The sequence below is a fragment of the Mesorhizobium sp. M2A.F.Ca.ET.067.02.1.1 genome (assembly GCF_004023285.1).
In the GTDB taxonomy this organism is placed as follows: domain Bacteria; phylum Pseudomonadota; class Alphaproteobacteria; order Rhizobiales; family Rhizobiaceae; genus Mesorhizobium.
Genome location: NZ_RZSB01000004.1, coordinates 1 through 57,671 on the forward strand (window position 1 = coordinate 1; position 57,671 = coordinate 57,671).

Below are 57,671 nucleotides of genomic sequence, written 5' to 3' on the forward strand. Positions count from 1 at the left end.
CCTTTGGGATCTGGAGACCCACTATTATCCATGGCTGACCGATGGCGTTAAGCCGGCCGCCTTCGGCGACTATGAGGCGATCCGCAAGAGCTATCTGATCGACGATTATCTGGAAGACGCCAGGAACCAGAACCTGGTGAAATCGGTGCACCTGGACGTCGGGTTCAATCCGGCCGATCCGGTCGGGGAGACGCGCTGGCTGCAAGGCATCGCCGACCAGCGGGGCTTTCCTCATGGCATCATCGGCTACGCCGACCTGTCCAAACCCGATGTCGGCGACCTTCTCGACCGGCACATGGAATATCGGAACTTCCGCGGCATCCGGCAGTCGATGAATTATCATGCCGATCCCGCAAAGACCTATCTGGCGCGGCCGGAGGTCAGCCGGACACCCGAATGGCGGCGTGGCTTCCGAGAGCTGGCGAAGCGCGGGCTGAGTTTTGACCTGCAGCTCTATTATCCGCAGATGGGCGAATTTCTTGAATTGGCGCGCGCCTTTCCCGACGTGCAGATCATTCTCAACCATACCGGCATGCAGGTCGACGGACCCGAGCATTTCGACGCCTGGAAGAAGGGCATGCGCCAGCTGGCGCAGGCGCCGAACGTCGCCTGCAAGATCTCGGGTCTCGGCATGGGCGACTGGACATGGACGACGGCGTCGATCCGTCCCTACGTCGAGGAGGCGATCGCCGCCTTCGGCATCCACCGATCGATGTTTGCGACGAACTTCCCGGTCGACAAGCTGTTCTCGAGCTTCGATTCCATCGTGAACGCCTTCAAGGAGATCACGCGACATTATCCGCGTGATGAGCGGCTCGCGCTGTTCCACGACAACGCCGCCCGGTTCTACCGGCTCTAGATCATCCGCCAAGAGATTGGAAATAGCAGGAGAGTTCGACATGTTGCTGAAGGGCAAGGCTGTGGTCATTTCAGGCGCCGCGAGCCCACGCGGGATCGGCCGCTCCACGGCAACGCTGATGGCCGAGCATGGGGCGCGCGTCGCGATTCTTGACCTCGATGAGGGGCAAGCGCGTGACGCCGCCGCTTCGCTCGGAGGCGACCATATCGGCCTTGCATGCAATGTCGCCGACCGCGACGCTTGCAAGAGGGCGGCTGTGAAAGTCACCGAAGCCTTGGGCAAGATCGATGTGCTTTGCAACAATGCGGGCATCACCCAGCCGGTCAAGACACTGGAGATCAGCCCGGCCGACTGGGATCGCATTCTCGACGTCAATCTGCGCGGCGTGCTCTATCTCAGCCAGGCCTTCATTCCACACATGCGCGAAAATGGCGGCGGCTCGATCATCTGCATGTCATCGGTTTCCGCGCAACGCGGCGGCGGCATCTTCGGAGGCCCGCATTACTCCGCCGCCAAGGCGGGCGTGCTCGGCTTGGCAAAGGCGATGGCGCGCGAATTCGGACCCGACCGCATCCGCGTCAACTGCGTCACGCCAGGCCTGATCCAGACCGACATCACCGGCGGCAAGCTGACCGAGGCCATGCGCGCCGACATCATCAAGGGGATTCCGCTCAGTCGGCTAGGCGACGCGCGCGACGTGGCCGGCGCCTATCTGTTTCTCGCGTCGGATCTGGCCAGCTACATCACCGGCGCCGTGATCGACGTCAATGGCGGGATGCTGATCCATGGCTGACGGAACGACGGAATTCGAGATGCCGCGCTCGGGCAGCAATGTCAGCCTAGCCGAACGGGCCTATCGCATCCGCCGGCATGCCGTGCGCATGGGCGAAGTCCAGGGCCAGGGCTATGTGGGCCAGGCGCTCGGCATCGCCGACGTGCTCGCGGTCGCCTATTTCCATGCGCTTCGCTATCGGCCGGATGAGACGCTATGGGAAAAGCGCGATCGCTTTCTTCTGTCGATCGGACATTACGCGATCGCGCTCTACGCGGCATTGATCGAAGCAGGCGTGCTGCCGGAAGAAGAACTCGAAACCTATGGCACTGACGACAGCCGCATGCCGATGTCCGGCATGGCTGCCTACACGCCTGGAATGGAGATCACCGGCGGCTCCCTCGGCCATGGGCTCGGCATCGCCGTCGGCATGTGCCTGGGGCTGAAGCGCAAGCGGAGCGACAGTTTCGTATACAATCTCTTGTCGGACGGCGAGCTCGGCGAGGGCTCGACCTGGGAAGCGGCGATGTCAGCCGCCCACCACAAGCTCGACAATCTCATCGCCATCGTCGACTTCAATAACCAGCAGGCCGACGGGCCATCGACGGCGACGCTGTCTTCCGAGCCGGTGACCGGCAAGTTTGAGGCCTTCGGCTGGCACGCACAGCGTGTCGACGGCAACGACATCGAGGCGGTCCGCGCGGCATTCGATATTGCCAGGGACCTCAAGGAGCCGCGCCCACGCATCATCGTCTGCGACACGCGCATGGCAAAGGGTGTGCCTTTCCTGGAGGCCCGCGAAATCACGCATTTCATCCGTGTCGAGCCGGATGAATGGACGCTGGCGCTCGAGGCTCTGGAGAAGGGACGTCCGCAGTGAGGTTGTCAAAATTCGAGCCACGTCAGGCTGTCATTGCCGGAGAGCGCAAGACCACCTCGGCGATGATCGCCTCGATCGCCCCGGACGGCATTCCGACGCGCAGCGCCCCTTTCGGCCACACGCTCGCCAGGCTGGCACATCACCGGAACGGGATCGTCGGGCTCACCGCCGATCTTGCCAAATACACCGACCTTCATGTCTTCGCCCAGGAACATCCGGATCGCTTCTACCAGATGGGCATGGCCGAACAGGTGTTGATGAGCGCGGCTGCGGGGATGGCCCGGGAAGGGTTTACGCCATTTGCAACGACTTACGCCGTCTTTGCCTCACGTCGCGCCTACGACTTCATCTGCCTGGCTATCGCGGAGGAAAAGCTCGACGTGAAGATTGTCTGCGCCCTCCCGGGACTGACCACTGGTTACGGCCCCAGCCATCAGGCGACGGAAGACATCGCCATCTTCCGCGGCATGCCTAACCTGACGATCATCGATCCATGCGACGCGATCGATATCGAGCAGGCCACCGAGGCAATCGCTGACCACAAAGGGCCGGTCTATATGCGGCTCCTGCGCGGCAAGGTGCCGGTGGTCCTCGACGGATACGACTACCGGTTCGAGATCGGCAAGGCGCGGCTGCTGCGCGAAGGGGCCGACGTGCTGTTCATCTCCAGCGGCCTGATGACCATGCGAGTGCTTGAGGCGGCAAAGGCTCTAGAAGCGGACCGCATAGGGAGTGCAGTGCTACATGTGCCGACGATCAAGCCGTTGGACAGCGGGGCAATTCTTACTGCCGCACGCCAGCCTGGACGAATGGTGGTCGTGGCGGAAAACCACACGTGCATAGGTGGACTGGGGGAAGGTGTGGCATCCCTGCTGATGCGCGAAGGTGTCACCCCGGTCTTTCGCCAGATAGCCCTTCCCGATGAGTTTCTCGATGCCGGGGCTCTGCCGACGCTTCACGATCGCTACGGTGTATCGACTGCTGAGGTCGTGCGCCGTATTCGCGAATGGACGAGTAAGTGAGCAGCAGTTCGGCTCTGTTGAGCTTAGGGGTCCATTCATCCCGAAGACGATCTTCCCCGCCTGTCCCTGATCGAACCTTCTTTGTCGGCCGATCTAGTATGCTTCAACTCGGCGCCAGAAGGGATTTTAGAAGCGTCTCCCTTGCGGATGACAGGTGGACGCCGGCCGCCACTTCGACGCGCGAAAGGTCGTGACTGAGCAAAGCGTCGATATAAGCCAAATGCTCGACCAATGCCGCGTGGTTGCGCTGCTTCTCGTCGCGCTTGTTCCACTGATAGTGGTAATGAAAGATGAATGTGATGATGTCGTAGAAGTCGTCAATGAAGCGATTAGGCGAGGCCTCATTGACAAGTCGATGGAACCGGTTGTCGAGACTGGAGAAGTCATGAAATCGATGATCGATCTCCCTAAGCAGATCGAGATGTGCGCGCTTTAGAGCCTCCAGCTTCTCCCACAGCGGCGAATGGTCCGATTGCTTGGCAAAGAGCCGCGCTGATCGCAGCTCGAACATGACGCGAATCTCGAACAGATCGAGGGCGAACTCCTCGGTGAACCCCTCAAATATCCACCCTGAATTCGGCCGCTTTTCAAGCAGGCCAAAGCGGCTGAAGCGGATGAGGAACTCCCGTATGCCACTTGTCGCCACACCGAATTGACGGGCCAGTTCGAGTTCGTTGATCAATGTGCCCGGCTTGGTGTCGCCGCGTAGCATCCATTCCATGAACTGCCGTTCAATATGGAGATTGCGCGGCATCGTTTCAACATCTGGGAAGTAGTCGTTTGGCAGGACTTGCCGATCTTCGACCTGTGATCTCGTGGCAGCGACAATGACGCCCCGCTGACCTAGTTCGCCCAAAACTTTTCGAATGGTGGTGCGGCTCACGCCCAGCCGATGCCTGAGTGCGTTTTCCGAGGGCAGCGGATCCTCGATCTCGCTTCGGGCCATGAGATCCAGAATTCGATTGAATGCCCTTTTGAAGACGGTGTCCGTTTTCATGAAGGCCAACCCTCCCCAGGCTTGTCCTTTTTGGCGAATTTTTATCTATAAAAAACAACTTGCGCGGTCGCGGATAGTATTGTTTTTTATCGATAAGAGGAAGAGCAAAATACAAAACGAACTTTCAGGTCGGAGTGCAGGTCACTCCTGACGGTGGGGGGCTATTTGCCTGAGCTAGCGAATAAACCCGATGAAAACATCATCGGCAGTGTGGCCGGCAGCTTCGACGCGCGCGTCAGCACGTTATCGATCGGCCTCAGCATTCTGAATTTCGGGCCGGCACTCATCCTTGTATTACTGATCGCCGTACTGAGCATATCTTCTCCTTACTTTCTCACTGCACGCAACATCAGCAACATACTCGCTCAGACGGCCGTCATCTCGGTAGTTGCCATGGGGCAGCAACTGGTGATCCTGACGCGCGGCATCGACCTATCCGTCGGCTCGAACCTGGCCCTGGCGTCGGTGCTGGGCGCCTTGGCATTCCACGCGGGAGCGCCAGCCGCGCTGGTGATTGCCGTGATGATCGCGTCCGGCGCCCTCATCGGCGCCATCAACGGTGGCTCCTATGTCTTCGGGCGCCTGCCGCATCCGTTCATCATCACGCTCGCCACCTTGAGCATAGCCAAGGGGCTTGCCCTGCAGCTTGCCGATGGACGCGCAATTCCAGGCATGCCGCCGGCCATCGGCGCGCTCGGCACCGATGCGCTCGGCGGGTTGCCGGGGTCGGTCTTCGTCGTGCTCGCGGTCGCCGCCGCGTTCTTCGTGGCGACCAGGACGATGGTATGGGGTCGCTGGATCTACGCCGTTGGCGGCCGGCCGGATGCCGCGCTGCGTATGGGCATTCCGGTGTCATGGGTGCTGGTTTCGACCTATGTCGTGTCGGGCACTTGCGCAGGGATCGGCGCGGTGATCCTGGCCGGCAGGACTGACGCCGGTTCGCCGCTCTTCGGGAATCTGCTCGAACTCGACACGATCGCAGCCGTCATCATCGGCGGGGCAAGCTTCCTGGGCGGACGCGGACATATCGGCAACGCCCTGATCGGCGCGCTGATGATCGGTGTCATCCGCAATGCACTCAACCTGCTCAACGTCAACATCTTCTTCCAGCTGATCGTCATTGGCGTGGTCATCGTGATGGCCGTCGAAGGCGACGTCCTTCGAAATTACCTCGAAGGGCGAGTTCGCGTGATGCAGGCGGGGAAGCATCCATGAACGCTAACTCCGCTAGCGCTCCCGAACATGCCGACGATCTGGCGAGCCCTGTCCTTTCAGTGCAAGGGGCAACCAAGCGGTTCGGGTCGGTCCTGGCGCTCAGCGCGATCGACATCTCGGTGCGGCGCGGAGAAATCCTCTGCCTTCTCGGCGACAATGGCGCCGGCAAATCAACCCTGATCAAGTGTATCAGCGGCGTGCATCGCCTGGACTCCGGTTCGATCGTGATCGACGGACAGGTCACGCCCATCCGATCCCCGGCCGAGGCGCGCGCCGCTGGAATAGAAACGGTCTACCAGGACCTCGCTTTGTTCGACAATTTGACCCCGGCGCAGAACTTCTTCGCCGGACGTGAGATCGCGGGGCCGCAATGGCTGCCGCGTGGTTTGCGCTTTCTGAGGCAGCGGCGCATGGACGCCGAGGCGCAGTCCCTGCTTGCCAATCTCAAGGTCACCTTGCCGAGGAACGACGCAGTCGTCGCGATGATGTCGGGAGGGCAGCGGCAGGCCATCGCCGTGGCGCGATCGACGGTCTTCGCCCGCAAGGTCGTCATTTTGGACGAGCCGACCGCGGCACTCGGCCTGCGCGAATCCAGGCAGGTCCTGGATCTGGTGGCAAGGCTTCGCGACCATGGCAACGCCGTCATCCTGATCACCCACAACATGGAACATGTCGTCGAGCTCGCGGACAGAGCCATCGTGCTCCGCCAGGGACGCAAGGTTGGCGAACTGCTCCCGACCGCGGACAACAAGCAGCAGTTGGTCTCCATGATCGTCGGGGCCTGACAAGGATTTTGCCGGCTGCAGGGGCAGTCCGCAAATGAGGGTGAACCTTCCTCCGGAAGGTACCCAAACAAGGGAGGAAACGAGCATGCGACTTGAAGGAAAACTGTTGGGAGGGCTGGCGATCGCATTGGCGTTCGCGATGCCGTCCCATGCAGCCGACAAGATCAAGGTCGGCTTGATCACCAAGTTCCCCGTCCCCTTCTATTCGACGATGGAGGAGGCCGCCAAGAAGTATGCGGCCGCGCATCGGGAGGTCGAACTGGTGACCGGTCAGGGGCAATCGGCGACCGACATCGAAGGCCAGATCTCGCTGATCGAATCGATGATCACGCAAGGCGTCAAGGGCCTGGCCATCACGCCCGTCGATCCGACGGTGGCGCCGGCTCTCGACAAGGCCGTAGCCGCCGGGATCAAGGTGGTGCTGGTCGACAACAGCATACCGAATTGGAAGAGATCGAGCGCGCTTGTCTCCACCAACAATCTCAACGGTGGCAAGATCGCAGGCGAATACCTAAAGACGGTTCTCAAGCCAGGCGACAAGATCGGCATCCTGCAAGGCGTGCCGGGCGTGCCGGCGCTCGACGATCGCGTCAACGGAATGATGCAGGGCCTGGGTGATCTAAAGGTGGAGGTGGTCGGCAAGGGAGCGACCAACTGTACCCTCGAGCTTGGAACGTCGGTCGCCGAGGACATTCTAACCGCCAATCCCGACTTGAAAGCCATCTACGCCGCTTGCGGACCGCCCATTCCGGGCGCGGCGAAGGCCATTGCCAATGCCGGGATTGCCAACGACAAGTTCATCCTGGTCGGCTTCGACGCGTGCTGCGGTGAGATCGAGGCCATCAAGTCGGGAGCCGAGGACGCCAGCGTCGCCCAGTTTCCCGCCAAGATGGGTGAACTAGGCATCGACACCGTCGTCAAGGCTATACGCGGCGAGAAGGTGGAAGCAAATGTCGACACCGGCGCGGGGCTGGTGACGCTCGCCAACGTCAAGGACTTCGAATAGTCGAAAGACCGCCCAGCGGCTTTGTTTGCCGCCGGGCGGTTCACCCGGCACCGCTGAAGTCGGTCCCAGTCGAACGGCTGCGATTACACTCGCCGCCGGCTGGGGTCCGTGCACGCCGATTGCACGAGGAGCAACCTCGCCATGAAAGCCGCCGTTTGTCTTGCACCCGGCAAGCTGGTTCTCAGGGACCTGGCCTGGCCCGCATTGCCACCGCCAGGCTGGGCATTGCTGAGCGTGAGCCATGTGGGCATCTGCGGCACCGACTATCACATCTTCGAAGGCAAGCACCCCTTCTTGACCTATCCTCGCGTGATGGGTCACGAGATTTCCGGCACCGTGGCGGCGGCCGGTGAAGGTGCCGGCCTGGCAACCGGCCAGGCCGTAATCGTCAACCCCTATCTGGCCTGCGGCCGCTGCATTGCCTGCCGCCAGGACAAGCCAAACTGCTGCGTGGCCATCGAGGTGCTGGGCGTCCATCGTGATGGCGCCATGTGCGAGCAGATTCTGGTCCCTGCCGCCAACCTCTATCCCACCGAAGGGCTTTCCCTGGGCGATGCCGCTGCCGTGGAATTCCTGGCCATCGGCGCGCATGCGGTTCGCCGCTCCACGGCTGGCAAGGGCAAGCGGACCCTGGTCATTGGCGCCGGCCCCATCGGTCTGGGCACAGCCCTGTTCGCCGGGATAGCCGGGCAGGAGGTCACGCTCCTCGACATCGATCGTGAAAGGCTGGATTTCGCCGAGCAAGGCCTGGGCTTCGTGGTCGTCGACGGCACTGTGGCAACAGCCGCTGAAGCGCTTCGAAGCCGCACCGCCGGCGAGGCTTTTGACGTTGTCTTTGACGCCACCGGCAACAGCGCGTCGATCCGGGCCGCCTTCGCACATGTGGCGCATGGCGGCGCCCTAGTCATCGTCAGCGTGGTGAAGGACGAGATCTCCTTCTCCGATCCCGAGTTCCACAAGCGCGAGATGACGCTGATAGGCAGCCGCAACGCTGCCAGGAAGGACTTCGATCAGGTGATCGCTTCGATCCGGAACGGCGCCATACCGATAGCCAAGCTCGTCACGCATCGTACGACGCTGGCCGATAGCCCGCGCGACATCGCTCATTGGGCACACCAGAAAGCCGGATTGATCAAGGCTGTCATAGCCGTTCAGCGCGAGGGCTGACATCGTTCAATACAGTTTTGCGGGCGGTCGCAGTCAACGACAAGCTTGGCTCCCTGAGTGTCCTGGCCCTCCGCATGCAGCCCAGTCACACTACCACAGCTTACATCGATACGGTCACGGCGTTTCCGAAAGCCCTGGGCGAGGCTGGCCGGGAATGAGTTTGCCGGGATTCATGATGCCGTTCGGGTCAAAAAGACCCTTTATAGCGCGCATGATATCCAGGGCAGGCCCGTGTTCGGCTTCCATGTATCTGAGTTTGCCCAATCCGATCCCATGTTCCCCGGAGCAGGTCCCTTCCATCGCCAAGGCGCGATAGGCCAAGCGGGAACTGATGCCGCTAGCGATCTCGTATTCTTCCTGGCTATCCGGATCGATCACCAGACCAAGGTGGAAGTTCCCGTCTCCCGCATGTCCGTTCAGACACACAAAGAACGGAGCCTTTTCGATGTCAGCCTTCGTTTCCACGACACACTCGGTCAGTCGGGAGATCGGCACACAAGCATCCGTGGGCATCACCTTCGCGCCGGGCCGGCTGGCCAACAGCGCATTGTGCATGCGATGGCGCGCGCGCCACAGGGCCGTCCGGCTCTCCTGATCTTTCGCCCAGCGAAACTCGCCTCCTCCCATTTCGGCAGATATCGCCCCCACCGTAGCTATTTGTTCGGCAACAGCTTGTGGCGCACCGGCGAATTCAAAAAACAAGGTGGGCTGAATTCCATAGTCGAGCTTGAAGTAATCGACGCATGCGCGCATGGCGGGCTCGTCCATCAGCTCCGCTCGCGCAATCGGCAAGCCCAGCTGAATAATCTCAGTCACCGTGTCGACCGCAGCTTTCAGCGAAGGATAGCCGCACACGGCCGCGACGGTCTCTTCTGGAATGCCATGCACGCGGATGGTCAGTTGTGTGATTACGCCCAGAGTGCCTTCCGACCCGATAAAAAGCTTGGTCAGGTCGTAGCCCGTCGACGATTTTCGCGCCCGACTCCCTGTCTTGATGACCCGGCCATCGGGCAATACCACACGCAAGGACAGCACGTTCTCGCGGATCGTGCCGTATCGCACGGCATTGGTGCCCGAAGCACGCGTAGCCGCCATCCCGCCAATCGTTGCCTCAGCACCAGGATCCACCGGGAAAAACAACCCCAGATCCTTCAGATGCCTATCCAGCGCCTGTCGCGTGACGCCCGGTTCAATGACCACGTCGAGATCATCAGGATGCACCGCAAGTATTCGATTCATGCGGCTGACGTCCAGGCTGACGCCGCCGTGGACGGCGCTCAAATGCCCTTCCAACGACGTTCCGGCTCCGAAGGGAATGACCGCCACCCCGTGGGCATTGGCGTTCTCGAGGATCGCCGCGACCTCCGCTTCGGTCTCGGCAAAGCAGACGGCGTCCGGTTCTTCCACCGCGTGGAAGCCCTCTCCGCCGCAGTGCTGGTGCCTCAGCGACGTGTTGGTCGTGAAGCGGTCGCCAAGCACCTTTGCGACCTCGTGGACAAAGGCAGTCGGCAACGAATGCTTCATTGGAGATCCCATCGAACTGTGTATGTATGTCCGGGTTCGTCTTGGCTCTTGAAGAGACCGGCCGGCTTGCCGTTGGCGGCGCGATTATCCTTTGACCGCGCCGGCCGTCAGGCCCCGGACGAAGTATCGTCCCGACAGGACATAGACGATCAGCGTGGGAAGCGCGGCTATCAGCGCCGCCGCCATATCCACGTTATATTGCTTGCGCCCCAGGGTTACGTTCACGACGTTGTTCAACGCGACTGTGATCGGCGAACTTCCCCCGGCGGAAAACGACACGCCGAACAGAAAATCGTTCCATATCGACGTGAATTGCCAAATGCAGCAGACGACAGCGATAGGAATGGCCGTAGGCAGGGCAATGCTAAAGAATATCCTGAAGAAGCCGGCGCCGTCGACCAAGGCCGCCTTGGTCAGTTCATCCGGGAACGAGACAAAATAGTTTCTGAAAAACATTGTCGTGAATGCGATTCCATAGACCGAGTGAACCAGTATGAGGCCGGCGGTGGACCCCGATAGCCGCAACATTCCAAGCACTCGCGCGATAGGCAGCAACACGGCCTGCAACGGGAGAAAGCAGCCGAACAACATGACGGCGAAAAAGAGATCCGCTCCGCGAAATTTCCACTTCGTCAGCGTGTAGCCGTTGATTGCGCCGATTGCGGTGGACACGAAGACCGCAGGGATCGTGATAATCAGCGAGTTTAGAAAGAACGGTGAAAGCCCGACACAGTTGGTACCGATGCAAGCCGTGCTCCAGGCCTTTGACCAAGCTTCAAACGTTATCTGTTTCGGCAGCCCGATAAGCGAGCCGGAATAGATCTCGTCCAGCGGCTTGAAGGATGTGATCAACATAACCCAGAGCGGCACCAGATAGAGCGTGGCCAGGACAGCCAGGCACCCATACACAAACAGCCTGCCGCCGTAGCGCTCCAGCTTGCGCATTCTAGTGCTCATTGCTGGGCTTCCGAAGTTCGGTGTAAAGATACGGGATCATGATCGCCACTACCGCGGCCAGCATCATCATTGCGCTGGCTGCGCCGACCGCCATCTGGTTCCTTTCGAACGTTGCCGAAAACATGAACATTGACGGCATCTCCGTCGCTCCGCCGGGCCCCCCATTCGTCAGCGCGAACGTCAGGTCGAACGTCTTGATAGCGATCTGCCCAAGCAAGACGATCACGCTGAGAAACGCCGGGCGAAGCATCGGCACGACAACGCTGACATAGATACGGGCCTGAGAAGCCCCCTCCATCTGAGCGGCTTTTATTATCGAGTTGTCGATGCCTCTGAGACCGGCGAGAAAGATTGCCATCGCAAAGCCCGACGACTGCCATACCGCGGCGATGACAACGGTGTAGAGAGCATAGTTTGGATTCACCAGCCAGTCGAAGGTGAAGGAGGTCCACCCCCAATCACGAACCAATTTCTGAAGGCCGAGGCCAGGGTTCAGTACCCACTTCCAGGCAACGCCGGAAACGATGAAGGACAGCGCCATCGGATACAAAAAGACAGTTCTCAGAAAACCCTCGGCGCGGATGCGCTGATCGAGGAGAATGGCGATAAAGAGACCAAAGAGGGTGGCGATCGAAAGGTAGAGTGCGGTGAAGACAAACAAGTTCTCAACGGCTACGTGCCATCTGGGCGTCGACCAAAGGCGGACATACTGCTCCAGACCCACAAAGTCGTAAATCGGCATCACCTTGGATGAACTGAGCGAGACACTGGCAGTCCACGCGATGAAACCGTAGATCGCTACAACGATAACCATGCCGCTCGGCGCCAGCACGAGCTTGGGCAACTGGGCGGCAAGGTATCGCTTTATCGCAATCATCGGAATTATTTGTCTCCTGGATCTGCCGAGCCAATAGACGCTCAGGCAGCAGGCCCGCCGGAAGGCCCAACGACAGCCTTCCGGTCATCGTGGGTGGTGCTTACCGTGCGTTATTGATCTCGTCCGCGAGAAGCGTCACCGCATCTTGCGCACTCATGTCCGACACGAAGAACTTCGCGGCGACTTCCTTGAAAATCGAGGCGAACTGGGGTTCGGCAGCATACCCGCCGGACAGAGTGCCGAGGAACGATTTGTGCTCGATCGAGGCCTTGAGGTCCACAGCCGCCTGTTTGGCGCAGTCGTCGAACTTCGACATGTCGACATCAAGCCGAGGTGGAATGGATCCCTTGATCAGGTTGAACTTGATCTGCACTTCCGGATCGAGAAGCACCTTGACCAGTTCGTCCTGCGCGGCCCGCAGGCTCGGATCGGTGGTTTGGAACATGCTGAACGAGTCCATCGCCCAAAGGAAATTCGGCGTCGACGTTGGGGTCGGGAAACAGAGGAAGTCGACACCGGGCTTCAGACCCTTGGCCAGGAACTCGCCTTTTGCCCAATCGCCCATAACCTGCATACCGGCCTTGCCACTCGCGACCATCTCCGTCGCCACGGCCCAGTCACGGCCCACGAAGTTGTCATCCACCAGGCCTCTCACCTGGCGCAGCTTTTCGAACACCTTGACCATCTCGGGGCTGCGAATGGCCTTGTCGTCGACCTTGAGCGCGACTTGCGTGTAGAATTCCGGCCCATTCAAATCCACGATCAGGCTGTCGAAGATTTTGGCGATCTGCCATGGCTCGTCACTGGCTGCCAGAGGGATAATCCCGGCCTTGCGAAGTTTCTCGCCTGATGCAATGAGTTCGTCCCAGGTCTTGGGAACCGAAACGCCTGCGGTGTCGAACGCCTTTTTGTTGGCCCAGATCCAGTTTGAACGAAGCAAATCGATCGGCACCTCGACCCACTTGCCGTCGGGAGCCGCCAGGCGCCTGTAGTCGGCCGGAAGCGACTGAACGCCGCCACTCGCGGTCTCCAAATCGGTCAGGTCCCTCAGAACGCCTTCCTTAGCCCAGGTCGCAGCGTCGTAACCTAGCATCTGCATTGCACCAGGCGGATTGCCGGCGACGATGCGAGCTCGGAGCGACTGCTCGGCGTTCGCGCCGTTTGCACCGCCTATGGCGGTGTCCTTCCAGACGACGCCGCGCTTTTCCAGCTCTTGCTTGATCGTGTTTACGGCAGCCACCTCACTGTCAGACACCCAATGATGGATGACCTCGATAGACTTGTTTTCAGCGTGGGCTGTCGCAGAAATCATGCTGCACATGGCTGCGCCCAGTAACAAAGACCGACTACGCATTTCCTCTCCCAACTATCTTCGAATTGCGATGAGTACAGGCGCTTAGAACCTGTGTCCCCGCGCCGCCCCGGTGATCTTACATCATAGTTTTCCGCTCACCGGTACAGAGGTTCATACAATGGAACAACGCCAGCAATTGCGCACTCGGTAAGAAACTGACGCGATGTGATGCAGATATTGGCGGCTTCTGCGATAGTTCGAACTTTCCGCCAGGACCACCCATCTAAATTCCCCTTGACAAGGGCTCGGCGGTCACGCGATTTTGCGATAGTCGATATGCTGTTTCGCTGAATGAAACACTTGATGCATCGACCTCCGAGCGCATCATCGACACTGGGCACGACATCCCACCGGTTTCACAACAATCCCTCTCAGCAGGAACTGCAAAATGGTTGAAGCACTAAGGCGCGAAGAAGTTCGAGGCGTCATTACACCGATCGTAACGCCGTTTAACCGCGATGAGACAATCGATCTCGATTGCTTTGAGCGTGAACTTTCGTTCATGGAGGCATCCGGCATCAAGGTGATCATCATTGGCGGAAGTACTGGATCCGGCAACGAGCTGAGCGCTGAAGAACTAGCGTCTTTGATTCGAACTGCGACGAGCAAGAGCAACCTGCGCGTTATCGCCGGCATCATCCCGGACACGACCAAGGACGCCATTAACCGGGCTAAGCTTGCGCAACTGGCGGGGGCCGCCGCGTTGCTGCTTTGCCCACCGACATACAATGGCATCACCGACGAGTCGGCGCTCGCCTTTATCACGGATGTGGCCGCCGCATCTGGGTTGCCAATAGTTTTTTACGACCATTTCAATTACTCCGTCGATCTGTTGAAGAGGATCGCTCGGGTGCCTGAAGTAATTGCTATAAAGTGTGTGTTCCAGAACATAGGGGAGCTTGTGCAGACTGTTGGCGATCATGTGACAGTAGCCGCCGGTTATGATCCGATCACACTTGCTGGCTATGTGATGGGTGCGGAGGCTTCGATCTGTGGCATTCATGCCGTATTGCCGAAGCAGAATGTCGAAATCTATCAGGCTTTCAAAGATGGCAATATCGCAGAAGCTATGCAGTTGACCAAAGCCATTGGCCCGATCTGCCGAGAAGTCAGTCAGGCAACCAATTTTCCCACACGCATAAAATATGCGATCTGCCTGCTTGGTCGGGATGTTGGGACGCCCATCCGTCCGCTGGACCGGATTGGCCAAGCTGACAAAGCGGCCATCGAGGATGCTCTCAGGGTCGCCGGACTGCGGTAGCCACTTTGCTGGCGGGGTCGTCGTCCCACGGCCTATGTCGAGGTAGACGATCCCGCTGCCAAAGTCCGCAACTCCACGCGCGATCGCGTCCGATCCTTAAGCGCGAGAGCCGGCATCTCTTTTGCCGGCGAACCCAATTGCTCGCGACAGTTGCCCAGTAACCTCGACCAGATGAGTCCCAACGGACGAAATCGCATCGTCAACAATGCGGGTCGTCGGACCGGAGATGCTGATTGCTCCTATCGGGCGGCCGGAGGCATCGAATATCGCTGCCCCGACACACCTGCTTCCGGTGGTTGCCTCCTCATTGTCCACAGCGTAACCCAGTTCGACGATCTCCGGCAACTCGGCCAGAACCTTGGCTGCGCTGGTCAATGTCCGCGGGGTGTAACGGTCAAAACTGCATCGCTGCAGCATTCGGTTGGCCTCGTCGCGATCGAGCCACGCCAATATGCTTTTGGACAGCGATGATGCATGCCAGGGATTTACGGAACCAACCGCCCCGCCCTGCCTAAGCATCTGCGTTGTCTCAATGCTGTCCACGACGACGACTTCCTGGCGGACAAGCAGCGCCAAGTTGATGGTTTCATTGAAATGCTCATATAATTTCTGCAAATAAGGGCGAGCCACGGCGCGAATGTCACGACGGTGCAAGGCCTTCTGTCCCAGCATGAACAGGTCGATACCCAACGTGTAGCCGTTCCCGTCCACGCGCTCGATGACCCCATGGCCCACCAGGCTTGCCAGGTATCGCAACGTCGTTGGTTTACCGAGGTCAACCTCCCTTGCGATCGCCGATAAAGACAGTGGCCCTTCCGCCTTTTCCAGGACGCGCAGTATCGCCATAGTCCGGTCGACCGCGTCGAAACGGACTTTCTCGGTCAGATTTTGCGATGGTTCCGTCAACTAGCCAACTCCGTATGAGGCGTATGGGCAGACGCCAGCAAACAAAACTGGCCAGAGCCTCCCCCAGCAAGCGCTCAATCAGAGATGTTCAGTGAGCATTCCCGCTACCCGCCGTGTCCAGGGCATACGCATCGACAGTCGGGTGAAGCGACTCGTATTTTACACCTGCCAAACAACGATATCACTCACCGAAACATGGGGCAACACAGACAGCGAGAGGGTCGACGATCGTCTGACCGCCACCCCGAGGTGCTGGCGCAGGCCTATGCCTCCTATCGGTTACCGCAGCGGGGCCGGTCAGCGCTTCAAGCCGAGACGGCGTTCGAGAGACCCGCGAACTCGGCACTGTTGCCGAAGATTTGCTCGATCTGTTCAGGGAGCAGAACACCCTCCTCTTCAACGATCTGGCGCAAATTTCTCTTGCCTGCCAAAGCGCGATTCGACAGTTCCGCAGCCTTGCTGTAGCCGATGAGCTTCGCCAACGGCGTGGCCAAGGCAAGGGATTGGTCCAACAAGGCTTTGCAGCGATCCTCGTCGACTTCGATCCCGTCCACGCAGCGCTCTTTGAAGATCCGCATTCCTCTCGTCAACAGCCGCATGGATTGCAGGATGTTCAAAACGATCACCGGCTCCATTGCATTCAACTGGAGCTGCCCGGCGCTTGCGGCGAGGGTCACGGCAAGATCATTGCCGATGACCTGGAAGCTGAGTTGGTTCACCATCTCGGGTATCACCGGGTTGATCTTGCCCGGCATGATCGAAGAGCCAGCCTGCACGGGGGGCAATCGAATTTCGCCCAGTCCGCCAAGCGGCCCGCTGCTAAGCAGTCGCAAATCGTTGCAGATCTTGGTCAGCTTGACCGCGATGCGCTTCAGCATTCCCGAAAAGGAAACGAAGCCGCCGGTATCCGAAGTTGCCTCGATAAAGTTTCGGGCAGCAACGAGCTGGATGCCCGATATCTGCGAGAGATGACCGCAAACAACCCTGGGGAACTCACGGGGCACATTGATGGAGGTGCCGATCGCCGAGCCCCCGAGGTTGATTTCAAGCAGCAACCTCGAAGCCGACTGAAGCTGGACGATATCTTCGTCGATGAGCTCGGCAAAGGCTCCGAACTCTTGCCCCACTGTCATCGGCACCGCATCTTGGAGCTGGGTTCGACCAACCTTGAGCGCATCTGCGTGCCGCAGCGCCTTGGCACAAAAGGCATCGCGCAAGCTGGTTTGCGACGAAACAAGCCCTTCGCAGGCCCGCAACACCGTCAGACGAATCGCGGTCGGATACACATCGTTTGTCGACTGGGAGAGGTTGACGTCGTCATTGGGGTGCAGCTTTGCGTAGTCGCCAACTTTGGCGCTGAGCTTGATCAGGGCCAGGTTCGCCACAACCTCGTTGACATTCATGTTTGTCGAGGTACCGGCACCTCCCTGCATCATGTCGACGGGGAAGTTCTCTTCGATCCCCCTCAGCTCGATGATCTCGTCGCAGGCATTGGAGATGGCTTCAGCCTTTTCGGGGGAAAGGAGTCCGAGCTCCCTGTTTGCAAGACAAGAGGCCTTTTTCACCATCGCCATCGACTGGACGAGCTCGGGGAAATCCTTGAGCCGCAGTCCCGAGACATCGAAGTTCTGCTCTGCCCGGCGGGTGTGCACGCCGTAGAGCACGTGGCCCGGGATATCCAGCGGACCGATCAGATCCGATTCGACGCGGTCGGCAAACATGATTGCAAAGTTCCTTCAGACAAAACCCTTGGCGTCACGAAAGCAGACCCGAGTGTCCGACAAGACCGTGAGATTGCCCCCTCACGACCGGCTGATGGACGCGCCAGCCTTTATGGCGAGCGCTGCGATGGTCAGTGCCGGGTTAACAGCCGCCGAGGTGGGAAGTATCGAGGCGTCCGTGACATAGAGGTTTTCGATTTCGTGAGAGCGGCACTCAGGCGACACAACCGATGTCTCCGGACTGTTTCCAAGTCGGGCAGTGCCGCACTGGTGTGAGGTCGTCTTTCTGCCGAAGGTTCGAGTAAGAACGATGGGGAAGCCCGCCCTTCGCATCACGCCTCGTGTCCTGCGGATCAGCAGCTCGTGCGCTCGCATGTTGCTGCGGACCCAATGCATGACGATGCGGTCATTCTGAACTGTGACCCGGCTCTCTGGGTTGGGCAGGTCCTCGCTCGTCAAGAACCAGCCATAGCAATTGCGGGCTATGAGCCCCGCCAGCCAGCGTGGCAGCAAGGGCGCGTTCGCCTTGAGGATGTTGCCTGTGATATGACCAAGCAATTGTACGTTGCCAAGCGGGAAACCGGTCTCCGGATCGGCATTGTAGAAATCGTTGAATGCTAGGGTCTTCTGGTAAACCGACGTATTGGCCGACCGCGGGTCGATCGCCAGCATTGCGGTGGTGTTGTGGTTCATGAAGTTGCGGCCGAGTTGGTCGGAGCCGTTGGCCAGCCCACGCGGATGCGTAGCATTCGCCGAGCGCAGCAAGAGTGCCGCGCTCTGGACCGCGCCGGCCGCAACGGCGAAGATGCCAGCGCTAATGCGGCGCTCAACACCATCCTTCAAAAAAACTGCCGCAGTCACCTTGCGACCCGCCGGATCGGTTTCCAGCCGCACAACATTGGCCCCGGTCACGAGGCTGACGTTGCTGCTATCCAAAGCGGCTGTCAGTGGTCCAACCTCGGCGTCGATCTTGCCGAAACCCGTATTGGGAAACGCATCCCAACCGGTCTTAGCGCGGCGAAGCCACTCATTGATGTCGATAGCCAGGGGAAGGCTGGATGGGTGGATCCCCGCCTCCTTGAGGCGAGCGCGCACGGCCGCTATGGCCGGCTCGTCGGGTACCGGCGGAAAACGGTAAGGACTGATGCGCGGCGGCTCGGTGGGATCCTGCGAGGGGTCACCCCGCACCTTGAAAATCGCCTCGGCTCGCTCATACCAGGGCTCAAGCTCCTCGTAGGTGATCGGCCATCCAGGTGAGGCGCCGTCCATGTGGGGCCGGGGCGAGAAATCCTCGAGCCTGTAGCGGTACATGACCGCGCCGAAGAATTTGGAATTGCCTCCGACATAGTAGTAATTGCCAGGCAGGAAAGCCTGCCCATCGTCGCCGAGCCACTCTTCGGTCGAACGGTAGAAGCCCTCGAGGAATATAGCCCGGTCGTCGCGCGCCTGGGGCGCGTCGCGCAGGTGCTCGCCACGTTCCAGAATCACAATGCGCCTGCCGGTGTCGGCCAAGCTGTAGGCCAGGGAAGCGCCTCCTATGCCCGACCCGATAATGACGATATCAGCTGTTTGATCCACGTCGATGCCTCAGTCTATGCGTTGCTCATTGTCGGCATCGAACAGCACGATCTTGCCAGTATCGACCGCGAGGGTCGCCGAAGTCCGGGCTGCCACGGCCCTTGGCGGCACCCGGGCCGTGACCTCGACCCCGCCTGCCTGGAACAGGGCGAGCGTATCGGGGCCCGTGGGCTCGACAACATCGATGTTTACCGTGAGCGCTTGCGAGGCTTGCTCGCCGGCGACGCTGAACAACTCCGGACGAATGCCCACCAGAACACTGCGCCCAGCGTATTTGGCTGCCGCCTGTGAAGATAAAGAAATGCCCGAGAGGCGGGCTGTCGCCGCGCCCGGGATGTCGATCACCGCAACGGGCCTGCCGTCTTCCACCTCAAGGCGCGCCGGAATGATGTTCATCGATGGCGACCCGACGAACTTGGCCACATATACGTTCGCCGGCCTGTCGTAGACCGACTGCGGATCGTCAAGGTGCTGGACCACGCCATCCTTCATCACTGCGACGCGCGTGGCGAGCGTCATGGCCTCGATCTGGTCGTGGGTGACATATACGATGGTGGTTCCCAGTCGTGCGTGGAGGCGCTTGATCTCGGTGCGCATGTCGACACGCAATTTGGCGTCCAGGTTGGACAAAGGTTCGTCGAACAAAAACAGCTTCGGTTGACGCACAATCGCGCGCCCCATCGCTACGCGCTGGCGCTGGCCGCCGGAAAGCTGCGAGGGCTTCCTGTCCAGAAGATGCGTCATCTGGAGCAGATCGGCCGCGGTCTTCACGGCTTTGTCGCGCTCGGCCTGCGACACTCTGCGTATCTTCATGCCGAACTCGATGTTCTGGCGCACGGTCATCGTGGGATAGAGCGCGTAGGACTGGAATACCATCGCGATATCCCGGTCTTTCGGGGAAAGATCGTTGACCACCTTGCCAGCAATACGGATCTCGCCGCCCGATATCTCTTCCAATCCCGCGATCATGTTGAGCAGCGTTGACTTGCCGCAGCCCGATGGGCCCAGCAGTACGAGGAAGTCACCGGTGCCGATGGAGATGCTGACTTCCTTCAGGACTTCGAGTTCACCATAGAGCTTACGGGCACGATCGATTTCGAGAGTTGACATAGCATCAGCCTTTCACGGCGCCGGCGGTAAGGCCGCGCACGAAATATCGTCCAGCGACGACGTAGACAAAGAGGGTCGGAAGCGCGGCGATCATGGCGGCAGCCATGTCGACGTTGTATTCCTTGCGACCCATCGAGACGTTGACGATGTTGTTGAGCGCTACGGTGATGGGTGCATTTTCGCCGGCGGTGAATGACGCCCCAAACAGGTAGTCGTTCCAGATCTGGGTGAACTGCCAGATACAGGACACGACGATGATCGGCAGCGCCGCCGGCAGCATGATCGATACGAAGATCCTGATGAACCCCGCACCGTCGATCTTCGCTGCTCTTACGAGTTCATCGGGAATGCTGACGAAATAATTGCGGAAAAACAGCGTGGTGAACGCAATCCCGTAGACTGTATGGACCAGCACGAGCCCCGGAAGAGACCCTGCCAGACCAAGGATCCCCAAGGTTTGCGCCATGGGAAGAATCACTGCCTGAAAAGGCAGGAAGCAACCGAACAACAGCAGCCCGAAAATCACGTTGGAGCCAGGAAACCGCCATTTGGTGATGACATAACCGTTGATCGCACCGATGCCGGTCGACATGATCACTGCCGGGATCGTCAACAGCAGCGAGTTGATGAAATAGGGTTTCAGCCCTTTGCAGGCCGTTCCGTTGCAAGCCTCCGACCAGGCGGTGCGCCAGGCGTCGAAGCTGATTTGCTGCGGCAGGCCGATGAAGGAGCCGGCATAGATCTCATCAAGGTGTTTCACCGAAGTGGTGATCATCACCCATAGCGGCATCAGGTAGAACGCAGCCATGAAAAACAGACTGCCGTAGATGACGGCGCGACCGATCCGATGCTGCCGACGGAAGGACGCGGCTTTCGTGGCCAAGGGCGTGGAATTGCTAGCCAAGGACGCGGCATTACTGGCCATCGCGGGACTCCTTCAGCTCTGAATAGAGATACGGAACGATGATCGCGGCGACGGTCATCAGCATCATCATCGCGCTGGCTGCGCCAACGCCCATCTGGTCACGCCGGAAGGTGGCGGAGTACATGAAGGTGGAAGGCATCTCGGTGGCGGAGCCGGGGCCGGTGTTGGTTAGCGCCAGAATGAGATCGAAGCTCTTGATCGCAATGTAGCTGAGCAGAACGATCACGCTCAGGAAGGCCGGGCGCAGCATCGGCACGACGATTGTCCGGTAGATCAGCGGCAGGCTTGCACCTTCGATCTGGGCGGCCTTGATGACCGAATTGTCGATGCCGCGCAGTCCGGCCAGGAAGATCGCCATGGCGAAGCCGGTCGATTGCCATACTGCGGCAATCACCACGCAATAGATCGCGAAAGTCGGCTGTGCGATCCAGTCAAACACAAAGCTGGTCCAGCCAAGGTCATTGACCACTTTCTGCACGCCCAGGGCGGGATTGAGAATCCATTTCCAGGCTGTGCCGGTGACGATGAAGGACAGCGCCATCGGGTAAAGAAAAATCGCCCGCAATGTGCCTTCCACCCGGATCTTCTGATCGAGAAGGATTGCCATCAGCAGTCCGAGCCCCGTGGTCAGAGCCAGGAAGAGTGTTGAAAAGACGAAGAGATTGAACACGGCCGTGTGCCAGCGCGGCGTCGACCACAGGCGGACATACTGATTGAGGCCGACGAAATCGTATTTCGGCACGATCATGGAAGATGAGAGCGAGATCCAACCCGTCCAGCAGATGAACAAGTAGACCGCAACCAGGACAACCAAGAGGCTGGGCGCCAGCACCAGCCGTGGCAGCCAATTCTCGATACGGTTCGATAAAGGGATGGATCTGCTCATCGGCTTGCCCTCGGATTGGGTCAATGGAGCTGCTAGCAAGGCGCTGCCGGGACCTCATGGGAGACATTGCCCCGGCAGCGAACGCACGCCTCAGCGTGCGTTGTTGATCCCGTCGACCAACGATTTGACCGCGTCTTCCGCACTCATATCGGTGACGAAAAACTTGCCGACGACGTCCTGGAACACGCCCGAGAAGCGCGGCTCGACAGCAAAGCCGTCGGTGAGCGATCCGTAGATTGCGTTGTTCTTGATGGCAGCGACGCGATCCGAAAAGCTGCGCTTGGCGCAGTCGTCAAAGTCGTCCATCGGCACATCGAGACGAGCCGGGATCGAGCCTTTGATCAGATTGAACTTCTTCTGAACCTCGGGGTCCATGATCGCTTCCGCAACCGCGTCCTGCCCTTTTTCGATATCGGCATTTTTGATCTTGAAGCCGCCGAATGTATCGAACACGAACTTGTAGTTCGGCGTGGCGGTCGGCGTCGGAAAGCAGAGGAAATCGACGCCCGGCTTCATCCCCTTGGCAAGGAATTCACCCTTCGCCCAATCGCCCATGATCTGCATGCCGGCCTGGCCGTTGGCGACCAGATTGGTCGCAGCCGCCCAGTCACGGCCGGTGAACCCGGCGTCATGCAATCCACGCACCTTGCCCAGAAGTTCAAACGTCTTGATCATCTCAGGGCTGGACAGCGCCGTTTCATCGAGATCGATGGCAGCTTTCTTGTAGAAATCCGGGCCGTTCACGTCGATGAGCATGGACTCGAACAGCTCTTCGATCTGCCAGCTCTCATCGCTCATCGCGATCGGCGTGACACCAATCGCCTTCAGCTTTTCGGCACTGGCAATCAGCTCGTCCCAGCTTGTGGGAATGGCGATCCCGGCCTTGTCGAAGACAGCCTTGTTCGCCCAAACCCAGTTCTGGCGATGCATGTTGATCGGGGTCGAGAAAAAGGTGTCATCCTGCTGCAGGAATTGCAGCATGACCGGCGGGAGGGCGTCTTTCCAGCCGTTCTTGGCGTAGAGGTCATTCAATGAACGAAGCACGCCTTCCTTGGCCCAGCCCAGTCCCTCGAAGCCGAGGAACTGCATGACGGCAGGCGGATTGCCGGCGGCAACGCGGGTGCGAAGTGCCTGCTGGGCATTGGCGCCATTGGCACCGCCAACCGCGCTATCCTGCCACTCGAAGCCCATGGTCTTGAGCTTGTCGGTAATCACTTTCAGGGCACCGACTTCACTCGCCGACGTCCAGACATGCAGGCCTTCGATTTTGGTTTGTGCCATTGCCTGGCCCGCGAAGGGCAGTCCCAGCGCGGCGGCGAGCAGAATTCTTTTGAGTTTGGTCATCGTCATTCCCCTGTTGAGGTTGAAATGCCCGGTCGCATTTCGCTGTTATCGGGCGGGTTGGAGTCAGCTTGGATCAGCCGGCATGGCATAGCCGACGTTCTTTCTGCCGTAGCGGCGGACCCGAATGTTGGCTTGTTCGGCGTGCCCGGCGAACCCTTCCATCAGGCAGAGACGCGAGCCGTACTCTCCGATCAGGGCCGATGCCTCGTCGGTCAGAATGCGCTGATAGGTGCAGGTCTTGAGGAACTTGCCGACCCAGAGCCCGCCCGTGTAACGCGCGGCCTTGTTGGTCGGTAGCGTATGGTTGGTGCCGATGACCTTGTCGCCAAACGACACATTCGTGCGGGCACCGAGAAACAGCGCGCCATAGTTCTTCATCTTCTCAAGGAAGTAGTCCGGATCACGTGTCATGACCTGGACATGCTCGGAGGCGATGCGATCGGCCTCGGCCACCATCTCGTCGACCGTATCGCACAGGATGATCTCGCCGAAATCCTCCCACGCTTTGGCCGCGACAGCCGCAGTCGGCAGAATTTTGAGCAGCCGCTCGATTTCATCCAGCGTGTCGCGGGCTAGCTTCTCGGAATTGGTGATCAGCAAAGCGGGAGAATTTACGCCATGCTCGGCCTGGCCAAGCAGGTCGGTCGCCACGATCTCGCCGTCCACGCTGTCGTCGGCGATTACAAGGGTCTCGGTCGGGCCGGCGAAAAGGTCGATGCCGACCTTGCCGAACAGCAGCCGTTTGGCTTCTGCGACATAGGCATTGCCGGGGCCGGCCAGGATATCGACGGGAGCGATCGTCTCCGTGCCGTAGGCCATGGCGGCGATCGCCTGGACGCCGCCGAGACAGTAGATCTCGTCGGCACCTGCGAGCGCCTGGGCGGCGACAATCTTCTCGGCGATCTTGCCCCGAAACGGCGGGGCGCAGGTGATGACGCGCTCGCAGCCAGCCACTCGGGCGGTCAAGACGGTCATATGGGCGGATGCAAGCAGCGGATACTTCCCGCCCGGCACGTAGCATCCGACATTCTGGATCGGTACGTTCTTGTGGCCCAGGACAACTCCCGGCAGCGTTTCGATCTCCAGATCTAGAATGGTCTCGCGCTGGGCTTCGGCGAACCTGCGCACCTGGTCCTGCGCGAAATCGAGATCCTCGCGTTCGCGCTTGGTCAACGCGTTGATGCATCCGTCGATCTCGGCCTTGGTCAGGCGATAGTCATCCCTGTCGAACTTGTCGAAGCGAACGGACAATTCGCGCACGGCCTTGTCGCCGCCCTTCTCAATCTGGGCCAGCAAGGCCTGAACCGTCGCGGTCACGGCCGGCTGGCCATCGTCAGCGACATTGCCTTTGGCGGGCTTGAAGGTGCGTATCATGGCAATATCTCTTGCTTTGCGTACGCGCGTGCGCGCCGCACTACCGAACGTGATGGTTGGCGATGTGGGAGGGCGCTCGCCGCCCTCCTGCTTGCTAGAGATGCTGCTCGCGTGCGCGCATCTCGGCGTATCCGGCCTGTTCTTTTTCGTAGTAAGCAGGCGACGGGAAATCCCACCAGCCGGTCGCGAACGGTCCCGCCGCGTCGCGTGAGACAATGACCTCGACAAGAGCCGGGCCGCCGCATTCCAAGGCTGCCTTCAAGCTGCTTTCAAGGTCTTCATCCTTCTCGACTTTCCAGGCCTCGAGCCCGAAGGCGCGGGCGGAAGCCGTGATATCGGCAGAGTAAGGCTGGCCGTTGCCGGAGTGATGGGTAAATTCAGAAGCGATGTGGCGTCCCATGAACTTGCGCTGGCCACCACGGATCGACATGTAGCCGGAGTTGTTCAACACGAGGAACACCACATTGATGCCGTTCATAACGGCAGTGCCCATTTCGGGCAGCGACATCATGAAGTCGCCGTCGCCGACGATCGCCACGACCTGACGATCCGGGCATGCGAGCTTGGCGCCCAACGCTGCCGGGACCGCCCAGCCCATCGGCGAATAGGAGCCGGAAGTCAGATGGGTGCGAGGCTCGTAGACCGGGAAGCTTTGCTTCACCGAACCCTGGGTGTTGCCCGAACCCACAACCACGATACCATTGCGGTCGAGGACCTTGCGCAAAGCGACCAGCGGACGCTGCGATGTGAAGGGCGTTTCGCGGCTGTTTTCGCGCGGCGACACCTGGGCGATCCAGTCGGCCTTCGCCTTCTGGACGTCGGCCAGGAACGTCTCGCGTTTGGCCAGGGCCTTTTTGGCATCCGCCTCCGACAGCAGCGCCAGAATTGCCTCCAACGCCACCTTTGCGTCCGAAACGATGCCAACCTCGGTCGGATAGGTTTTGCCGATCTCACGCGGGTCAAGATCGATGTGGATCAGCTTGCCTGGGGGGATCGAGAACGAGACGCCCTTGGCGTAGGAGGACGCCGACCAATCTGTGAAGCGGCAGCCGACAGAGATCACGACGTCAGCGGACGCGGTGATCTTGTTGCCACATGTCGTGCCGGTCTGACCGACCGCGCCTATGAAGAGCTCATGATCTTCCGAGATGGCGCCCTTGCCGTTCCAGGTGATTGAAACTGCCGCGCCGAGCCGCTCGGCCAAACGTGTCAATTCGTTCGAAGCGTTGGCTGTGATGGCGCCGCCACCGGCGACGATGACCGGCCGTTCGGCGTTCAACAGAAGCTTTACCGCCGCCTCGATCGCGCTTGGATCCGGGTAGGCCACACCGATCGGCAGGCGCTTGTCCAGCGGATGGATGCTGACGTCCGCCGCCTCGACCTGCACGTCCATCGGCACCTCGACGTGCACAGGGCCTGGACGACCGGTCAGCATCTCGTTGAAGGCGCGATGCATGATGGTCGGTAGAACCTGGACGGATTGCGCCTGCCAGGCGCGCTTGGTCACCTGCTCGGTGATGCGCGCAAAGGCGTTGTCCTGCTGGCGTTCGATCTCCTGCATGGTGCCGTGGCCATGCATGTAGGTCTGTGGCGAGCCCGAGACATAGAACAAGGAAGTCGAGTCACAGTAGGCTGTCGCAAGACCAATGATCGTGTTGGTGGCACCGGGTCCTACGGACGTCGAGCATGCCATGGGCTTGCCGCTGGCGCGGAAATAGCCGTCCGCCATATGAACGGCGCTCTGTTCATGCATGACCTGGATAAAGGGCAGCTGCGAGCCTTCCTCGAGAAAAGCATCGAACAGGGCCCAGATGCCATGTCCAGGTACGCCAGCCACATATTCGACGCCATATTCCTTGAGCGCTCTTGCGACGATCTGCCCACCGGTCAGTTTCATTGTTCGACCCTCTTATCTTTTGGCTGACGAGGCGGTTGCGAGATATGCCCTCGTCCATGCTCTTAGTAAGCAGCTGTGGATCGCCCGCGACAAGTTCGCAGGGTAGGATTATTCGAAGCAATGTGGCGCGCTATCCGAGAAGAGTTGCGACAGTAGAGGTTGTCCATTTCCGGCCGCCGATGGGCGAAATATGCCGAGGCGGGCTCCAGTCAAGCGCAAAGACGCATCCGGTTTCCAGAAGATTTTTCGACGCGATGTAGCGCGATAAGTGCTGCAAATCGCGCAAGAATTCGCACTATCGCGCAATTCCGCCTCAACATGGCGTATGGCTTGCTTGCTGGTAGTGTCAACCACTTTGCAAAGGTGGACCTCATGTCGAAGAGCAATCAGATTGTCCTGCATGCACTCGTGGCGCGATATGGCACGCTTGCGCTTGACCTCGATATCGCACATGAGATCGGTTTCGACGGGCTGGAAGCCTCCGGCGCAAAGATTCGGGCTTTCCTGGACGCTGGTTTCAGCCCGCAGGACCTGCGTCACTTAATCGGTGAGACCTTCATTCCCGGCGTTGGATTTCTTCTCGATGTGGAACGCTACGGCGACGCCCGAAGGGACTTGCTGAAGGACGCCGAAGAGTTGACGAATCTTGCCTCGGAGGTCGGATCAAAGGGCATTCAGGTCATTACGGGTCCTATCAGTCTCGAGGCTCTCGATCCCAGCAGCGTTACTCGGCGACCCGATCTCTACCGAGGCGTTGTCGGCCTGCCCATAGAAGAGCAGATCGACATCACGGCGTCTGGATTGGCCGCGGTCGCCGACATCGCCGCCCAGCGCAACCTGGTCATCTACCATGAAGCGCTGTCCTGGACGCCGCTCAACACGCTTGACAGGCAGCTTCGTACGATCAGGAAAGCAGCCCGCGACAACATACGTCTCGTTGTCGACTTCTGGCACTGTTACACCTCAGGCGATGGACCCGAACAAATCTCGCGATTGGACAAGGATTTGATTTACGGCGTACACATCTGCGACTCGCTGCCGTTTGCGGGCGGAGTTCCCAACGAGCCTATTCTCCGCGATGTCGAAACGGGCAAGGGCGTATTGAACCTGGGAGAGTGGGTGTCTGCAGTGAAATCGACCGGCTACGATGGCTGGTGGAGTTGCGAGCTGTTTTGCAACAGGCAGCATCAGATGAACAGCTACGATGTCGCTCGTGATCTCAAAACGCTCATGCAGGATCTTGTTGTAGGTTCCTAGGTCGTCGATCGTCGAGGCTTCGATTAGACCGTCCTATGCGCAGTGGATCATCGTGCCCTGCTCGCTAAACAATTCGAGGGTGTCGGCATTTAGCTGGCCCCCTACGACCAAATGGTCGATCTCTCCAGGTCCCGAAACTTGAAAGGGCGCGACCCTCGACATGCTGTCGACGGTAGCCAAAACCACCCGAGCGGCACTTCGCCGGCACATCACGCGTTTGATTTCAGCGTCGGCAAGATCGAATGCGGTCAATCCGACCGCAGCATGCACCGCGCAATCACTGACAAGGAAGACGTCGGCGTTAAACTGCTCCAATTGCGAAAGGGCGGCAGCTCCAAGACAGCATCTTTTGCCGTGGTCGTACAGGCCGCCCACAAGAACGACGCCGGCTTGACGATGCCCTTCCAGTGCAGCCGCGACATTTGGGGAATTTGTTACAATCGTCAAAGACAGGTGGCGGGGTAAAGCGGCGGCGAAAGCAACGCTGAGGGCTGCGTGGTCCATCATGATCGTCGCGTTCGGTTGAACGAGCTTCGCTGCGGCGGCAGCCAGCCGCGCGAGATCCGTGGTCGAGGTCCTCAACCGCTCAGGCCCGGCTTTGGCCTCCGATGACCTGACCAACGCTCCGCCATAGACCCTGCGGCAAAGTCCGGCTCTGGCAAGATCGCGCAGGTCGCGGCGCACAGTGTCTTCAGAGACACGGAACTCGAGCGCAAGCGCTTTGGCCAGGACCCTGCCATGCTCGGCCAACCTGAAGCGAATGACGGCCTGGCGTTCTTCTGTAAGCATATCCAGAAATCCTTAGGACGAACCTGGGCGACTTTCTGTTCGGGGAATGCAAATCGGATATAGATCCCAAGCGCCCCACGCCGCAATGTCGTCGTGAACCGACCTATGACATGAGCGCGCGCGGCAGGCGACGACGCTTGATGCTGCCGACGAGCCTTGGAATGAACTTCAGGATCGGCAGGACTGATTCTCAGCTCATCGTGGCGGTCGCCGCTGCTGCCTGCAGGAGATGCCTGCGCGTTTGGCGTGTTGTCGAGCCAGCATGATGCCGTTGCGGCGATCGCAAAGGAGCGCTCGGCTCTCATTCGATTGATCGAACTGCGTAACCGATCGCATCACTGTGCGTCACTGATTGGCGACGTGCGAACTTGTCGCTCTTTTCACGGAGTGGAAGGATGCCTTCAATCGTCTCGGTGCAGCCGCTGCCGATTGAACGGATTCGGTGCCGGTCTACCGGTTCTCCCGGTCAGCCCAGAGCCGGGCCGGAACGCGCAAGGGTATCCATGAACCTTCTCACAGACGATATCCCCGGCAGACGTCGCCTTCGCGCGGGCATGGTGGGAGGAGGGCGAGGTTCCTTTTTTGCAAGCCGGCATAGAACTGCCATGCGGCTAACCAATCGGTTCGAATTGGTCGCAGGCTCGTTCTCGTCCGACCGACAAACCAGCATTGAAGCCGGCGAGGCGCTTGGGGTGGCTCGGGACCGCACCTACCTCAGCTTCACTGACATGGCAGCCGCTGAAGCGGCACGAGATGACGGCATCGAAGTCGCGATCATCGTAACGCCCAACCATCTTCATTTCGAGCCATGCAAATCCTTTCTCGAGGCGGGTATCCCTGTCATCTGCGAAAAGCCGCTGGTCCACTCATCGGAGCAGGCGCGCGAGCTCCAACGGATCGCGGCCGCAAACGAGACGTTCTTTGCCGTGACATACACCTACACAGGCTATCCGATGGTTCGAGATGCTCGCGCTCGCGTCCGCGCGGGGGAGATCGGGCAGGTTCGCTTCATGCATGTGGAGTATCTCCTGGAATGGCTGGTCAACGACCCCTCGAAACTGGGCAAAGGCGGGATATGGCGAGGCGACCCCGAAAAGGCGGGACCGACGGGCGCGCTGGGGGACATCGGAACACACGCCTTTAACATCCTCGAATTTGTTTCTGGTCTCCGGTGCACCGCACTCAACGCCAATTTGCTGCAAACCGTCGACTCCTTCGGCCTGGACGACACCGATGTCGTTCAGCTCGAATTCGAGGGCGGCGCCAACGGTGTGTTGTGGTCCTCTTTTGCCGCTCCAGGCCACCGCAACGGCCTGCGTTTCAAGATCGTCGGCTCTAAGGCCACTCTCGAGTGGCGTCAGGAGGCGCCGGAGACGCTAACAATGTCCCGGCTCGGCGAAAGCGACCTTACCTATCGTCGAGGCCACGCCGACATCTCCTCGGACGCGAATCTTGCGACCAGTCTGCCGGCGGGGTCTCCTGAAGGCTACCTCGAGGCCCTTGCGGTCCTGTACAGCGACTATGCGACGGCGCTGGAAGCCGGCCGAAACTGGCGAGAAGTGCTCCCCGTGCCGATCCCGGATGTGTACGAAGGGCTGCGGGGCGTTCTGCTGTCCGAGATCAGCGTCAGATCTTCAGCTTCGAAGTCATGGGTTTCGTTCCCCCGCTCCTGAGCAGGCAAGCCGTCAACACTGTGAATGAATGTCCGATGTCGTTTGAGCTATCTCGTTCGGACGAAGCCTTGAGGGCGGAAACAACAAGGAATGCACAACGGTGGATGAGATCGCACGCGACGCTTATGCAGTACTTCTGCCCGCCTTTGAAAGGGCTGATTTTACGGACGCCTCGAGGTCTTTCTTCGATGCCGGCGGCGTCGCTTCGCTGCTCGGCTCGACCCGCGAGGAATACGTTGCGCGTCGCATGTCTAGAGACAGGCAGCAAACGGAGACGCGCGAGCTTCTTTTTGACTATCACAACCGCGCCCGGTCGCTTGCTGGCGACGTGCTGATCGCGATCGACTACGAGCTGGGAGGGGTCCACCGCCTCCACAAGCTTGCCCCCCAGCTTCCTCACCCGCGCGAGGTCCTGGAAATGAAGGACGCCGAAATAGAGCATTTTGGGGTCGAGGCTGCCCGCGCGGCAAGGGCATGCGGCGTCAACTTTTTCCTCGCACCTGTGCTCGACTTGGTGAGCGGAAGCAATCCCTGGCTGCGTGACCGCACCTTCTCCGCGGACGCCGATCTCGTCGGTCGCGCCACCTCTGCGTTCATTCGCGGAGTACAGAGACAGGGTGTCGCGGCAACGGCGAAGCACTTTCCCGGTCACCCCCATGTACCCGAGGATCCCCATGACAGCGCCAGTGCGACGGTCACCGCCGCGCTGGATGATCTCAGACCCAATCTTAGCTGCTTCGACGCGGCCATTGCCGCGGGTGTGCGGGCCGTCATGACCGGACCGATACCCGTGGATGCGATCGATCCGGGCGAGCCTTCCTCGACCTCAGCGAAGGTGGTGGCGTTGCTTCGCGAGACCCACCGGTTTCAAGGCCTGATCGTTTCGGACGATCTCGATCTGCCCGGGACGCTGCGCGGCCGGACCGTTCCGGAAACGGCGGTGGCGTCGCTGAAAGCTGGCGTTGACCTCCTTTTGTTGGCGTCCGGACCACAGGTCGACGAGGTAGCGAATTGCATCGTCGCGAGTGTCCAGACTGGCAAACTCGCACGAGAGGTCCTCGCGCGTGCAGCAAGCGCAGTTCGTCGCCTGGCTTCCGATGCGGGGGGCCGTCTTCAGGCCGCCTGAACGGGTTGGTGATCAGGCGCCGACGCTTGCAAATGAACGCGTCACGAAGCCGAGACACCGCAGTTGCCGTCCTGGGGACCGGGCTTTGTGGTTACTCTCATTTTGGAGACTGGATTTTGCATGCGAACCGCGGCTGACTTCATAATCGTCGGCGGGGGCTCGTCGGGATGCGTGCTGGCGTCGCGTCTGAGCGAGGATCCGGATGCCTCGGTGCTGCTGCTTGAGGAAGGGCCAAAGGACAGCAGTCCCTGGATCCATATTCCGGTGACGTTTTACAAGACCAGCAAGGGCAATCTCGTCAAACCCTATCGGTGGTCTCCCAATGCCGAGCATCTGGGCGATCCCGAGCCAACCATGGTTCAGGCGCGGGTGCTGGGTGGCGGCAGTTCCGTCAACGCCATGGTATATCTAAGGGGCCAGCCGCGCGACTACGACGAATGGCGCGACGCGGGCGCCGAGGGTTGGGGCTGGAATGACGTCCTTCCCTATTACAAGCGGTGCGAATCCAACGACCGCTTCGCCAATGAAGTGCATGGCACCGACGGCCCCCTCCCCGTTTCAGACCAGCAGTTCACTCATCCCATGAGCCGCATATGGGTACAGGCATGCCAGCAGGCGGGCTTGAGATACAATCCAGATTTCAACTCGGGCGACCAGGAAGGCTGCGGCTTCTACCAGATCAACGCACGCGGCGGTCGCCGCGGTAGCACCGCGGTCAGCTACCTTGGACCTGCGCGCAATCGCCGGAACCTTGTGGTCAAAACCGGCGTTCGCGTGCTGCGGATCATCTTCACGGGAAAGCGCGCCGTAGGGGTCGAGGCGCTGGTCAACGGCAGGCGCACTCTGTTGCTCGCAGGCAGCGAGGTGATCGTGACCGCCGGCGCCATCAACACGCCAAGACTGCTTTTGCTTTCAGGCCTCGGCAATGCCGACCAACTTATGCGGCTTGGCATTCCCGTCACCCAGCATTTGCCGGGAGTGGGACGGAACCTGCAGGATCACATCGAGGTTTCGCTGATCCACGAGGTGAACGGGCCGTTTAGCTACGACAGATACAAGAAGCCGCATTGGCAATTCCTGGCCGGGCTTGAATACCTTCTTTTCAGGCGGGGCCCATGCACGGCGAACGTCGTCGAGGGCGGCGCCTTCTTTCGATCCTCGCTCAATGACGACCGCCCCGACCTGCAGTGTTGTTTCATGCCGGGCGCCGGCGTCGAAGCGGGCCTTGACACGGTTCCCGGCGGCAACGGAACGACGCTAAACATTTGCCAGACCCGGCCACGCTCAAGCGGCTGGGTCGAATTGAGGAGCGGAGATCCTCTTGAGGCGCCGATCATCCGGCCGAACTATCTGCAGGAACAATATGATCTCGACGTCATGTGCGAGGGGGTCGAGTTCGGGCGAGAGATCATGTCACAGCCAGCTATCGCAAAATACCTTTCGAGAGAATATGCGCCAGGGTCTCTCCGGGGTCGGGCGGAAATCCTAGCCTACGTCAAAAGTCAGGCGCACGCGGCGCTCCATCCGATGGGTACTTGCAAGATGGGCAGCGACGATATGGCCGTCGTCGATCCCGAACTGCGCGTTCACGGGATCGATGGGCTGCGTGTCTGTGACAATTCAGCCGGTCCAAATCTTGTTTCCGGCAATACCAACGGCGTTGCCATAATGATCGCGGAGCGGGCAGCCGACTTCATCGCGGCCAAGCACGGATTTGTTTCCGCCAAAAGGCAGATGCAAGAAAATCAATAGAATTGGGCCGAACGGGCCCTAAACGCAGCCGCATCACATAATCGGAAGGAAATCATGTCGAAGCTACCCGACTCAACATTCTTGCACCGTCTCGCTGATCTGGCGGATGCCGAGACTCTGCCGCGCTATCTGGTCGAGCTTGCCGTCGAGACCAAGCCGAAGCCTGGGTACAGATTCGATCCGGTGACCGAGGCGGATCGGGAAGCCGAGATCGCCTTGCGTGCAGCCATAACGGCAGAATTTCCAAACCATTCGGTGCTTGGCGAGGAATTCGGTGAAACGGGCGGCGACAGCGACTGGCGTTGGGTGCTCGATCCCGTCGACGGAACTCGACCTTTTATCTGCGGCATTCCCGTCTGGGGAACCCTCATCGGCCTGACGAATCGCGGGCGCGCAGAGATGGGCATGCTCAGCCAGCCGTATATCGGCGAGCGGTTCTGGGCGGACGCGACTGGCGCATGGCGTCAGCGCGGCGGCGAGCCACAGCCACTCAGGACGCGCGGCATCGACACGCTGTCCGATGCCATCCTCCACACCAACTCGCCTGAACATTTTCACGCCGATCTCAAAGCTGGCTTCGAGCGGCTGAACAGCGCCGTCAAGATGACCCGGTACGGTGGGGAATGTTACGCCTTCGCCATGCTGGCGGCGGGCCGGATCGACCTGGCGGTTGAACCTTCCCTGCAGCCCTACGACATCGTGGCGCTGATCCCGATCATTGAGAAGGCGGGGGGCGTGATCACGCGTCTCGACGGCGGCCGAGCTGAGGAAGGAGGCCCAGTCCTTGCCGCGGCGACTCCGTCGCTTCATCGGTTGGCTCTGAACGAGCTTGTCCTGAACGCCTAGACTGCCGGAAACTCACTGCAAGGACCGACAGCTTTGCCGGCCATTTTCATAGTGGACACAATGGCTCTGATTGCTCATGCAGGTTTTGGGCGGTCCGGCTATCGGCTTGCCATCACCTGCCGGCGCTCTGTTGCGATGACGCAAATACCCGTTGGACATGGAAGTCCGATTTCAGCTGACGTTAGAAGGCGCCCGTCATGCATATTGTCGCTTCACAAACCTTGTCCGTGCGAAGTTGCGCCCCCACAGGCTCAGGGAGTAACTCATGCATATAAAGAACAGCAGCGAATTGGGCTCCAGCCTCCATCGGCAAGTTGAGTCTGAGGGTTTGTTGCTCGTCTGATGTCCTCCCAGGACTTTCGTCACATTGAAAGGCGGGCAACCAGTTGCCCGCCTTCTCTTTGCTGTCACCTGTAGGGTCTGATACGTCTCGGGCACCAATCACACCGTGATCGGCTTGTTGGCAATCCGAGACATGAACAGATCGGCAAAAGCGACTGACCCGGTAGCAAAGCCGGGTTCGCCCAAGGCCGAGCATAGAGCCGACGAGTAATGCAGTTAGTCAGTTAGCATATCACATCTGGATCATGTCCGAACCGTCGCCCAGATATTGCAGCACCTCCCTGGGGATGCCCGGGTCGCTCCTGTCAATCACGGTAAGCTCCTTCAGGTGACTCCGTTGGAGCAGGCCTGGCCCCTTGTAGTGCAAGGCGACCTTCGTCGAATAGGGCTGTCGGAAGGCATTTGCGGCAATGCCGCTGGCGATGCCGAACATGAAGCGCTTCGCATTTCGCTTGACCTGGGCATAGACACCGAAGGTGAGCTCATTGCTCTGGATGCCTTCGAAATCGGCCGTGAAGAGCCGGTCAGCGACAGGGAAGCTGAACCCGTAGTACTTGAAGACGTATTCCGTTCTTCCCGGCCGGTCGAAGCTCGGGAACCGCTCGATATAGTAATGCTGGAGAAAATTGTTATTCCGATAAAGGCAGAATGCCGATTTTAGAATGAAGCCTTTATAGATCGACGAAAACTGATACCGGTCATAGACACCTAGGATCTCCGAATCCTGCACGCTTCCGTCGAAGACAATATTCGACAGGAAGTTGACAAACTCCGGCAGATGACGCGCGGTTGACATCGCATGAAAAAAATTGCCGTCAATTAGCGTCCTGAACTCCTCAGGGTTGGAGAAAAGGATCGGCACGCTCAGCCCGAAGAAATTCGCGATCGTGCGCAGATTGGCGCTGGACGGCACATGGGCGCCGGACAGATATTTGTTAAATTGTTGCCGGTTGACGTTTAATTTGCGACAAACGGCGGCGACAGACCCATGGCGATCGCACAAGGTCCTCAAATTTGCCGCGAGCGCCGCAGTATCCCCTGCGATGTGGTTCATCTTTGATCGCCTCCCCTATGACGCGAACAGACGCTATCTGTACGTCACTTTAATGCAGACTTCAACGAGGTGCGAAGTTGGCTGCAAGAGGCGAATGCGCCCATACTCAGGGCCAGATCAGGAGCGCCTGGCATGGCAACTCACGGCAAGACGGGGTGGTCAGTTATGGGGACCGGAACCATTGCCACGGAGCAGATGGTCGCGGGCATCAGAGCGCAAGGGCACACTCCGTTATGGGTGGTCAGCCGCCGAAAGATGGATGCAGCTCATTTCGCTCAGGATCTCGATATTCCGCAATGGACGACCAACCTGTCGGATGCCCTGGGCGATCCTAACGTCGAGTTCACCTATGTCAGTGCACGTCTGAGGCGACGGGCCCATTACATCACCGCTGCGGCCAAAGCTCGCAAGAACGTCCTTTGCGACGGCCCGATCTCCGAAAACAGCAAAGTAGCCGCTGAGCTTGTGCGTCTGTGCGACAGCGCCGGGATAGTGCTTGCGGTACATCATCCGTTCCGTGCGTCGGCCATTCACCAGACCATGCGCAGACTGATCCTGGATGGTGACATCGGGAAGGTGCAATCGATCCTTCTTACCCGCGAGGGACCGTACAAGCCCGCGGCCAAGCGCAGAAAGGACGATCTCGACAGCGAAGGCGACATCTATCTCGACATGTCAGTCGACGACATTGACCTTGCAAGGTTCCTGACTGGCGGAGAACCGCGTGAAGTTTCGGCCACTTGCACTATTGCCGATGGCAGACCCAACCAGATCTCCTATTCGTTTCAACTGAACGATGGCAGCCTGTTTCATGCATTCGAGAGTTTTGCGATCGCCGACCTGGAAAGCACGGTCGTGGTGGCTGGAGATCGCGGCACGCTGATCGCCCACGGTACGCTGAACGGCAAGGCTTCGGGTACGCTCATGCGTCGGCATGCAGCCAAGAACGAGCTCGTGCCGGTTCGCGACGGGGATTCGCACGTTGCTGCAGTCGAGGACTTTGTCAGCGCCGGGGAGCGAAGGCTGACTTGGCTGGCACGGGGGTCAGATAGCGTAGCTGCCCTTCGCGCCGCGGAGGCTGTGGCTAAGGCCGCCTCGAGGCGCCGCACCGCCACAGTTCAAGGAGGGCAGCAAACGAGGGGCCTCCTGAAGCGAGATCAATCTGTTCAGGAAGCTGCGGGCCAGTGACATGCGCCAGCTTGGGACCGTCGTGTTTCCCAGCGGACGTTCTATCGCGGGAGACGTGCCTGCTTGGCTTCAGAAGGCAATGAGCAAGACCAGATCAGGATTGCCTGGTCTCACGGGATGGCCGTCCCGAATACCCCATTGCGCGGGATATCTGACCCGCGATCTCGGTGATTCGCCCTCCGGTTGAGGGGACATCCTCGTCAGTAACGCGCGCGACTGGTCCGCTGATGCTGATTGCGCCGAGCGGGCGCCCCGATTGATCGAAGACGGGTGCCCCGATGCAGCGCCCTCCAATGGCGGACTCCTCGTTGTCGACCGAATAGCCCCGCTCCCGGATAAGCGGAAATTCCGCACGCAGTTGGTCGACGGTGGTGAGGGTGTTGTACGTGTAACGGGGCAGCCCCGGCTCCTTCAGCAGAACGTCCACTTCATGCGGATCAAGCCATGCGAGAATCGACTTTCCGAGAGAAGTGGCGTGCCATGGGTTGACTACTCCCACTGATGCTCCCTGGCGCAGCGTCTGCATGGCCTCGATACAGTCCACGACGACAACCTCGCGGCGCAGCCAAAGGGCGAAGCTGACGGTCTCGTTGAACTGCTCGTGCAAGGTTTCCAGATAGGGGTGGGCTACCGTTCTGACGTCCCTGCGGTGGAGTGATTTCTGCCCAAGGATATAAAGCCCAATGCCCAGAACATAGCGATTTCCATTCACCTTTTCGATGAGCCCATGCCCAACGAGGCTGGCCACATAACGTGATGTGGTTGGCTGTCCCAGCCCGACCTCTCGTGCGATCATCGACAGCGACATAGGTTGGTCAGACCGCTCAAGAACGCGCAAAACTGCAACCGCCCGATCGACAGCGTCGAAGCGGGCACTTTTTTCCTCATCGGTGAACAGGTCGTTTGGCAAGATCGTTCCAGCGAATCCCGTAGCAATCGTCCCTTGGTGCTCCAAGTCGAGCCGGCCGTCAATTAAGTCGCGGTGCGGCGTCCAGCAACATTCCTGTGTAAGAGTGCTTCGGCGAACGCAGGACGTCATTCGTTCGTCCCGCCTCAACGATGCTTCCGTCCTTCATGATTATGATGGATTCTGCAATTTCGGAGACCAGCGGCAGGTTGTGCGTTATGAACAGCATCGCCAGGCCGTCCCTCTTCAAATCGAGCAGAAGCTCGACCACGGCCGCTTGCACTGACACGTCGAGAGCCGAAGTGATTTCGTCACACACCAGAAGCTTCGGTTTGACCGCGAGCGCGCGGGCCACGGCTACGCGTTGACGCTCACCTCCGGATAAATCTGCCGGGTAAAGATCGGCAACTCGTTGCGGTAACCGGACGCGGTCGAGAAGCGACCGGACTTCGGCGCCGACCCGTGCTCTATCAGCCAGTCCCGTTAGGCGAACGGCACGAGCGATGCTCTGGGCGATAGATTCCTTCGGGTTCAGAGAGCGATCGGGATTTTGGAACACGATCTGCATGGCGCTGAGATCTGCCTTGGAGCGGCTTGAGACGGCGAATGGCATCGAATGGCCTTCGAACAACAAGCTGCCCGAGGCGTTGCTGTGCAAACCTGTCACGCATCGGCCTGTTGTGGTTTTGCCGCTGCCGCTCCCACCGACCAGACCCACGCATTCGCCTTTGCCAACCGAGAATGAAACGCCGTGCACGACCTCGACATGACCATGAGCCGCGCGCAGGTTCTTCACCTTGAGGATGTTCTGGAATTCAATTGCACCCTCGGCCTCGGGCGCCGCCGCTGGACCATCGGTTACCAGTCGTGGAATGGCGTCGAGCAGCATGCGCGTGTAATCGGCGCTCGGTTCGACGAAAACCTGCCTGCGGCTCCCCTGCTCGACGATCCTGCCAGAAAGCATGACGGCTACCCTGTCGGCCACGACGTTCACGACGGCAAGGTCATGGGTGACGTAGACCACGCTGGCGCTGCTGGACTTGACCAGCCTCGCTATCAGCTCAAGGATCGTCTGCTGGGTGGATACGTCAAGGCCGGTGGTCGGCTCATCCATCACGATGACCTGCGGAGACGTGACGAAGGCCATGGCAATTGCGATGCGTTGCAGTTGACCGCCACTCAGCTCGAAGGGATAGCGTCTCGAAAACTTTTCATCGTCTGGTAGATCGACGCTCCGCAACGCGTCACGCATCAGTTGCTTCATGCCGGTGCCCGAATGGCCGTGCGCCGCAAGAAGCTCGGCCATTTGCTTGCCGACTGACATACGGGGGCTGAAGCTCGTCGTCGGATTTTGCGGAACCAGCGATACTTTGCCGCCCTGGAAGGCACGTTTCCTCCGGCTCGAGAGCGAGAGGATGTCTGTGCCGCCAATTAAAATCTTGCCGGACGAAATACGCATTCCGGGCCGCGCAAAGCCTAGCAAACTCAAGGCGACCGACGTCTTTCCAGATCCCGATTCACCGATGATGGCCAGGACTTCACCCTGCTTCACGTGAAGGGAGACGTCGCTAACGATTTCGCGGCCGTTCAGATCATGCATGAAAAGCGATTGCACAACGAGCGGGATTGCTTCGGTCATTTCAGATCTCTTTCGACCGACCGACCGAGCGCGCAAAGCTGTCGGCAAGCACGTTGACGGCAACGGAGAAGGCAGCAATTGCCAGAGCTGGCGCGAGTGCGATCCATGGCGAGATCGTGATGCCAATGCGGTTTTCGCTGATCATCAGACCCCAGTCGGCCGCCGGCGGTGGCAGGCCCAGGCCCAGATAGCTTAGGGAAGCGTAGAGAATGATCGACCCGCAAAGCCGCACCCCGAAGTCGGCCAGGACGGGGGTCAGCACGTTGGGCAGGATATCAAGGAAGCAGATTGCGGCCCAGCTTTCCCCGCGCGCGAAGGCAGCTTCGACGTACTCGTTCTTGGAGATATCCATGGTGATCAGTCGCACGATACGGAAGATGCGGGGCGAATGCAGGATCACGATCCCTATGATGACTGTGGGCAGGCTTGGCCCCGTCGAAGCGAGAAGGACGAGAAGAAAGATTGCCGGCGGCAGGGCATAGATCACATCGGAAATGGCAATCAGAAGAATATCGAGCGAGCCTCGCCGCAGGCCCGAGTAGATGCCAAGCGGCACCGCCACGATATAGGCCGCGACTGTCGCGCAAAGCGCGACGACGAGCACAGTCCTTCCGCCATAGAGGAAGCGACTGAAAGTGTCGCGCCCAAGGAAGTCGGTTCCAAGCCAATGCCCCTGGGTTATGGGCGCGAATGGAGCGCCGACGATTTCATCGAAGGCGTAGGGACTGAAAAATGGTCCGAGCGAAGCAAGAGCAACGATGATGACGACCAGGACCAGAGCGATGCGAGCTGCTGGCTTCGCCAAGGTCAGGCGCAGGACGGAGCGGCGCATACGGTCAATCCCTTCGACTAGGTCGTACCGCGCGCCACGCGCAGCCTTGGATTAAGAAGAAGGATCAGCGCTTCGGACACCAGGTTGATCAGCACATAGGTGGCGGTGATGATCAGCGTGATGGCGAGCACTGTCGGCATGTCACGGTTGATGACAGCTTCCGAGAGCGCGCTGCCGATGCCAGGCAGCTGAAAGACGGACTCGGTGACCACCACTCCACCAGCCAACCAGGCTGCGTTCAACGCGATCGTCTGGATGGTCGGTGTGATGGTGTTGGGAAGAACATGGCGCAGCAGTACCCGCGCGGGGCTTATGCCCCTCAGCCGCACCATATAGATGTATTCGGCGCTCAGCACTTCGAGTGCCACCGCCCGCACCATCCGTACGACCTGGGCAAGTGTGGTGCCGAGCAGTGTCAGAACCGGCAAAATGAAAAGGGTCGATTGAGATGAAAGGGGGAGACTGTCGTTGATCAGCGATACCGGCGGCAGCCAACGAAGATAAACTGCGAAAAGTACGATCAACACCGTGCCGATGACGAACTCGGGCAGGGCGACGGTCACGATCGTCGGAACCGAGATCAGGTGGTCAGCCAATCTGTCTTTGAAGAGCGCCGCTGCAATGCCGAGCACGAAGGAGAGCGGTATCAGCAGAAGCAGCGATGTGACCGTCAGTATCAGGGTGTTGATGGCCCTCGGCCCAATCGCCTCCCAGACTGACCGCCCGGACGGTATCGACCGGCCGAAGTCGCCGGTGAGTGCGCCCCCGATCCAGCTCGCATATTGCACGACTGCAGGCCGGTCCATGCCGAACTCGCGCCTGAGCGCCTCAACCGCCGAGGGATCAGCCTTGGCACCGAGCGCAGCCCGGGCCGGATCTCCTGGTAGATATTGGGTCGCGGCAAAGACGACGATGGAGACGGCAAACAGCGTGACGGCAGCCAGGGCTATTCTTGTCAAAAGAAGCTGGAGCAAAGGCTTGTTCAAGGAGGTCACTCTACAAAAAGGGGTGCCACCGCAGCCTGGCCGGCCACGGCGGCTTGCAGCCTACGCGAAATAGACGCTTTCGAACTGATAATAGCCAAGATTTCTCTGGGTGGAGGGAACGATGTTCTTGACCTTGGCGCTGGAGGCATCGAGAAGATCACGGAAGCCCCAGATGATGTAAGCTCCCTCATTCCAGAGGACCTTCTGAGCCTCTACGTAATATTCGCGGCGCTTGGGGCCGTCGAATGTGGTCCTCGCCTTGCTTACCCACTTATCGAACTCGTCGCTGGTCCAATCCGGTTCGTTCCAGTAGGCCCCCCTCGCATAGCCTTGCCCGAATTGAGATTCGAGAGTGTGCTGTCCCCAATCCGAACTGCCCATCTGCGTCTTTTTGAAGTTCGGCCCGGAATAGTAGCTGTCGGGCGGCACGACCAGAAGTTCGATATTGACGCCGATCTTCTTGGCCTGGTTGGCGATGAGCGTAGCCGACGCCTGCATGCCTGGAGCGGCATCCGAGGTGTAGAGGGTAATCGCCTGGCTGTTGTCAAAGCCCGCCTGCTTGAGCAGAGATTTCGCCTGATCCGGGTCGTAAGCGCGTTGCGGCAATTCGGAGGCGTAGTCTGGATCCGTGATGCAATGCAGGTCGTTGCCAATCCTGCCATATCCCGACAGTGCGTTGTCGAGCAGTTGCTGGCGGTCGATCATGAGCCGGAACGCCTGGCGGACGCGCACGTCCGTAAAGGGTTTCAGGTTCGTCATCATGAATTGGTCGGTCGTGGCACCGCTCTTGGAGCGCAACAGGGTGAGTGCGGGATTTGCTTCAATCAGGCGCGCAAGACTTCCATCGAGCTGAGCCACGGCATCGACCTGGCCGGCCACCAGCGCGTTCATTCGCGCGGTCGGGTCGTTGATCGCGATGAATTCGACACCGTCGAGATATGGCTGGCCCGGTGTGCGATAGTTATCGCTGCGCGCGAGCGTCACCCGCTGGCCGCGGGACCACGACACGAACTTGAAGGGCCCGGTCCCGATCGGCTTGTCGAAATCGGTCGTGCCGTCCTTCATGAGGAACATGACCTTGCTGCCCAGCACTTGCGGAAGCAGCGCATAGGGCTGTTTCAACGCAACTTCGACTGTATGGGGATCGAGTGCACGCACCCCTTTCGGCTCCAGGAGCGGAGCCAGGTTGGGATAGGCGTCGGCCTTGTTGTCGGAATTGAGGATGTACTGGATGGTGTAGACGACGTCCTTGGCCGTGAAAGGCGCGCCGTCATGCCAGACCACACCTTTCTTGAGCTTGATTTTCCAGACGTTGCCCTCGGCGTTGTGAGTGAAGTCATCCGCCAGCTTGTTGTAGAGATTGCCATCCTTGTCGAAGTCGGTGAGCCGGTCGAAGATCGACTGGGCGCCGGCGAAATCCATATCGCCCGTCGAGATGAAGGGGTTGAGCGAAGATTTCGCCCCGGCTGCGCCTAGGCCGACGCGGAGCGTCCCTCCCCGCTTCGGTTCGTCGGCCAGGGCCGGGCGAAGCCCCGCCCCGGCAAGCATTATGCCGGTGCCCAACAACAAGCCTGTCTTCAGCACATCGCGCCGCCCGACAAGCGTCGAACCTGCCTTGGGGGGATACACGTCCTTCCTCATTTCCTTATTCCCTCTGTATTGATGGTTTGCTTTGGCTTATTTACTCGACGAACGGACAGGCTGCCGCCGGTAACGGCTTAGGCGAGCAGTCCGGCATGCTTCAGGGCCTTCAGGATGTTTTCCTGATCCTCCTTGGCCAGGTCGCCATTGGGCTTGCGCGGCTCACCCACCTTGCGGCCCTGGGCGTTGATGGCGAACTTGATACGGGCAGGGAAATTGACGCTCTTGGTCATCTCCCTTGCAAGAGGTGCGATCTTGTCCGTCAGCTTGCGGCCGAGGACGTAATCGCCGGCGGTGTGCGCGGCAAAGATTTCCCCGTACTGCTTTGGAATGACCGTGTTGATGCCGGAGATCGAGGCCTGCGCCCCGAACAGAAAGCTCGCAATGTTCACGCTGTCCGCGCCGGCAGCGATGGCCACGCGGTCGCCAACCGTCTGGACCAGTTCCGTCACCGGCTCCAGCGCCACTTCTTTCACGCAGATGACCTCGGGCAGACGGGCAACGCGCTGCATGACCGCCGGCGGGTTGAAGAAATGGTTGTAGTAGATAATGGGCAGAGAGGTCGCCCTCCCGACGTCTTGGATGAACTTGTCCAGCCCATCCCCCGAGGGGGTATTGTAGATTGGCGGGCCAAGCATCAGCGCGCAGGCGCCGGCCTGCTTGGCGAGCAGACCACGCTTTATGGCGTCGCGGGTGGTGGTCGTGATGATCCCGGCGATTACGCGCAGTTTGCTGTTGGCCGTGGCTGTTTCGACCAAGAGCCCGAGTTCTTCTGCGGAAAGCTCATCCCCGGAACCGGTGCTTCCGCCGACCACGGCAATGTGAATGCCAGCGCCTTCCATGAACCGGAGCTCACCCTTGAACAGCTCCAGGTCGAGATCACCATCGGGTCTGAAGGTCGAGACGAGCGGCGGGATGATCCCCTTGATCTCGTCTTTTTGAAGCACAGTTGCCATTGCCAATCCTTATTTCACTCAGTGAAAGTAACTATTACTGAATGAACATCCCGCGAAGCGCTGAAGTTGTCAAGAGCGTTTCGCAGCGGTGGCTTCGAATGAGCAAGACCGGCCTGCCGCTGCTGTTTTCAGTCGGCCGGACCCGTTCGCGCGTCAGAACGCATTGATTTGCGCGGGGTCAAAAGCCGCCACGGGCGACAAGCGCGGTCGGATGCCGATCGTTGTGGCGAAGCCCGCAACTCGCGGCTGCGAATTGGCATTGAGCCAGGTGCGCAGCCAAGGCGGCTTGCATTTTGGTGCGGCGACCGCGCTCGCCAACATCTCGGTCGATCCGTGGGGATCGCTTTTTCTTGCGAACTGGAACGGACCATCCCGAAAACGTGTTGCGTTACATCCGTAACCACTCGGATCACGATTACCGGCGTCCTGCCACCTCGCATCACTGGCGCCTTGGCAGGGAACACGGAGGCCATAAAGTCGGTCGCCGTTGGTCCCGATCCAAATCGATGATGAGGGACCAAGCGGGCTGAGCCGCTGTAGTCAACGGCCAATTATGGTCAGCTATTGTCCGTTGCGCAGATCGCTGATCTTGGCCACAGAAAGCTGGACGTCCGAAAAAACAGCGGTCGTCCCCTCGCCAGTCGGCGATTGAACGCCCAGTCCTATACGCACCGGCCGCCTTTCGACGCCGGGCAGAGTGAACCAGCGCAGGAAATTCCAGTACTTGCCGTCTTCCGAAAAATGGAACGCGATTGTTTCTCCATCGCAATAAGCGCGTAGCCACACATGGTCGCCGAAATGACGGGGTCCGTCCGAATCATCGGATGTGCCGCGAGTCACCACGCTCACAATGGTCGGCTTGCGCGCGGCGGAAAATTCGAACGCAATCTTTGCCCAATTGTTATCGTCACATGCGATGAAAATCGCGCCAGCGTCGTAAGCGGACGCGAATTCGACAGAGACCCTAGCAGAGAGTGCAAAATGCTGCTCGTCGATCTCGCGCACCACTCGGGTGACATTCGCGACCCGGCTTTTGCCGCTCGGAGCGAAGAACCAGTCCGTCTTCGCTTTGGCCCGCAGCCGCACCGAGTTGTCCTCAATCGCCGCGGTGCCGTTTTCAGTCCCCTCAACTCGCATGCTGTCGAGCTTCATGTTCTTTCCTTTCACTCTAACCAACTCGGTTGAGAAGCCCGCCGCTTAACCAGTTCGAACAGATCTCGGCGCCGATGCTTGATCGCCGACCGTCGCGAGGCGCGTCAACGATTTCCAGAGACTGGTCCGAAGCGATCAGGGGTGGAGTTCTACGGCGAGCCACACAGAATCGGTATCCGCGTAGTAGCGGTGCCAAGGGTAGGTCCACTCATTCTTGCCGGTGACCCTGCAGAAGGGGTCATGCGAATAACCGACCGGCATCACCACGTCTTCATAAATTGTGGTTTCGTCCCGCAGTCGAAACTTCTGCATCCGGCCGGAGCCGTGGATTTGTGTGTGTGTTTCAAGGAAGCGGTGCTCATTGTGGATGAAGCAGTCAGTGTCTCCCGGCGACCACCAAAGGTTCAACTTGAGAGTGAACGTCTGGGGCGATCCCGGTGCTACGCGCTCATTGGTGAATACCAGAGGATCGGTGCTCACCGTACCGATCTCATCCTGCGGGGAAATGAAAAGCGGCGTATCGCGTGGGAAGCTCTTGATTCGATTGCCTAGCCAGTCCCAGCCGCGGAACATGCAGCCGCCAAGATTGGTGGCTTTTCGCACCTTCAGAAGCGCCGCCCGTTCCGCGAACTTGATTTGCCCGCCCTTCAGCCATGTCGACTTCCAGGCAGGCACGATCGCCGGATGCTCGTCCCCGGTGATCATCGCGCTGGGACTGATGTTCACAACGACAGCATCGTCAACGGGATAGTCACGGACATCTTCGACGAGCTTGGCGAAGATGAAGTCGTCGGCAAACGAAAGGTCTCTCGTCTGGTTCGGCACGGTTTTGTCGTCCATCATCAGGGTTACCTGCCCCGACCACACCACAATGCGGGAGCCGAAAGAAGTGCGCGTCCAGACGATTCTTGTCGCAACTTGATGTCGATTCTGCGCCACATCGCGAAGCGCCGCTGGGTACCGATGCGGCAAGGCCGACCTGGCAGTCGGGGGTCGTCGGGAGATTGGTTGGCACGGCGCCGGCTACGCAAGCCGCCGAGCGCCGACACCACTGCAAACTTTCTCGCTCGGCGCGTCACCTTGCTTCCATGTTCCATATGTTGCGAACTTGTCATGCGGCCTCGATGTTTGCCTACTGTGCGAGATTGGCAGGGCCAACTCCGACATAGCGTCCTATCGATGTTCAAAAGGAGATGGAGATCTGCCGCGCCAAATCCGGCATGCGTCTGCACCGGATCGCACGCTGGAGTTCGATCAGAGGATTTCGTCCCCATGACAACGTATGGCTCGGCGCGCTTGGGGATCCGACCGCGGAATGAAATTATGCAGACAAGCTGTGATTACATAGTCGTTGGCGGCGGCTCGACCGGATGCGTGATCGCCGCGCGGCTTTCTGAAGATCCTGATGCCTCGGTCTTTCTGTTGGAGGAGGGACCGCGCGATTTCAACCCATACATCCACATACCGGGTGCCTACTACAAGACCGCGCAAGGGTCGCTCTTGAAACGGATTGCCTGGGAGCCCACTGCAGCACAAACGCGCAACCAGCAGCCGACCATGGTCCAGGCCCGAGTGCTGGGCGGTGGCAGTTCAGTCAATGCCATGATCTACATACGCGGGGCCCCGTCCGACTACGCACGCTGGGAAGCGCTCGGCGCCGATGGCTGGAACTATGATGATGTGTTGCCATTCTTTCTGCGGTCTGAAGACAACAACCGGTTCTGTAACCACGCCCACGCCGTAGGCGGACCGCTGGGTGTTTCCGACATCGACCACATCCATCCCCTCACACGGGCCTGGCTGCAGGCGTGCCAGCAGGCTGGGCTGCCCTATAATCCTGATTTCAATTCGGGTGACCAGGCCGGCTGCGGCCTATACCAGATCACAGCCAAAAACAGCCGGCGCAGCAGCTCCGCAACGGCATTCATCAAACCCGCTCGCCGCCGAGCTAATCTCCAGGTCCGAACCGGTTCGAGGGTCACGCGTATAATCGTGGAGAAGGGGCGGGCCATCGGGGTGGAGTATGTGGCGAAGGGGCGTAAATGGGTGCTGATGGCCAATCGCGAAGTCATCCTGTCGGCGGGTGCGATTGCCTCGCCGAAATTGCTGATGTTGTCGGGAATCGGCCCGGCCGACGCTTTGCGCGGACATGGCATTCCTGTGGCTGCCGATCTGCCGGGGGTCGGACAGAACCTGCAGGACCATATCGAGATATCGCTCGTCTATCAGTTGAACGGGCCCCACAGCTACGACAAATACAAGAAGCCGCTCTGGAAAGCCGCGGCTGGGCTGAACTATCTGCTGTTCAGGGATGGCCCGGCTTCCTCGAACCTGATCGAAGGCGGGGCGTTCTGGTGGGGCAATACGAGCGAAGCGATCCCGGATGTCCAATATTTCATGGTGGTGGGTGCCGGCATTGAGGAAGGGGTTGACGCCGTCCCCGGCGGAAACGGCTGCACGATAAACCTGGGACAGATCCGGCCCCGGTCTCGAGGGGAAGTGACGCTGCAAAGCGCCGATCCTTATGCCAATCCACGGGTGGCGCCGAGATATTTTTCTGACCCCTATGATCTCGATGCGGTGGTTGAAGGAACTATGGGCGCCTTCGAAATCATGGAGCAACCGGCCATCCGGCGCTATATTGCATCGAGACAAATCCCCTCCGCCGCTACGACGACGCCGATCCAAGTAAGAAGGTTTTGCCAAGAGGCAGCGCATGCAGCGCTTCACCCCGCCGGCACCTGCCGCATGGGCCATGACGATATGGCGGTCGTGGACCCCAGGCTCCGCGTTCACGGTCTCGAGGGTCTACGCGTGGCCGACGCATCCGTCATGCCAACCCTCATTTCAGGCAACCCCAACGCAGTCTGCATCATGATCGGCGAAAGAACAGCGGATTTCATCAAGCAAGGAAAGTAGGATCGAGCAAACCGCCTATTTTGTCGCGCCTACAGCGGCTCGTCCGCAAAGTCCTTTTTCCCGGCACGCCCTAGCTCCGAGGTTTTAGACAAAGTCGATGCTAAGGCTTACAAGGATGGGCGAGCGCCGCAGCCGCCATCCTCGTAAGCCAGCAGGTGACAGAGCACCTATCGTGCCGCGCAAAGTGTTCAAAAAAATGAGAAGGCACGACCTCTCGGTCGTCGCCTTCTTTTTGGGTGGCAGCAATTGCGGATTGCGTTAGCCGGCTTTAAACTCATTCCAGGCGGCCACCCAGTCGGCATAGGTGGCGAACGTGTCCGATTTCAGCGGCGGGATGCCCAAGAGCGGCGACGACTTGAAGATGCCGGGAACGTCAGAATAGTCGAACAGCGCCTTCGTTTGGGCAGGCAACAGGTCTACGGCTTTGGAGGATACCACTCCGGAGGCGTTGCGCGCCGCCACCTTGGCCTGAACCTCGGGCGAGATCGCCATGTTGATGAAGGCATGCGCTGCTTCAGGATTATCCACGGCCGGCGGGGTGAACCAGGCATCGCACCAAGTTCCAGCCCCCTCCTTCGGGATTGTATATTCGGTCTTGAAGTTCTGCTTGGCTGTTTCAACAGGAATTCCGGTCCAGCCGCAGAACAGGGCCGCAATTTCTCCGGAAACGAATAGTGATACCAGATCGCCGTAGGTGAGGCTGATGGTTCGCGACTGGTCGCGATATTTGGTCAAATTAGCGAAAATAGCCTTCATCTCGTCGTGCGTGACATTCGGAAACTTATCGCCCAACCCGGCCATACGTGCGGCAATTGGCCAAGTAGCCAGGGTATCGTCTACGAGAGCGATCTTGCCCTTCAACTCGGGCTTGAGCAAATCCTCGTAGGATTCGGGCTTTGCCATCAGAGCCGGGTTGTAGACGAGCGCGTTCAGTCCCCATTGATATGGCACGCCGAATAGCTTGCTGTCCCTGAACCAGGTCGGCTTCTCATAGAAGACGTCGAAAAGGTTATCTTTACTGTAGTTCGAGAGCTGGGCCCTATCGAGGGGCTTTGTGATTTTGAGAATGTCAATATAGAGGTCAGCGTATCCTTGATTGTATTCGGCCGCATCAAAGGGCGGCGGATTAGGAACGCTGAACTTGGTCGTGACATCGTCCTGATTACCGATCGCACTGACCTGAACATTGACCTCGTTCTTTGCTCGCCACTCGGCAAGTTCATCGGTAAGCTCAAAGCCCTCCCAGGCCATAATTTGGATATCGCCACCAGCGGCTCGCGCCGCGCCTGAAAAGAGCGGGCCCAGCACAGCGCTGCCGGCTAGGGAGGCAGCCCCTCCCAGGAACGCCCGGCGACCCATTGCGGTTTGCATGATTTCGTTTGTAGACCAGATTTTTCTCATTTCGATTCCCCTGTTTTAGAGCTGACTACTGGTTGGAGTCTCCGGGGTCTGCGGCAGTTTCACAATTTCGCATGGTGGAAATTGGCGCCGCCCATCGTCGCAGTGTCTGCTTCGCTATGCGAAGGATGAAACCCCGCTGCTGCCTAGCCTGCAGGCAGCATGACAACGTTTGCGGTATCCCAGCATACGCATGTGCGAGCGTTGAGGCTCGGCAAAGAAGTTCGAGCGTCATTTTGTACCTGGACCCGCACACGCGATTGGTCGTCGAGGCGCAGCGTGTAGAACGATCGACTGCCAATGAAAACGATGTCCTCTACCGTTCCCTCGGCTCTCTGCAAGGAATCCTCGATGCGGAAGCTGAGCGCCTCCGGACGGATCGAGATCACGACGTTTTCGTGCGCGCTTGCATCTAGGAAACCATCGGCGTGAAATTGGATCCCGGAAGCTGTGACGGCGGTAGCGCTGGCCCCATTGGCTTGCGTGATGCGCGCATCGAACAGATTGGTTTCACCAAGGAACTTTGCGGCGAACAGGGATTTGGGCTTGGCGTACATATCTCGGGGCCGATCAACCTGAACGACGCGCCCCTTTTCCATGAGCACGACACGGTCCGACAGGATCATTGCCTCATCCTGATCATGCGTGACGTAGACAAATGTCGCGCCTGTTTCAGCGTGGATTCGCTTCATTTCGCCAAGCATGTGCTGCCGGATCTTTAGATCCAGCGCGGCCAGCGGCTCATCGAGCAGCAGGACCTTGGGCCGATTAACCAGCGCTCGCGCGAGCGCTACGCGTTGGCTCTGGCCACCGCTGATCTGGTCGATGTAGCGGCTGGCAAAACTTTCCATTTGCACGATGCGCAGAATTTGCTGAACGCGGTCTTTGATCTCGTCCTTAGGCAGACCTCTCACCCTGAGGCCGAAGGCAACATTCTCGAAGACATCGAGATGGGGAAACAGCGCGTACCGCTGGAAAACCATGTTCACGGGCCTGGCTTCCGGCGGCATGCTCGCGACGTCTGCTCCGGCAATTCGCAAAGTCCCCGAAGACAGCGCCTCGAAGCCTGCAATGAGGCGCATCAATGTTGTTTTCCCGCAGCCGCTGGGCCCGAGAAGCGTCAGAATCTCTCCCTCGGCAATCGACAGGTTGATATCGCTGAGCGCGATGAAGTTTCCGAAGACCTTCTTGCCGGCGGAGATCTCGATGATTGGAGGGGCGGTATTCATGGGTCAGTTAGCTCCTCAAGGTATCGTGCGGCCAGCAATGGAGGAATTGCGGCGAAGTTGGCCAATGGCCCAGGCCGCAATGAGAATGGCGATCGAAAATGCCAGCGCGAGCGTGGATATCGCGTTGATGAGCGGTGTGACGGTGCGGCGCATCATGGACCAGATGTACATTGGAAGGGTCGTCTCGGTGCCGGCAACGAAGGACGTCACCACAAACTCGTCGAAGGACACGGCAAAAGCCAGAATCGCTGAAGAGATCAGCGTTGGCGCCATCAGGGGCAAGGTCACCCTCGCGAAGGTCTGCAGGCTACTTGCGCCGAGATCCCGCGCGGCCTCCTCGAGGGAAGGATCGAAGAGGCTGAGTCGCGCCCTCATCGCCACCACGAGAATTGGAATAGCGATGACCACGTGCGAGATGACAATCGTAGCGGTGGATAGCTGGATACCTGCCTGCGCGAATAGCACCAGCAGAGACACGCCCACGAACAGGCCTGGAAGGGCAATCGGCGTTATCGTGAAAGCTTCGATCAGGAAGCGCCCAGCTTGACCGAAACGCAACCATGCAAGCGACGCGGTCGCGCCAAGCAAAAGGGTGATCAAGGCTGTCAGGGCCGCGACGGTCAGGCTCTTGAGGACTGCCTCGATAAGCAGCTGATTGCCAAAGAGGTCACGGTACCAGCGAAGGCTGAACCCCGCGAATGGGAACGACAACGCAGGTGAGGCATGGAAACTGAAAAGAACGATGATGACCAGCGGCGCCAATAGAAAGGCGAGGATGATCCAAACGACAAGCCGCAGAAGCATCTACGCCTCCTCCAACACTACAGCGCCGCGTCGCTTGGCAATCATCCCCGTGGCTCGCCCGATCGTCATGACCGCGACGTAGAGAGTGGCGGAGACCGCAAACATGATAAAAGCCTGGGCAGCGCCAAGCGGCCAATTTCCGGTCTTGCGGAACTGATCCGCAATTAAGAGTCCTGTCGTCTGTCCGGACGATCCGCCAAGCATCTGTGGGGTTGCATAGTCGCCTGCCACCAGGATGAATGTCAGCATAAAGGCGCCGACAAGCCCGTTTGCCGCATTTGGGGCGATGACGCGGAAGAAGGCCCCCAGCGCCGAGGTGCCAAGATCTCGCGATGCATCGACGAGGTCGCGCTTGATCTCGCTCAGCGCTGAAACCACCAGGAGAATGCAAAACGGCAGGTAGATATGCGTCAGTGTGATGGTGACGGCGAAAGAGTTGAAAATGAAAGCCGTTACAGGCTCGTGGATGATTCCCATCTCGAGAAGCACGGTATTCAACAGGCCGTTGGTGCCGAGCAATGTGCGCCAAGCGTAGATGCGAACCAGGTAGCTTGAAAACCAAGTGATCAAAATCAGATAAAGGATAATTTGGGAACGGCTCACATATACCAGATAGTAACCCACCGGGATGGCTAGCAGGACTGATATGGTGGCGGTAATCAACCCGATCCGAATTGCATTTAAAGTCACCTTCCAAAAGACGGCTGACGTCAGAGAATCCAAGTAGTTGGAAAATTGGAAATCGGGAACGATCCGGTATGCCTCGGACGACCAAAAGCTATATATGAAAAGCCCAATTGCAGGAGCTACAAAGAAGACAAACATATATAACGCAGCTGGCGTTGCCAATATGCTTCCCAAACGAGTCTGGTGATTTACCAATTTCTCACCCAATTCATTTGCTAATGTTCTACATGTATCCGATTCGACGGCTCTGGCGATCTTCTAAAGTACTTGACGGCTTGAGCAGACGGCGCTCATTGTTCCCACTGGCAGCGGCTGGTCGCGCCTTTTTATTGGGTGGTTTAGTCTCTGCTCCTTATTTCAGCAATTTCGCATGACGACCATTTGTGACGCGATGATGCGCACAGCTAGCGAAATACTGCTTCGAGAGGAAATCCGGGCAACATAACCCGGCCGGAGTCGTTCCCTGGAGATGCGCTAGATGGCCACCTTCGTGGAGATCGAGTTCGTACCGCCAACAGATGAGCCTGGCCTTTCGCCAACCCTGGTGCGCCCAAGTCGTCACGCGGGTCACAATCTGTCGGAACACGAGTCCCGGCTCCCCATGCAATCGTCGTACCAGCCAGCCCAATGGAGTAGCTCTGCCTTGCGCGTTGGCTCCAGCACAAACTAAAGGCGTTCAAGTCTTGCGTCGCTTTGCGTCGGCGATCGGTGGACTGCGAAATTGTTCGGAACGACCGAATACCTACCTTGTGACATCGGGACGAAATCGGTGCACATCGAGACCGGCTTGGTCAGCAGCGGCGGCGACGCCCCCTTCGCCCGCATACCCGCGGGAGCCGGACGACGATATAGCCAAGCCGGAGAGCTATGATAGTGAACGATTTTTCGACAATCCCGCTAGCCATCCAAAATAGCCGTTTGTTTTGCAGCCTCTTCTTTTTGGGTGGCGGCCTCGGTATTGGAGCCTGGGCGTCCTCCCTTCCTGTTCTCAGCGTTCAGATGAATCTGGATCAGGGTCAGCTTGGACTGGTTTTAATTTGCTTCGCTCTCGGCGCGATCGCAATGATGACCAATGTCGGCCGCTTGGTGACGATTGTTCCGAGCAGTGTGCTCAGCCTACTGGGTTCGCTCACGTTCGGCGCCGCGCTGTTGGCTCTCCCTTATGCCGAGAGCGCCCATTGGCTGGCTGTGATTGTGTTTTTCGCCGGTGCCGGGTTTGGAACGCTCGACGTGTCGATGAACACTGACGCCGCAGCGTTGGAGCGTTTTTTGCACCGGCAGGTAATGTCGTCATTCCATGCCGTGTTCAGTTTTGGAAGCTTGGCCGGCGCTTTGGTCGTGGGTCAAATACTGTCGCGCGGCGGCGCTCTGAACCTCTGCCTCGGCGTGACGGGAATTGGTGTTGCAGTGATTGCTCCCGTCGCCTGGATTGGTTGGAACAAGTCAAGCTGGATCCACATCCCTCCCGCCCCTGTCGAGACGAAGGATGCTCAGCTCCAGGGCGTCTTCAAGACCCATCTCTACCTGCTTGGCGGTCTCGCATTTCTAGGAATGCTGGCCGAGGGCGGAATGATGGATTGGAGCGCCATCTACATCGTGACGCGATCCGGTGCAGCAGAGAGCACTGGAGCCTACGGCTTCGCTGCATTCGCGACGATGATGGCAATGGGACGCTTGTTCGGTGATGCCATCGCCAACCGAATCGGTCAGATGCGCACGTTGCGCTACTGCGCTGTGGTTTGCGCAGCTTCAGTGGTCGCAATAATCCTCATGGGCGGCAATCTTACCGTTGCTCTCGTGGCGCTAACGGTGTGTGGTCTCGGCCTTGCCAACATTGTGCCTACTCTTTTTGCGGCGGCTGGTCGTGTGGGCGGCACGTCCGTTGCTCGTGCCATGTCAACTGTGACGACGATGGGATATGCCGGACTGCTGCTGGGACCAGGATTGCTGGGGCTGATCGCTCAAATCTCCTCGCTCGCCGCCAGCTTCGGGGTCATCGCGCTGGCATTCGTCGCAATTTCTTTCTCGACGCGGTCCCTGACGCATACCAACGGCCACTTGCAGGGCTCATTTAAGGCGGCAAGCGCTGCAAGCGTTGACAGCGCGACCTCCCATCGTCCATCTTAAGCGCCTCACCAGGGGAGTCCCGGCAAGGGGCTGAGATACTGCTATTGCGCGCAGTGACCCGTTGAACCTGATCCAGTTCATACTGGCGTAGGGACGGTGCGAGGTTTCGCGGGTCGGCAATCCGGCTTCGGTATTCGGGCAGTGCCCGTCTTCCAGGCGAAGCGTCACTTCCTCCTCTTCGCGTGGACTGGGTCTCCGTTGCACTCGAGCAAGGAGGCTCACTCATGAATGCCCACACCCCGACCGTCACTGTCGGCGAATTGCCCGCTTCGAAGAAAGTCCACAAACCGGGCCAACTTCACCCGGGCCTGCGTGTCCCGATGCGCGAGATCTCGGTTCATCCGAGCGCCGGCGAACCGCCGGTCACGGTGTACGACTCGTCCGGTCCCTACACCGACGCGACGGGGAAGACCGAGATCGAGCGCGGCTTGCCGCGGTTGCGCGAGGCGTGGATCGAGGCACGCTGCGATGTCGAGCGCTACGAGGGCCGCACGATCAGGCCCGAGGACAACGGCTTCGTCTCGGCTGATCGCCTGACGCCGGAGTTCCCGGTGCGCAACAGGCCGTTGCGCGCCACTGGCGGCCGTGCCGTCACCCAGCTTGCCTACGCACGCGCCGGCATGATCACGCCGGAAATGGAGTTCGTCGCCATCCGCGAAAACCTCGGCCGCGAGCAGTTGCGTTCGAAACTTCAACGCGATGGCGAGAGCTTCGGCGCGGCGATCCCGGACTTCGTCACGCCGGAATTCGTGCGCGACGAGGTGGCGCGCGGCCGCGCCATCATCCCGTCCAACATCAACCATCCCGAGAGCGAGCCGATGATCATCGGCCGCAACTTCCTGGTCAAGATCAACGCCAATATCGGCAATTCGGCCGTCACCTCGTCGATGGCTGAAGAGGTCGAGAAGATGGTGTGGGCGATCCGCTGGGGCGCCGATACGGTGATGGACCTCTCGACCGGCCGCAACATCCACAACATCCGCGACTGGATCGTGCGCAACGCGCCGGTGCCGATCGGCACGGTGCCGCTCTACCAGGCACTGGAGAAGGTCGGCGGGATTGCCGAGGCGCTGACCTGGGAGGTCTATCGCGATACGCTGATCGAGCAGGCCGAGCAGGGCGTCGACTATTTCACGATCCACGCCGGCGTGCGCCTGCCCTACATTCCGCTCACCGTCGACCGCGTCACCGGCATCGTGTCGCGCGGCGGCTCGATCATGGCCAAGTGCTGCCTGCACCACCACAAGGAGAGCTTCCTCTACGAGCATTTCGAGGAGATCTGCGACATCTGCCGTACCTATGACGTGGCGTTCTCGCTCGGCGACGGTCTTCGCCCCGGCTCGATCGCCGATGCCAACGACCGAGCCCAGTTCGCCGAGCTGGAAACGCTTGGAGAGCTCACCAAGATCGCCTGGGCCAAGGACTGCCAGGTGATGATTGAAGGCCCCGGCCACGCCGAAGGAGCATCTCGGCCTGCCCGACCGCGACGACGTCAAAACCGGCGTCATCACCTACAAGATCGCCGCTCACGCCGCAGACCTCGCCAAGGGCCATCCGGCCGCCAAAGTCAGGGACGACGCGCTGTCTCGCGCGCGCTTCGAGTTCAGGTGGGAGGACCAGTTCAACCTGTCGCTCGATCCCGAGACGGCGCGCGCCTTCCACGACGAAACCCTGCCGAAGGAAGCACACAAGGTGGCGCATTTCTGCTCCATGTGCGGCCCCAAATTCTGCTCGATGCGGATCTCGCACGACATCCGCTCGGAAGCGCAGAAGGAAGGGCTCGCGGCCATGGCGGCGAAGTACCAGGACGGCGGCGATCTTTACATGCCCGTCGACCGCGCCCCGGAGCGCACGGACACGCCATGAAGGTGCTCATCCGCGGAGCGGGCGTTGCCGGGCTGACGCTCGCGCACGAACTGGCAACGCGCGGCACCGATGTGATAGTGGCCGAGAAGCGGATGGAGATCGCCGGCAATGCCTCCTGGCAAGCCGGCGGCATGCTCGCGCCCTGGTGCGAACGCGAGAGCGCCGAAGAGGCGGTGCTCACGCTCGGACGCGGCGCGGCCGACTGGTGGGACGCAGCATTGCCCGGCCATGTCTCGCGCAGGGGCACCCTGGTCGTGGCGCCTGCACGCGATGCCGGTGAGTTGGACCGGTTCGGCCGCCGCACATCCGGCTTCAGGCCGGTCGACGCCAATGAGATCGCTGCGCTGGAACCCGCCCTCGCCGGCCGGTTCCGGCGCGGCTTGTTCTTCGGCGAGGAGGCGCATCTCGACCCGCGCAAGGTCTTGCTTGCGCTTCGCGACAAGCTGATCGGCATGGGCGTTAGGCTCGAATTCGGCCGCAGCGCTGTCGCGACCGTACCGAACTACGAAATCGACTGCACCGGTATCGCCGACAGGCGGCCGGAGCTGCGCGGCGTCCGCGGCGAGATGCTCATTCTACGATCAGGCGATATCTCGCTTGCCCGGCCCGTTCGTCTGCTGCATCCGCGCATCCCGATCTACGTGGTGCCTCGCCCTGAAAACCTCTTCATGGTCGGCGCGACGATGATCGAAAGCGATGCCGCGGGCCCGATCACCGCGCGATCCACCATGGAGCTGCTCGGTGCCGCCTATGCCCTACATCCGGCCTTCGGCGAGGCTGAACTGGTCGAAACAGCCGCCGGGGTGCGTCCCGCCTTCGCCGACAACCTGCCACGGGTCGAGCGAGACGGAAAGCGTCTTCGCATAAATGGCCTTTACCGCCACGGCTTTCTGCTTTCGCCGGCGATGGCCCGCCTGGCGGCTGACATGATCCTGGGAAACCGCGCACCAAAGGAGTTTTCTCTTGAAGCTCATCATTAACAACCAGAACCGTGATGTTGCGGCCGAGACGCTTGACGCGCTTATGACCGAACTCGATTATGAGGGTGGCTGGCTCGCCACAGCCCTCAATGGCGAGGTTGTTCCGGCCAAGGAGCGCGACCGCTGCCGACTGACCGAAGGTGATCGCATCGAGATCCTGTCTCCGATGCAGGGAGGGTGATCCAATGCTTGAACTCTATGGACAAAAACTCTCGTCGCGCCTTCTGCTTGGCACCTCGCTTTACCCCTCGCCTGCCGTGATGGCCGAGGCCGTGAAGGCGTCGGGCACCGAGGTCGTAACTGTATCGCTGCGCCGCGAGAGCGCGGGCGGCAAATCAGGCGGCCAGTTCTGGTCGCTTATCCAGTCGCTTGGCGTTCGCGTCCTGCCCAACACCGCCGGCTGCCACTCGGTCAAGGAGGCGCTGACGACGGCCCGGATGGCGCGTGAGGTGTTCGGCACGGACTGGATCAAGCTCGAGGTGATCGGCAACCACGATACACTGCAGCCGGATGTTTTCGGATTGGTGGAAGCCGCGAGGATCCTCGCCTCGGAAGGCTTCGAGGTTTTCCCCTATACGACCGACGACCTGATCGTTGCCGAGCGCTTGCTTGATGCCGGCTGCAAGCTGCTAATGCCTTGGTGCGCGCCGATCGGCTCGGCGCGTGGACCGCAGAACCCCGAGGCGTTGCGAAGCCTGCGCGGTCATTTCCCCGGCGTCTCGCTTATCATCGATGCCGGCATCGGCAGACCGTCGCATGCGCTGGCCGCGATGGAACTCGGCTACGACGCGGTGCTCCTCAACACAGCAGTCGCCAAGGCAGGCGATCCAATCGCCATGGCGGCAGCCTTCGGCAAGGCGGTCGAGGCTGGTCGCCAGGCCTATTGTGCCGGCCCGCTCGATCCGCGTGACGTGGCCGTCCCCTCCACTCCGGTAATCGGGATGGCGGCATTCTCATGAAACTCGATCCGTTCTACCTGATCGTCGATTCCGCCGCCTGGGTCGAACGTCTTGTGCCGCTTGGCGTGAAGCTGGTGCAACTACGTATCAAAGACCTCGACGAAGCTTCGCTGCGCCGAGAGATCCGGGTGTCGAAGGGGATATG

At 59.7% G+C, this 57,671-nt stretch carries 50 protein-coding genes, 1 pseudogene and 1 riboswitch (1 of these 52 running past the window's edge); of the genes and pseudogenes, 23 read left to right on the forward strand and 28 right to left on the reverse strand.

Annotated features, from left to right (window positions below):
• The 4 genes from EOA28_RS01165 to EOA28_RS01180 all read left to right on the forward strand — a co-directional run.
• Positions 1–859: amidohydrolase (locus tag EOA28_RS01165; protein WP_128314416.1), on the forward strand; the 859-nt coding region annotated here is incomplete at its 5' end.
• A gap of 40 nt (positions 860–899) precedes the next feature.
• Positions 900–1,652: an SDR family NAD(P)-dependent oxidoreductase gene (locus EOA28_RS01170; RefSeq protein ID WP_127868149.1), complete on the forward strand. Its 753-nt coding sequence runs from the start codon at positions 900–902 to the stop codon at positions 1,650–1,652.
• Between the two features lie 19 nt (positions 1,653–1,671).
• Positions 1,672–2,511 carry a transketolase gene (locus EOA28_RS01175; protein WP_128314456.1) on the forward strand — a complete coding sequence of 280 codons (840 nt, stop codon included), beginning with the start codon at positions 1,672–1,674 and terminating at the stop codon, positions 2,509–2,511.
• A complete protein-coding gene (locus EOA28_RS01180; RefSeq protein ID WP_189341878.1) occupies positions 2,508–3,533 on the forward strand; it encodes a transketolase family protein in 1,026 nt (341 codons plus the stop codon). Before EOA28_RS01175 ends, EOA28_RS01180 begins: the two co-directional genes overlap by 4 nt.
• 103 nt (positions 3,534–3,636) lie before the next feature.
• Here EOA28_RS01180 and EOA28_RS01185 read toward each other — a convergent pair whose 3' ends face one another.
• Entirely contained in the window at positions 3,637–4,530 is an 894-nt protein-coding gene (locus tag EOA28_RS01185) for a GntR family transcriptional regulator (protein ID WP_128314417.1), read from the reverse strand.
• 147 nt (positions 4,531–4,677) lie between these two features.
• Between EOA28_RS01185 and EOA28_RS01190 the strand changes: the two genes are divergently transcribed.
• From EOA28_RS01190 to EOA28_RS01205, 4 genes are all read left to right on the forward strand, one after another.
• On the forward strand, positions 4,678–5,745 hold the full coding sequence (locus tag EOA28_RS01190; RefSeq protein ID WP_189341881.1) for an ABC transporter permease: 1,068 nt from the start codon (positions 4,678–4,680) through the stop codon (positions 5,743–5,745).
• Positions 5,742–6,530, forward strand: a complete 789-nt coding sequence (locus EOA28_RS01195; RefSeq protein WP_128314418.1) for an ATP-binding cassette domain-containing protein — start codon at positions 5,742–5,744, stop codon at positions 6,528–6,530. Before EOA28_RS01190 ends, EOA28_RS01195 begins: the two co-directional genes overlap by 4 nt.
• 85 nt (positions 6,531–6,615) lie before the next feature.
• Positions 6,616–7,536 (forward strand): sugar ABC transporter substrate-binding protein, encoded by a 921-nt coding sequence (locus EOA28_RS01200; protein ID WP_128314419.1) that lies wholly within the window; start codon positions 6,616–6,618, stop codon positions 7,534–7,536.
• Between the two features lie 141 nt (positions 7,537–7,677).
• On the forward strand, positions 7,678–8,703 hold the full coding sequence (locus EOA28_RS01205) for a zinc-binding alcohol dehydrogenase family protein (RefSeq protein WP_128314420.1): 1,026 nt from the start codon (positions 7,678–7,680) through the stop codon (positions 8,701–8,703).
• A 114-nt stretch (positions 8,704–8,817) separates the two neighbouring features.
• Here the strand turns inward: EOA28_RS01205 and EOA28_RS01210 are convergent, their stop codons facing one another.
• The 4 genes from EOA28_RS01210 to EOA28_RS01225 form a co-directional block, all read right to left on the reverse strand.
• Positions 8,818–10,227, reverse strand: coding sequence for an FAD-linked oxidase C-terminal domain-containing protein (locus EOA28_RS01210; protein WP_210214906.1), 1,410 nt, complete (start codon positions 10,225–10,227; stop codon positions 8,818–8,820).
• Positions 10,228–10,311: 84 nt separating this feature from the next.
• Positions 10,312–11,172: a carbohydrate ABC transporter permease gene (locus EOA28_RS01215; protein WP_245482198.1), complete on the reverse strand. Its 861-nt coding sequence runs from the start codon at positions 11,170–11,172 to the stop codon at positions 10,312–10,314.
• A gap of 1 nt (position 11,173) precedes the next feature.
• Entirely contained in the window at positions 11,174–12,061 is an 888-nt protein-coding gene (locus EOA28_RS01220) for a sugar ABC transporter permease (protein ID WP_127404806.1), read from the reverse strand.
• 100 nt (positions 12,062–12,161) lie between these two features.
• Positions 12,162–13,382, reverse strand: coding sequence for an ABC transporter substrate-binding protein (locus tag EOA28_RS01225; RefSeq protein ID WP_127404805.1), 1,221 nt, complete (start codon positions 13,380–13,382; stop codon positions 12,162–12,164).
• A gap of 421 nt (positions 13,383–13,803) precedes the next feature.
• On the opposite strand from EOA28_RS01225, the gene EOA28_RS01230 reads away from it, so the two are divergent.
• A complete protein-coding gene (locus EOA28_RS01230; RefSeq protein ID WP_128314422.1) occupies positions 13,804–14,676 on the forward strand; it encodes a dihydrodipicolinate synthase family protein in 873 nt (290 codons plus the stop codon).
• Between the two features lie 96 nt (positions 14,677–14,772).
• Here EOA28_RS01230 and EOA28_RS01235 read toward each other — a convergent pair whose 3' ends face one another.
• The 9 genes from EOA28_RS01235 to EOA28_RS01275 all read right to left on the reverse strand — a co-directional run bounded on the left by EOA28_RS01235 (position 14,773) and on the right by EOA28_RS01275 (position 26,417).
• The gene (locus EOA28_RS01235) at positions 14,773–15,582 is read right to left on the reverse strand and encodes an IclR family transcriptional regulator (protein WP_245501443.1); all 810 of its coding nucleotides are present in this window, start codon (positions 15,580–15,582) and stop codon (positions 14,773–14,775) included.
• 305 nt (positions 15,583–15,887) lie between these two features.
• The gene (locus tag EOA28_RS01240; RefSeq protein ID WP_128314423.1) at positions 15,888–17,303 is read right to left on the reverse strand and encodes an aspartate ammonia-lyase; all 1,416 of its coding nucleotides are present in this window, start codon (positions 17,301–17,303) and stop codon (positions 15,888–15,890) included.
• Between the two features lie 81 nt (positions 17,304–17,384).
• The gene (locus EOA28_RS01245; protein WP_128314424.1) at positions 17,385–18,881 is read right to left on the reverse strand and encodes a GMC family oxidoreductase; all 1,497 of its coding nucleotides are present in this window, start codon (positions 18,879–18,881) and stop codon (positions 17,385–17,387) included.
• A gap of 9 nt (positions 18,882–18,890) precedes the next feature.
• Complete coding sequence (gene ugpC, locus EOA28_RS01250; RefSeq protein WP_128314425.1) at positions 18,891–19,991, reverse strand: sn-glycerol-3-phosphate ABC transporter ATP-binding protein UgpC; 1,101 nt, start codon at positions 19,989–19,991, stop codon at positions 18,891–18,893.
• A 4-nt stretch (positions 19,992–19,995) separates the two neighbouring features.
• The gene (locus tag EOA28_RS01255) at positions 19,996–20,916 is read right to left on the reverse strand and encodes a carbohydrate ABC transporter permease (protein WP_245482196.1); all 921 of its coding nucleotides are present in this window, start codon (positions 20,914–20,916) and stop codon (positions 19,996–19,998) included.
• On the reverse strand, positions 20,906–21,802 hold the full coding sequence (locus EOA28_RS01260; RefSeq protein ID WP_128314426.1) for a sugar ABC transporter permease: 897 nt from the start codon (positions 21,800–21,802) through the stop codon (positions 20,906–20,908). The genes EOA28_RS01255 and EOA28_RS01260 overlap by 11 nt, the downstream gene beginning before the upstream one ends.
• Before the next feature lie 90 nt (positions 21,803–21,892).
• Positions 21,893–23,146: an ABC transporter substrate-binding protein gene (locus tag EOA28_RS01265; RefSeq protein ID WP_167512057.1), complete on the reverse strand. Its 1,254-nt coding sequence runs from the start codon at positions 23,144–23,146 to the stop codon at positions 21,893–21,895.
• 63 nt (positions 23,147–23,209) lie between these two features.
• Positions 23,210–24,520: a histidinol dehydrogenase gene (gene hisD / locus EOA28_RS01270; RefSeq protein WP_128314428.1), complete on the reverse strand. Its 1,311-nt coding sequence runs from the start codon at positions 24,518–24,520 to the stop codon at positions 23,210–23,212.
• 94 nt (positions 24,521–24,614) lie between these two features.
• A complete protein-coding gene (locus EOA28_RS01275) occupies positions 24,615–26,417 on the reverse strand; it encodes a thiamine pyrophosphate-binding protein (RefSeq protein ID WP_128314429.1) in 1,803 nt (600 codons plus the stop codon).
• 159 nt (positions 26,418–26,576) lie between these two features.
• On the opposite strand from EOA28_RS01275, the gene EOA28_RS01280 reads away from it, so the two are divergent.
• Positions 26,577–27,674, forward strand: coding sequence for a sugar phosphate isomerase/epimerase family protein (locus EOA28_RS01280; protein ID WP_245501444.1), 1,098 nt, complete (start codon positions 26,577–26,579; stop codon positions 27,672–27,674).
• 33 nt (positions 27,675–27,707) lie between these two features.
• On the opposite strand, the gene EOA28_RS01285 is transcribed toward EOA28_RS01280, so the two are convergent.
• Complete coding sequence (locus tag EOA28_RS01285) at positions 27,708–28,463, reverse strand: DeoR/GlpR family DNA-binding transcription regulator (protein ID WP_127404795.1); 756 nt, start codon at positions 28,461–28,463, stop codon at positions 27,708–27,710.
• A gap of 554 nt (positions 28,464–29,017) precedes the next feature.
• On the opposite strand from EOA28_RS01285, the gene EOA28_RS01290 reads away from it, so the two are divergent.
• From EOA28_RS01290 to hisN, 4 genes are all read left to right on the forward strand, one after another.
• Positions 29,018–30,136 carry a Gfo/Idh/MocA family oxidoreductase gene (locus EOA28_RS01290; protein WP_281060880.1) on the forward strand — a complete coding sequence of 373 codons (1,119 nt, stop codon included), beginning with the start codon at positions 29,018–29,020 and terminating at the stop codon, positions 30,134–30,136.
• Positions 30,137–30,236: 100 nt separating this feature from the next.
• The gene (locus EOA28_RS01295; RefSeq protein WP_128314431.1) at positions 30,237–31,262 is read left to right on the forward strand and encodes a glycoside hydrolase family 3 N-terminal domain-containing protein; all 1,026 of its coding nucleotides are present in this window, start codon (positions 30,237–30,239) and stop codon (positions 31,260–31,262) included.
• 120 nt (positions 31,263–31,382) lie between these two features.
• On the forward strand, positions 31,383–33,014 hold the full coding sequence (locus EOA28_RS01300; protein WP_128314432.1) for a GMC family oxidoreductase N-terminal domain-containing protein: 1,632 nt from the start codon (positions 31,383–31,385) through the stop codon (positions 33,012–33,014).
• Positions 33,015–33,068: 54 nt separating this feature from the next.
• Complete coding sequence (gene hisN, locus EOA28_RS01305) at positions 33,069–33,860, forward strand: histidinol-phosphatase (protein ID WP_128314433.1); 792 nt, start codon at positions 33,069–33,071, stop codon at positions 33,858–33,860.
• A gap of 574 nt (positions 33,861–34,434) precedes the next feature.
• On the opposite strand, the gene EOA28_RS01310 is transcribed toward hisN, so the two are convergent.
• Positions 34,435–35,256: a helix-turn-helix transcriptional regulator gene (locus EOA28_RS01310; protein ID WP_127227974.1), complete on the reverse strand. Its 822-nt coding sequence runs from the start codon at positions 35,254–35,256 to the stop codon at positions 34,435–34,437.
• 132 nt (positions 35,257–35,388) lie between these two features.
• On the opposite strand from EOA28_RS01310, the gene EOA28_RS01315 reads away from it, so the two are divergent.
• A complete protein-coding gene (locus tag EOA28_RS01315) occupies positions 35,389–36,444 on the forward strand; it encodes a Gfo/Idh/MocA family oxidoreductase (RefSeq protein ID WP_245482194.1) in 1,056 nt (351 codons plus the stop codon).
• A 94-nt stretch (positions 36,445–36,538) separates the two neighbouring features.
• Here the strand turns inward: EOA28_RS01315 and EOA28_RS01320 are convergent, their stop codons facing one another.
• The 6 genes from EOA28_RS01320 to EOA28_RS01345 all read right to left on the reverse strand — a co-directional run bounded on the left by EOA28_RS01320 (position 36,539) and on the right by EOA28_RS01345 (position 43,405).
• On the reverse strand, positions 36,539–37,354 hold the full coding sequence (locus EOA28_RS01320; protein WP_245501446.1) for an IclR family transcriptional regulator: 816 nt from the start codon (positions 37,352–37,354) through the stop codon (positions 36,539–36,541).
• A 58-nt stretch (positions 37,355–37,412) separates the two neighbouring features.
• Positions 37,413–38,990, reverse strand: coding sequence for an ABC transporter ATP-binding protein (locus EOA28_RS01325; RefSeq protein ID WP_245501447.1), 1,578 nt, complete (start codon positions 38,988–38,990; stop codon positions 37,413–37,415).
• 1 nt (position 38,991) lies between these two features.
• Entirely contained in the window at positions 38,992–39,822 is an 831-nt protein-coding gene (locus EOA28_RS01330; protein WP_127404791.1) for an ABC transporter permease, read from the reverse strand.
• Positions 39,823–39,839: 17 nt separating this feature from the next.
• The gene (locus EOA28_RS01335; protein ID WP_128314435.1) at positions 39,840–40,808 is read right to left on the reverse strand and encodes an ABC transporter permease; all 969 of its coding nucleotides are present in this window, start codon (positions 40,806–40,808) and stop codon (positions 39,840–39,842) included.
• A gap of 60 nt (positions 40,809–40,868) precedes the next feature.
• A complete protein-coding gene (locus tag EOA28_RS01340) occupies positions 40,869–42,449 on the reverse strand; it encodes an ABC transporter substrate-binding protein (RefSeq protein WP_128314436.1) in 1,581 nt (526 codons plus the stop codon).
• Between the two features lie 77 nt (positions 42,450–42,526).
• Entirely contained in the window at positions 42,527–43,405 is an 879-nt protein-coding gene (locus EOA28_RS01345; protein ID WP_128314437.1) for a dihydrodipicolinate synthase family protein, read from the reverse strand.
• Between the two features lie 88 nt (positions 43,406–43,493).
• Between EOA28_RS01345 and EOA28_RS01350 the strand changes: the two genes are divergently transcribed.
• On the forward strand, positions 43,494–43,805 hold the full coding sequence (locus tag EOA28_RS01350) for a hypothetical protein (protein ID WP_128314438.1): 312 nt from the start codon (positions 43,494–43,496) through the stop codon (positions 43,803–43,805).
• Between the two features lie 161 nt (positions 43,806–43,966).
• Here EOA28_RS01350 and EOA28_RS01355 read toward each other — a convergent pair whose 3' ends face one another.
• Together EOA28_RS01355 and EOA28_RS01360 are read right to left on the reverse strand one after the other, a co-directional pair.
• Complete coding sequence (locus EOA28_RS01355) at positions 43,967–44,557, reverse strand: DUF1349 domain-containing protein (protein WP_245482208.1); 591 nt, start codon at positions 44,555–44,557, stop codon at positions 43,967–43,969.
• A gap of 135 nt (positions 44,558–44,692) precedes the next feature.
• Positions 44,693–45,400, reverse strand: a complete 708-nt coding sequence (locus EOA28_RS01360) for a hypothetical protein (protein WP_245482207.1) — start codon at positions 45,398–45,400, stop codon at positions 44,693–44,695.
• Positions 45,401–45,880: 480 nt separating this feature from the next.
• Here EOA28_RS01360 and EOA28_RS01365 point away from each other — a divergent pair, with 480 nt between their 5' ends.
• Entirely contained in the window at positions 45,881–47,476 is a 1,596-nt protein-coding gene (locus EOA28_RS01365) for a GMC family oxidoreductase N-terminal domain-containing protein (RefSeq protein WP_128314462.1), read from the forward strand.
• Between the two features lie 258 nt (positions 47,477–47,734).
• Here the strand turns inward: EOA28_RS01365 and EOA28_RS01370 are convergent, their stop codons facing one another.
• The 4 genes from EOA28_RS01370 to EOA28_RS01385 form a co-directional block, all read right to left on the reverse strand.
• Positions 47,735–48,877, reverse strand: coding sequence for an extracellular solute-binding protein (locus EOA28_RS01370; protein ID WP_128314439.1), 1,143 nt, complete (start codon positions 48,875–48,877; stop codon positions 47,735–47,737).
• 143 nt (positions 48,878–49,020) lie between these two features.
• On the reverse strand, positions 49,021–50,103 hold the full coding sequence (locus EOA28_RS01375; RefSeq protein WP_128314440.1) for an ABC transporter ATP-binding protein: 1,083 nt from the start codon (positions 50,101–50,103) through the stop codon (positions 49,021–49,023).
• 15 nt (positions 50,104–50,118) lie between these two features.
• Positions 50,119–50,907 (reverse strand): ABC transporter permease, encoded by a 789-nt coding sequence (locus EOA28_RS01380; RefSeq protein ID WP_128314441.1) that lies wholly within the window; start codon positions 50,905–50,907, stop codon positions 50,119–50,121.
• Positions 50,908–51,756 carry an ABC transporter permease gene (locus EOA28_RS01385; RefSeq protein WP_245501448.1) on the reverse strand — a complete coding sequence of 283 codons (849 nt, stop codon included), beginning with the start codon at positions 51,754–51,756 and terminating at the stop codon, positions 50,908–50,910.
• Between the two features lie 711 nt (positions 51,757–52,467).
• Here EOA28_RS01385 and EOA28_RS01390 point away from each other — a divergent pair.
• From EOA28_RS01390 to EOA28_RS01415, 6 genes and pseudogenes are all read left to right on the forward strand, one after another.
• The gene (locus EOA28_RS01390; RefSeq protein WP_189341880.1) at positions 52,468–53,721 is read left to right on the forward strand and encodes an MFS transporter; all 1,254 of its coding nucleotides are present in this window, start codon (positions 52,468–52,470) and stop codon (positions 53,719–53,721) included.
• Positions 53,722–53,833, forward strand: a riboswitch (TPP riboswitch). It abuts the gene before it with no gap.
• Between the two features lie 112 nt (positions 53,834–53,945).
• Positions 53,946–55,587: pseudogene (gene thiC, locus EOA28_RS01395) on the forward strand (phosphomethylpyrimidine synthase ThiC).
• Positions 55,584–56,567, forward strand: coding sequence for a glycine oxidase ThiO (gene thiO / locus EOA28_RS01400; protein ID WP_128314443.1), 984 nt, complete (start codon positions 55,584–55,586; stop codon positions 56,565–56,567). The pseudogene thiC and the gene thiO overlap by 4 nt, the downstream one beginning before the upstream one ends.
• Positions 56,551–56,748, forward strand: coding sequence for a sulfur carrier protein ThiS (gene thiS / locus EOA28_RS01405; protein ID WP_128314444.1), 198 nt, complete (start codon positions 56,551–56,553; stop codon positions 56,746–56,748). Before thiO ends, thiS begins: the two co-directional genes overlap by 17 nt.
• Before the next feature lie 4 nt (positions 56,749–56,752).
• Positions 56,753–57,526, forward strand: coding sequence for a thiazole synthase (locus EOA28_RS01410; RefSeq protein WP_128314445.1), 774 nt, complete (start codon positions 56,753–56,755; stop codon positions 57,524–57,526).
• A protein-coding gene (locus EOA28_RS01415) for a thiamine phosphate synthase (RefSeq protein ID WP_128314446.1) crosses the window boundary here: on the forward strand, positions 57,523–57,671 show its 5' portion. The gene runs 457 nt beyond the window's last position; 149 of the gene's 606 nt are visible here — the first part of the coding sequence; it begins with the start codon at positions 57,523–57,525; its stop codon lies off the right edge, out of view. The genes EOA28_RS01410 and EOA28_RS01415 overlap by 4 nt, the downstream gene beginning before the upstream one ends.

Bases quoted from the DNA above. Each gene is read 5' to 3' on its own strand.
- EOA28_RS01170 (WP_127868149.1), top strand. From the start codon at position 900: ATGTTGCTGAAGGGCAAGGCTGTGGTCATTTCAGGCGCCGCGAGCCCA.
- EOA28_RS01175 (WP_128314456.1), top strand. From the start codon at position 1,672: ATGCCGCGCTCGGGCAGCAATGTCAGCCTAGCCGAACGGGCCTATCGC.
- EOA28_RS01185 (WP_128314417.1), bottom strand. From the start codon at position 4,530: ATGAAAACGGACACCGTCTTCAAAAGGGCATTCAATCGAATTCTGGAT.
- EOA28_RS01195 (WP_128314418.1), top strand. From the start codon at position 5,742: ATGAACGCTAACTCCGCTAGCGCTCCCGAACATGCCGACGATCTGGCG.
- EOA28_RS01200 (WP_128314419.1), top strand. From the start codon at position 6,616: ATGCGACTTGAAGGAAAACTGTTGGGAGGGCTGGCGATCGCATTGGCG.
- EOA28_RS01205 (WP_128314420.1), top strand. From the start codon at position 7,678: ATGAAAGCCGCCGTTTGTCTTGCACCCGGCAAGCTGGTTCTCAGGGAC.
- EOA28_RS01210 (WP_210214906.1), bottom strand. From the start codon at position 10,227: ATGAAGCATTCGTTGCCGACTGCCTTTGTCCACGAGGTCGCAAAGGTG.
- EOA28_RS01215 (WP_245482198.1), bottom strand. From the start codon at position 11,172: ATGCGCAAGCTGGAGCGCTACGGCGGCAGGCTGTTTGTGTATGGGTGC.
- EOA28_RS01220 (WP_127404806.1), bottom strand. From the start codon at position 12,061: ATGATTGCGATAAAGCGATACCTTGCCGCCCAGTTGCCCAAGCTCGTG.
- EOA28_RS01225 (WP_127404805.1), bottom strand. From the start codon at position 13,382: ATGTGCAGCATGATTTCTGCGACAGCCCACGCTGAAAACAAGTCTATC.
- EOA28_RS01230 (WP_128314422.1), top strand. From the start codon at position 13,804: ATGGTTGAAGCACTAAGGCGCGAAGAAGTTCGAGGCGTCATTACACCG.
- EOA28_RS01240 (WP_128314423.1), bottom strand. From the start codon at position 17,303: ATGTTTGCCGACCGCGTCGAATCGGATCTGATCGGTCCGCTGGATATC.
- ugpC (WP_128314425.1), bottom strand. From the start codon at position 19,991: ATGTCAACTCTCGAAATCGATCGTGCCCGTAAGCTCTATGGTGAACTC.
- EOA28_RS01255 (WP_245482196.1), bottom strand. From the start codon at position 20,916: ATGGCCAGTAATGCCGCGTCCTTGGCTAGCAATTCCACGCCCTTGGCC.
- EOA28_RS01260 (WP_128314426.1), bottom strand. From the start codon at position 21,802: ATGAGCAGATCCATCCCTTTATCGAACCGTATCGAGAATTGGCTGCCA.
- EOA28_RS01265 (WP_167512057.1), bottom strand. From the start codon at position 23,146: ATGACCAAACTCAAAAGAATTCTGCTCGCCGCCGCGCTGGGACTGCCC.
- hisD (WP_128314428.1), bottom strand. From the start codon at position 24,520: ATGATACGCACCTTCAAGCCCGCCAAAGGCAATGTCGCTGACGATGGC.
- EOA28_RS01275 (WP_128314429.1), bottom strand. From the start codon at position 26,417: ATGAAACTGACCGGTGGGCAGATCGTCGCAAGAGCGCTCAAGGAATAT.
- EOA28_RS01285 (WP_127404795.1), bottom strand. From the start codon at position 28,463: ATGCTTACAGAAGAACGCCAGGCCGTCATTCGCTTCAGGTTGGCCGAG.
- EOA28_RS01290 (WP_281060880.1), top strand. From the start codon at position 29,018: ATGGTGGGAGGAGGGCGAGGTTCCTTTTTTGCAAGCCGGCATAGAACT.
- EOA28_RS01300 (WP_128314432.1), top strand. From the start codon at position 31,383: ATGCGAACCGCGGCTGACTTCATAATCGTCGGCGGGGGCTCGTCGGGA.
- hisN (WP_128314433.1), top strand. From the start codon at position 33,069: ATGTCGAAGCTACCCGACTCAACATTCTTGCACCGTCTCGCTGATCTG.
- EOA28_RS01310 (WP_127227974.1), bottom strand. From the start codon at position 35,256: ATGAACCACATCGCAGGGGATACTGCGGCGCTCGCGGCAAATTTGAGG.
- EOA28_RS01315 (WP_245482194.1), top strand. From the start codon at position 35,389: ATGGCAACTCACGGCAAGACGGGGTGGTCAGTTATGGGGACCGGAACC.
- EOA28_RS01325 (WP_245501447.1), bottom strand. From the start codon at position 38,990: ATGACCGAAGCAATCCCGCTCGTTGTGCAATCGCTTTTCATGCATGAT.
- EOA28_RS01330 (WP_127404791.1), bottom strand. From the start codon at position 39,822: ATGCGCCGCTCCGTCCTGCGCCTGACCTTGGCGAAGCCAGCAGCTCGC.
- EOA28_RS01340 (WP_128314436.1), bottom strand. From the start codon at position 42,449: ATGAGGAAGGACGTGTATCCCCCCAAGGCAGGTTCGACGCTTGTCGGG.
- EOA28_RS01345 (WP_128314437.1), bottom strand. From the start codon at position 43,405: ATGGCAACTGTGCTTCAAAAAGACGAGATCAAGGGGATCATCCCGCCG.
- EOA28_RS01355 (WP_245482208.1), bottom strand. From the start codon at position 44,557: ATGAAGCTCGACAGCATGCGAGTTGAGGGGACTGAAAACGGCACCGCG.
- EOA28_RS01360 (WP_245482207.1), bottom strand. From the start codon at position 45,400: ATGATGGACGACAAAACCGTGCCGAACCAGACGAGAGACCTTTCGTTT.
- EOA28_RS01365 (WP_128314462.1), top strand. From the start codon at position 45,881: ATGCAGACAAGCTGTGATTACATAGTCGTTGGCGGCGGCTCGACCGGA.
- EOA28_RS01370 (WP_128314439.1), bottom strand. From the start codon at position 48,877: ATGAGAAAAATCTGGTCTACAAACGAAATCATGCAAACCGCAATGGGT.
- EOA28_RS01375 (WP_128314440.1), bottom strand. From the start codon at position 50,103: ATGAATACCGCCCCTCCAATCATCGAGATCTCCGCCGGCAAGAAGGTC.
- EOA28_RS01380 (WP_128314441.1), bottom strand. From the start codon at position 50,907: ATGCTTCTGCGGCTTGTCGTTTGGATCATCCTCGCCTTTCTATTGGCG.
- thiO (WP_128314443.1), top strand. From the start codon at position 55,584: ATGAAGGTGCTCATCCGCGGAGCGGGCGTTGCCGGGCTGACGCTCGCG.
- EOA28_RS01410 (WP_128314445.1), top strand. From the start codon at position 56,753: ATGCTTGAACTCTATGGACAAAAACTCTCGTCGCGCCTTCTGCTTGGC.